Source organism: Psychromonas sp. SR45-3 (assembly GCF_014163575.1).
Classification (GTDB): domain Bacteria; phylum Pseudomonadota; class Gammaproteobacteria; order Enterobacterales; family Psychromonadaceae; genus Psychromonas; species Psychromonas arctica.
Map to the genome: position 1 here is coordinate 1 of NZ_JACJDP010000022.1, position 57,671 is coordinate 57,671.

At 38.1% G+C, this 57,671-nt stretch carries 45 protein-coding genes (1 of these 45 running past the window's edge); 22 read left to right on the forward strand and 23 right to left on the reverse strand.

The features are described from left to right. The first annotated feature begins 346 nt into the window (after positions 1–346). Complete coding sequence (locus H5084_RS19780; RefSeq protein ID WP_259396790.1) at positions 347–712, forward strand: site-specific integrase; 366 nt, start codon at positions 347–349, stop codon at positions 710–712. Positions 713–1,353: 641 nt separating this feature from the next. Here the strand turns inward: H5084_RS19780 and hrpA are convergent. The 4 genes from hrpA to gltB form a co-directional block, all read right to left on the reverse strand. After that, positions 1,354–5,241, reverse strand: a complete 3,888-nt coding sequence (gene hrpA, locus H5084_RS12340) for an ATP-dependent RNA helicase HrpA (protein ID WP_028867020.1) — start codon at positions 5,239–5,241, stop codon at positions 1,354–1,356. Between the two features lie 298 nt (positions 5,242–5,539). Continuing rightward, positions 5,540–7,126 carry a Na+/H+ antiporter NhaC family protein gene (locus tag H5084_RS12345; RefSeq protein WP_028867021.1) on the reverse strand — a complete coding sequence of 529 codons (1,587 nt, stop codon included), beginning with the start codon at positions 7,124–7,126 and terminating at the stop codon, positions 5,540–5,542. A 232-nt stretch (positions 7,127–7,358) separates the two neighbouring features. Beyond that, entirely contained in the window at positions 7,359–8,828 is a 1,470-nt protein-coding gene (locus tag H5084_RS12350) for a glutamate synthase subunit beta (protein ID WP_182690655.1), read from the reverse strand. Further along, complete coding sequence (gltB, locus tag H5084_RS12355; RefSeq protein WP_182690656.1) at positions 8,828–13,348, reverse strand: glutamate synthase large subunit; 4,521 nt, start codon at positions 13,346–13,348, stop codon at positions 8,828–8,830. The genes H5084_RS12350 and gltB overlap by 1 nt, the downstream gene beginning before the upstream one ends. Before the next feature lie 686 nt (positions 13,349–14,034). On the opposite strand from gltB, the gene H5084_RS12360 reads away from it, so the two are divergent. Then, entirely contained in the window at positions 14,035–15,225 is a 1,191-nt protein-coding gene (locus tag H5084_RS12360) for an MFS transporter (protein ID WP_182690657.1), read from the forward strand. A gap of 322 nt (positions 15,226–15,547) precedes the next feature. Here H5084_RS12360 and murP read toward each other — a convergent pair whose 3' ends face one another. After that, the gene (gene murP / locus H5084_RS12365; RefSeq protein WP_182690658.1) at positions 15,548–17,002 is read right to left on the reverse strand and encodes a PTS N-acetylmuramic acid transporter subunit IIBC; all 1,455 of its coding nucleotides are present in this window, start codon (positions 17,000–17,002) and stop codon (positions 15,548–15,550) included. 54 nt (positions 17,003–17,056) lie between these two features. After that, entirely contained in the window at positions 17,057–17,959 is a 903-nt protein-coding gene (gene murQ, locus H5084_RS12370; RefSeq protein WP_182690659.1) for an N-acetylmuramic acid 6-phosphate etherase, read from the reverse strand. 256 nt (positions 17,960–18,215) lie between these two features. On the opposite strand from murQ, the gene H5084_RS12375 reads away from it, so the two are divergent. Further along, positions 18,216–19,070, forward strand: a complete 855-nt coding sequence (locus H5084_RS12375) for an SIS domain-containing protein (RefSeq protein WP_182690660.1) — start codon at positions 18,216–18,218, stop codon at positions 19,068–19,070. A gap of 105 nt (positions 19,071–19,175) precedes the next feature. Beyond that, on the forward strand, positions 19,176–19,475 hold the full coding sequence (locus H5084_RS12380) for an MGMT family protein (protein ID WP_182690661.1): 300 nt from the start codon (positions 19,176–19,178) through the stop codon (positions 19,473–19,475). Positions 19,476–20,413: 938 nt separating this feature from the next. Here the strand turns inward: H5084_RS12380 and aroC are convergent. Together aroC and prmB are read right to left on the reverse strand one after the other, a co-directional pair. Next, on the reverse strand, positions 20,414–21,502 hold the full coding sequence (gene aroC, locus H5084_RS12385; protein ID WP_182690662.1) for a chorismate synthase: 1,089 nt from the start codon (positions 21,500–21,502) through the stop codon (positions 20,414–20,416). Positions 21,503–21,666: 164 nt separating this feature from the next. After that, on the reverse strand, positions 21,667–22,578 hold the full coding sequence (gene prmB / locus H5084_RS12390; RefSeq protein ID WP_028867027.1) for a 50S ribosomal protein L3 N(5)-glutamine methyltransferase: 912 nt from the start codon (positions 22,576–22,578) through the stop codon (positions 21,667–21,669). Positions 22,579–22,635: 57 nt separating this feature from the next. Here prmB and smrB point away from each other — a divergent pair, with 57 nt between their 5' ends. After that, positions 22,636–23,181 (forward strand): endonuclease SmrB, encoded by a 546-nt coding sequence (gene smrB / locus H5084_RS12395; protein ID WP_028867028.1) that lies wholly within the window; start codon positions 22,636–22,638, stop codon positions 23,179–23,181. 10 nt (positions 23,182–23,191) lie between these two features. Here smrB and H5084_RS12400 read toward each other — a convergent pair whose 3' ends face one another. Next, entirely contained in the window at positions 23,192–24,097 is a 906-nt protein-coding gene (locus H5084_RS12400; protein ID WP_182690700.1) for a LysR family transcriptional regulator, read from the reverse strand. Between the two features lie 147 nt (positions 24,098–24,244). Here H5084_RS12400 and H5084_RS12405 point away from each other — a divergent pair, with 147 nt between their 5' ends. Continuing rightward, positions 24,245–24,670 (forward strand): PACE efflux transporter, encoded by a 426-nt coding sequence (locus H5084_RS12405; protein WP_182690663.1) that lies wholly within the window; start codon positions 24,245–24,247, stop codon positions 24,668–24,670. Between the two features lie 259 nt (positions 24,671–24,929). Here the strand turns inward: H5084_RS12405 and H5084_RS12410 are convergent, their stop codons facing one another. Beyond that, positions 24,930–26,831 (reverse strand): bifunctional diguanylate cyclase/phosphodiesterase, encoded by a 1,902-nt coding sequence (locus H5084_RS12410; RefSeq protein WP_182690664.1) that lies wholly within the window; start codon positions 26,829–26,831, stop codon positions 24,930–24,932. A 647-nt stretch (positions 26,832–27,478) separates the two neighbouring features. Here H5084_RS12410 and H5084_RS12415 point away from each other — a divergent pair. The 3 genes from H5084_RS12415 to H5084_RS12425 are packed head-to-tail and all read left to right on the forward strand — an operon-like array spanning position 27,479 to position 30,075. Beyond that, a complete protein-coding gene (locus H5084_RS12415; RefSeq protein WP_182690665.1) occupies positions 27,479–28,495 on the forward strand; it encodes an ABC transporter substrate-binding protein in 1,017 nt (338 codons plus the stop codon). Positions 28,496–28,508: 13 nt separating this feature from the next. Next, positions 28,509–29,279 (forward strand): ABC transporter ATP-binding protein, encoded by a 771-nt coding sequence (locus tag H5084_RS12420; RefSeq protein ID WP_182690666.1) that lies wholly within the window; start codon positions 28,509–28,511, stop codon positions 29,277–29,279. Next, a complete protein-coding gene (locus H5084_RS12425) occupies positions 29,269–30,075 on the forward strand; it encodes an ABC transporter permease (protein WP_182690667.1) in 807 nt (268 codons plus the stop codon). Before H5084_RS12420 ends, H5084_RS12425 begins: the two co-directional genes overlap by 11 nt. A 265-nt stretch (positions 30,076–30,340) precedes the next feature. Here H5084_RS12425 and H5084_RS12430 read toward each other — a convergent pair whose 3' ends face one another. Both H5084_RS12430 and H5084_RS12435 read right to left on the reverse strand, forming a co-directional pair. Then, the gene (locus H5084_RS12430; RefSeq protein ID WP_182690668.1) at positions 30,341–31,330 is read right to left on the reverse strand and encodes an LLM class flavin-dependent oxidoreductase; all 990 of its coding nucleotides are present in this window, start codon (positions 31,328–31,330) and stop codon (positions 30,341–30,343) included. Between the two features lie 186 nt (positions 31,331–31,516). Further along, positions 31,517–32,452 (reverse strand): DMT family transporter, encoded by a 936-nt coding sequence (locus tag H5084_RS12435; protein ID WP_182690669.1) that lies wholly within the window; start codon positions 32,450–32,452, stop codon positions 31,517–31,519. A gap of 126 nt (positions 32,453–32,578) precedes the next feature. Here H5084_RS12435 and H5084_RS12440 point away from each other — a divergent pair, with 126 nt between their 5' ends. Continuing rightward, entirely contained in the window at positions 32,579–33,040 is a 462-nt protein-coding gene (locus H5084_RS12440) for an Lrp/AsnC family transcriptional regulator (RefSeq protein ID WP_220485956.1), read from the forward strand. Positions 33,041–33,824: 784 nt separating this feature from the next. Here H5084_RS12440 and H5084_RS12445 read toward each other — a convergent pair. The 4 genes from H5084_RS12445 to H5084_RS12460 form a co-directional block, all read right to left on the reverse strand. Next, the gene (locus tag H5084_RS12445; RefSeq protein WP_182690670.1) at positions 33,825–34,853 is read right to left on the reverse strand and encodes a LacI family DNA-binding transcriptional regulator; all 1,029 of its coding nucleotides are present in this window, start codon (positions 34,851–34,853) and stop codon (positions 33,825–33,827) included. Positions 34,854–34,862: 9 nt separating this feature from the next. Continuing rightward, positions 34,863–36,305: a sucrose-6-phosphate hydrolase gene (locus H5084_RS12450; RefSeq protein ID WP_182690671.1), complete on the reverse strand. Its 1,443-nt coding sequence runs from the start codon at positions 36,303–36,305 to the stop codon at positions 34,863–34,865. Position 36,306: 1 nt separating this feature from the next. Further along, positions 36,307–37,245, reverse strand: coding sequence for a carbohydrate kinase (locus H5084_RS12455; protein ID WP_182690672.1), 939 nt, complete (start codon positions 37,243–37,245; stop codon positions 36,307–36,309). A gap of 92 nt (positions 37,246–37,337) precedes the next feature. Then, complete coding sequence (locus H5084_RS12460; RefSeq protein WP_182690673.1) at positions 37,338–38,687, reverse strand: PTS transporter subunit EIIC; 1,350 nt, start codon at positions 38,685–38,687, stop codon at positions 37,338–37,340. A gap of 506 nt (positions 38,688–39,193) precedes the next feature. On the opposite strand from H5084_RS12460, the gene H5084_RS12465 reads away from it, so the two are divergent. From H5084_RS12465 to H5084_RS12475, 3 genes are all read left to right on the forward strand, one after another. Then, positions 39,194–40,237: a GMP reductase gene (locus H5084_RS12465; RefSeq protein WP_182690674.1), complete on the forward strand. Its 1,044-nt coding sequence runs from the start codon at positions 39,194–39,196 to the stop codon at positions 40,235–40,237. Positions 40,238–40,590: 353 nt separating this feature from the next. Next, positions 40,591–41,427 carry a DUF2914 domain-containing protein gene (locus H5084_RS12470; RefSeq protein WP_182690675.1) on the forward strand — a complete coding sequence of 279 codons (837 nt, stop codon included), beginning with the start codon at positions 40,591–40,593 and terminating at the stop codon, positions 41,425–41,427. 75 nt (positions 41,428–41,502) lie between these two features. Next, positions 41,503–41,886: a 3D domain-containing protein gene (locus tag H5084_RS12475; protein WP_182690676.1), complete on the forward strand. Its 384-nt coding sequence runs from the start codon at positions 41,503–41,505 to the stop codon at positions 41,884–41,886. 261 nt (positions 41,887–42,147) lie between these two features. On the opposite strand, the gene arsJ is transcribed toward H5084_RS12475, so the two are convergent. The 5 genes from arsJ to H5084_RS12500 all read right to left on the reverse strand — a co-directional run bounded on the left by arsJ (position 42,148) and on the right by H5084_RS12500 (position 46,553). Then, the gene (gene arsJ, locus H5084_RS12480) at positions 42,148–43,386 is read right to left on the reverse strand and encodes an organoarsenical effux MFS transporter ArsJ (RefSeq protein WP_182690677.1); all 1,239 of its coding nucleotides are present in this window, start codon (positions 43,384–43,386) and stop codon (positions 42,148–42,150) included. A gap of 37 nt (positions 43,387–43,423) precedes the next feature. Next, entirely contained in the window at positions 43,424–44,425 is a 1,002-nt protein-coding gene (locus tag H5084_RS12485) for an ArsJ-associated glyceraldehyde-3-phosphate dehydrogenase (protein ID WP_182690678.1), read from the reverse strand. A gap of 142 nt (positions 44,426–44,567) precedes the next feature. Then, the gene (locus H5084_RS12490; protein WP_028867049.1) at positions 44,568–44,906 is read right to left on the reverse strand and encodes a metalloregulator ArsR/SmtB family transcription factor; all 339 of its coding nucleotides are present in this window, start codon (positions 44,904–44,906) and stop codon (positions 44,568–44,570) included. Positions 44,907–45,139: 233 nt separating this feature from the next. Beyond that, positions 45,140–46,057: a pyridoxamine 5'-phosphate oxidase family protein gene (locus H5084_RS12495; protein WP_182690679.1), complete on the reverse strand. Its 918-nt coding sequence runs from the start codon at positions 46,055–46,057 to the stop codon at positions 45,140–45,142. Between the two features lie 40 nt (positions 46,058–46,097). Further along, entirely contained in the window at positions 46,098–46,553 is a 456-nt protein-coding gene (locus tag H5084_RS12500) for a VOC family protein (protein ID WP_182690680.1), read from the reverse strand. A gap of 137 nt (positions 46,554–46,690) precedes the next feature. Here H5084_RS12500 and H5084_RS12505 point away from each other — a divergent pair, with 137 nt between their 5' ends. Further along, complete coding sequence (locus tag H5084_RS12505; protein WP_182690681.1) at positions 46,691–47,296, forward strand: TetR/AcrR family transcriptional regulator; 606 nt, start codon at positions 46,691–46,693, stop codon at positions 47,294–47,296. Between the two features lie 133 nt (positions 47,297–47,429). Here the strand turns inward: H5084_RS12505 and sixA are convergent, their stop codons facing one another. Together sixA and H5084_RS12515 are read right to left on the reverse strand one after the other, a co-directional pair. Beyond that, positions 47,430–47,906 carry a phosphohistidine phosphatase SixA gene (gene sixA / locus H5084_RS12510; RefSeq protein WP_182690682.1) on the reverse strand — a complete coding sequence of 159 codons (477 nt, stop codon included), beginning with the start codon at positions 47,904–47,906 and terminating at the stop codon, positions 47,430–47,432. Between the two features lie 106 nt (positions 47,907–48,012). Then, positions 48,013–48,153 carry a TIGR02808 family protein gene (locus tag H5084_RS12515; protein ID WP_084296167.1) on the reverse strand — a complete coding sequence of 47 codons (141 nt, stop codon included), beginning with the start codon at positions 48,151–48,153 and terminating at the stop codon, positions 48,013–48,015. A gap of 226 nt (positions 48,154–48,379) precedes the next feature. Between H5084_RS12515 and H5084_RS12520 the strand changes: the two genes are divergently transcribed. The 8 genes from H5084_RS12520 to H5084_RS12555 all read left to right on the forward strand — a co-directional run. Beyond that, positions 48,380–49,339 carry a MoxR family ATPase gene (locus H5084_RS12520; protein ID WP_182690683.1) on the forward strand — a complete coding sequence of 320 codons (960 nt, stop codon included), beginning with the start codon at positions 48,380–48,382 and terminating at the stop codon, positions 49,337–49,339. Then, a complete protein-coding gene (locus tag H5084_RS12525) occupies positions 49,339–50,280 on the forward strand; it encodes a DUF58 domain-containing protein (protein WP_182690684.1) in 942 nt (313 codons plus the stop codon). The genes H5084_RS12520 and H5084_RS12525 overlap by 1 nt, the downstream gene beginning before the upstream one ends. Then, positions 50,264–50,779: a DUF4381 domain-containing protein gene (locus H5084_RS12530; RefSeq protein WP_182690685.1), complete on the forward strand. Its 516-nt coding sequence runs from the start codon at positions 50,264–50,266 to the stop codon at positions 50,777–50,779. Before H5084_RS12525 ends, H5084_RS12530 begins: the two co-directional genes overlap by 17 nt. Then, positions 50,772–51,755, forward strand: coding sequence for a VWA domain-containing protein (locus H5084_RS12535; protein WP_182690686.1), 984 nt, complete (start codon positions 50,772–50,774; stop codon positions 51,753–51,755). The genes H5084_RS12530 and H5084_RS12535 overlap by 8 nt, the downstream gene beginning before the upstream one ends. After that, positions 51,745–53,733: a VWA domain-containing protein gene (locus H5084_RS12540; RefSeq protein WP_182690687.1), complete on the forward strand. Its 1,989-nt coding sequence runs from the start codon at positions 51,745–51,747 to the stop codon at positions 53,731–53,733. The genes H5084_RS12535 and H5084_RS12540 overlap by 11 nt, the downstream gene beginning before the upstream one ends. Beyond that, on the forward strand, positions 53,733–55,499 hold the full coding sequence (locus tag H5084_RS12545; RefSeq protein ID WP_182690688.1) for a BatD family protein: 1,767 nt from the start codon (positions 53,733–53,735) through the stop codon (positions 55,497–55,499). The genes H5084_RS12540 and H5084_RS12545 overlap by 1 nt, the downstream gene beginning before the upstream one ends. A gap of 329 nt (positions 55,500–55,828) precedes the next feature. Next, positions 55,829–56,842, forward strand: a complete 1,014-nt coding sequence (locus H5084_RS12550) for an amino acid ABC transporter substrate-binding protein (protein ID WP_182690689.1) — start codon at positions 55,829–55,831, stop codon at positions 56,840–56,842. A 64-nt stretch (positions 56,843–56,906) separates the two neighbouring features. Beyond that, on the forward strand, positions 56,907–57,671 hold the 5' portion of the coding sequence (locus H5084_RS12555) for an amino acid ABC transporter permease (RefSeq protein ID WP_182690690.1). 420 nt of this gene lie beyond the right edge of the window; the window shows 765 of its 1,185 coding nt (coding positions 1–765); the start codon lies at positions 56,907–56,909; the stop codon falls past the right edge of the window.

Here is a 57,671-nt window from a genome sequence, read left to right on the forward strand (position 1 = left end):
TTGCTTTTCTGAAGTATTCATTGCTTAAACTCCTATTAAGCATCACCGGAAAAGTGATGTAGGAAGTAAGTATGAATGATATTTAAGTTTTGTTCCTTCTGCCGCAAAGCGGCTTCGTTCAACAGCTTATTATACAGAAATATTCCGTATTTCCGGTGGAAATACGGAATAGTTTAATTTGACAAAATTAATTGAACATTACACTTAAAAATTAATAAATCAATACCTTACGATAAGTCATCAAATACTCATCATGTAAATAAACAGAATAATTCCGTATTTTCGACGGAAATACGGAATAATAACTACACTGTATATAAAAACACCACTTTGTTACGATGAGAAAATGAAATCTCCATTTTTAAGTGCCGTTGCCGAAAATATGCGTTTAAAGTTTTATGCAGAAAAAACCATTAAATCTTATATTCATTGGATAAAATCCTACATCTATTTTATTAATAAGCAGCACCCATTTAGTTGCCATAATACCGAAGTTGAGTCTTTTCTTTCCTACCTTGCTAAAAAGATCTCGGACAGCCATAAACTGATATTAGCAATATCAATTAGTTACGATAAAACTTCGAACAAAGCGGCTACAACATCCCCACCGTTGAGCTTTCCCAAACGAACAATACCTTTCAGCAACAGCAAACAGGACGTTTGCTGTAAGTTCATTCGGCACACGGACGTGCCGTATGAACTGGTGCGTTAGGAAAGGTATTGATGGATTGGATTAGAAAGCGATTCGGTGGCCAGTTTCTTTGCCCACTTTCTTTTCTGGTAAAAGAAAGTGGGTCGCCGACAGGGCGAAAACACTATTAATAAAAATCAAACTAACTGGACGAGCGCAGACGAGCACTAACTAACTCATATTAAAGATAAGAGAAAGCAGGATGAATCCTGCGCCCCAAAAACTTAACTTTTACGCTTCGGCTAAAGTGCAGAAATCACAAGTGAATACCCACAACATAAAACCATGTTCAACGTGGCTACATCCATCCCCACCGTTGAGCTTTCCCAAACGAACAATTCCTTTCAGCAACAGCAAACAGGACGTTTGCTGTAAGTTCATTCGGCACACGGACGTGCCGTATGAACTGGTGCGTTAGGAAAGGTATTGATGGATTGGATTAGAAAGCGATTCGGTGTCAGTCTTTTTGCTTACTTTTTCTTCTGACTAAGAAAAAGTAAAGTCGCCGAAAGGGCGAAAGACCAAGTAAATAAACATCAAACTGACTGGACGAGCGCAGACGAGCTAAACTCACTGTAAATACAATATTTAACAGTTAAAAGAAAACTGAATGAGCATAGACGAGCCCTAAAAATAAAAGGGCAATAGCTACCCTTTTAGCGTTAACCTTTTAACTCAGTCAACTTCAATCTCACACGTTTCGCTGATACTGGGTACGGTGTCCCCAACTGCTGTGCAAACAACGACACCCTTAACTCTTCCATCATCCAATATACTTCAGCTAAACCTTCATGCTCATTTTCATTACTCAATAACTGCTTACATAACGCACGATAGCGCTCTTCAAGATCATGTAACTCAATGGTATTTAATCGGTCTTGGTTTGGATTCACCGGTAACTTCTCTAAACGCTTTTGTAACGCTAATAAATAACGTTTAATGTCGTTAAGTTTTCCCTCACCCACTTGGCAAACAAACCCTGGGAAAATTAAGCGCTCTAACTGCGATTTAATATCCCCTTTAGCCACTAACATACTTAAATCCGCTTTACCTTTTAACTGCTTATTGACGGCATGTGCAAGGGTTAAGACTTGTTCTACTTGTTGTGTGATTTGTAAGGTTTTGTCAGCTAATTCCGCGCGTACTTTTTCTTTCTGTAGTTCAAATTCAGGCGCTTCTTGTGGATGAATTTCGCCATCTAAAATCGCATCAACGGCACAACTAATACAGTCATCAATTAAGTCTTTAACTTGCCCAAAAGGATTAAAATACAGCCCTAATTTGGCTTTATTCGGTAAACTTTGTTGTAAATATTTAATCGGTGATGGTACGTTTAATAGAATTAATCGACGCACACCTGCTTGGTTATAACGTTGTGCTTTCGCTTCACTATCAAATAACTCGATTGCCACACTTTTGTTTTTATCCACTAATGCAGGATAAGCTTTTACTTCATAACCACCGTGATCTTTTTTGAATGAGGTAGGTAATTTACCAAAATCCCATTCAATTAAGTCTGATTTTTCAATTCCTTGTTTTGAAACCTTAGATAATGTTTGTTTTACTTTACCTTTTAAGTCGTGCTGCAATAATTTTAAATCGGTACCGACAGCAACACTTTTTTGCTTATCGTCAATCACTTTAAACTTGATACGCAGATGCGTCGGTAATGCCGATAGATCCCATGAATCTTCAGGAATTCGCACACCAGTCATGCGCAGCAATTGCTTTTCAAAAGCTTCTAATAACGGCCCCTGTAAAGGCACTAAATTTGCCATGGCCGCTTCTGCGTAGTTAGGTGCAGGCACAAAGTTACGACGAATAGGTTTAGGCAAAGTTTTGATTAGCGCCACTAAAAGCTCTTCACGTAAGGCCGGAATTTGCCAATCGAACCCTTGGTCTGATATTTGGTTTAATAGCGCTAGCGGAATATTTACCGTCACACCATCTTGCGCAGTACCTGGCTCAAAGGCATATTCAAGTTGTAAGCGGAAATCACCTTGTTGCCAATGGTCTGGGTAAGCATTCGCGGTGACTTTGTCGGCATCATGCGCCATCACTTGGTCACGTTGATAATTTAATAATTGTGGCTGCTGCTGTTTCTCTTTATTCCACCAACTATCAAACTGTTTGGCACTGCATACGTTTTGCGGCACGATTTCATCGTAGAATAAAAACAGGGTTTCATCGTCCACCAAAATATCGCGACGACGTGATTTATGCTCTAGTTCCTCAATATCGTTTAATAACGCTTGGTTATCTTTGAAGAATTGATGGCGCGTTTCAAACTCCCCTTCAACCAAGGCATGACGAATAAATAATTCACGACATAATACGGGGTCGATATGGGTGTAAATAACTTTGCGCTTGCTAACGATAGGAATGCCATACAGCATTTGTGTTTCGAACGCCCCCACTACGCCGGATTTTTTCTGCCAATGAGGCTCGGCATAACTGCGTTTAATTAAATGCTGTGCTTGCAGTTCAACCCATTCCGGTTTAATACGTGCAGCAACACGCGCAAATAGTTTTGAGGTTTCAACTAATTCGGCAAACATGCCCCACTTTGGTTGTTTTTTGAATAAACCAGAGCCAGGGAACATGTAAAACTTACTGTTACGTGCACCTAAGTATTCTGCATCTTTATCTTTTAAACCGATATGCGATAGTAGCCCAGCTAGCAATGCTTGGTGAATATCATCAAAGTTAGAGGGTGTACTGCTCACTTTAATGTCTAACTCGTCGGTTACCTGCTTGATTTGTGTGTAAATATCCTGCCATTCACGAACACGCATATACGCGAGGAAATCTTTCTGACACATTTTACGGAAATGACTGCTAGAAAGTTCTTCACGCTGTTCGTTGATATAATTCCACAGGTTTACATAGGTAATAAAATCAGAATCTTTGTCCTGGAAACGACGATGTTTTTCATCGGATGCTTGCTGTTTATCCATCGGGCGTTCGCGTGGGTCTTGAATGCTCAAAGCCGCACTGATCACCATCACTTCATGCACACAGTTAAATTCTTTAGCCGCTAAAATCATACGCGCTAAACGCGGATCTACTGGTAATTTAGCGAGTTGACGCCCTAACAGTGTAAGTTTTTTACGTGGGTCTTTGGCTTTTAAATTAACTGCGCCTAGTTCTTCTAATAAGCTCAAACCATCTTTAATATTTCTATCTTCTGGTGGCTCTACAAAGGGGAATTTATTTAATTCTCCTAACCCTAGCGATAACATCTGCAAAATTACCGAAGATAAATTAGTACGCAGTATTTCAGGGTCAGTAAACTCTGGGCGACCTTTAAAGTCTTCTTCACTGAATAACCGAATACACACACCTTCACTGACACGGCCACAACGTCCCATACGTTGATTCGCGCTGGCCTGTGAGATAGCTTCAATCGGTAAACGTTGAACTTTAGTACGGTAGCTGTAACGGCTGATACGCACGGTACCGGTATCAATAACGTATTTAATACCCGGAATGGTTAAAGAGGTTTCTGCCACATTAGTCGCTAATACAATACGTTGACCACGATGCCCTTGGAAAATTTTATTCTGCTCTGCAATACTTAACCGAGCAAATAGCGGCAGCACTTCTGTATCGCGTAATTTACGTTTAGTTAATGCTTCTGCGGTATCACGAATTTCACGTTCGCCATTCATAAAGATAAGAATGTCACCACGACCTAGACGTTGTAATTCATCAACTGCTTGAAAGATACCTTCAATTTGGTCGCCTGCGGCGGTTTCTTCTAAAGGACGATACAAGGTTTCAACGGGAAAAGTACGGCCGGAGACTTCAATAATTGGCGCGGCTTTACCACGTTTATCTGAAAAGTGTTGTGCAAAACGCTCTGGGTCGATGGTTGCTGAAGTGATAATAACTTTTAAATCTGGGCGTTTTGGTAATAGACGTTTTAAATAGCCCATTAAGAAGTCGATGTTTAAACTACGTTCGTGGGCTTCATCGATAATGATGGTGTCATATTGACTTAAGAAGCGATCATTTTGTATTTCAGCTAATAAAATACCGTCGGTCATTAGTTTGATATAAGACAGCTCACTGACTTTGTCAGTAAAACGAACACGATAACCTACTGTTTCGCCAAGCTCAGAATCTAACTCTTCAGCAATACGATTTGCCACAGTTCTAGCGGCTAAACGTCTCGGTTGAGTGTGACCAATTAGGCCCGATACTCCACGCCCTAGTTCTAAACATATTTTAGGGATCTGTGTGGTTTTACCAGAGCCTGTTTCACCGGCAATAATCACTACTTGGTTTTCTGCAATGGCTTTCGCTATTTCATCTTTTTTCTGGCTAACGGGCAGGTCAGGATAAGTCACTTCTGGCAGGTTATCTAAACGTTGCTTACGTTTATCCATTGATACTTGTATATCAATGGCGATTTTAGTCAGACTTTGTTCTACTTTTTCAGGCGATTTTAAGTTAGCAAGATCATCAATCCTACGTTTTAAACGGAATTGATCTTTGTATAACACGTCATTTAAATGGTCTTTTAAAGCAGTAGCAGAAATGGTCAAAACAATTACCTAGCAGAAACAAAAAAGTGATCCTAGCAAGGCTACTCGAAAAAGGATAGTCACGAAGGCTTGTTTATTATTGGGTAAACTAAATAGCCCCTCAATGAACTGTAATGATGCAAAGTCGGTTAACCTTGAAGTTGAATAAGGTGAGGCATTAAAGGCTCTTATTAGGTTAAGGTATTGAAGTTAAAATATTGAAGTTAAGGTATTGCAGCGATAGCATTGAGTGTCATTCTATAGGCACAAAAAAAGCAGGCAAGCCTGCTTTTTAGTTTTATTCAAGGTTTAGTTTTTATCACTGAAGAATGGGCGAAGAAATTGAAGAACGAATTAAATATGTTTTCATCACCACAATCACGGTCACAAAGGCAGCGGCTGAGGCAACTAAAGCCCCTATCGTTGAACCAGTAAAGCCAATCACCACAAAACCAACAATAGACACGAATGCCATTGCAAGCGCATAGGGTAATTGTGTTGCAACGTGGTCAATATGTTCACAACGTGCCCCCGTTGACGATAAAATAGTGGTATCTGAAATCGGAGAACAGTGGTCGCCAAATACAGAACCCGCTAATACCGCACTTAACATCGGTAACATCATGGTTAAATCCGTTGCGCCAGCCATATCACCGGCAATCGGTAACATAATGCCAAAGGTGCCCCAAGAAGTCCCTGTTGAGAACGCCATTGCGCCGGAAAGTACAAATAGAATAACCGGTAACCAATGTAATCCAATATTACCTTGTACTAAACTTGATAGATAAGTGCCGGTATTCATATCGCCAATCACAGTACCAATAGACCAAGCAAAAAATAGAATAATAATGGCACCAAACATTGATTTTGCACCAACCCACAAGGCAAATCTAATATTTGCAAAGGTTTGCTTTTGTCTTGCTACTGTCAATAAAGAAAGCGCTAAGCCGATTGAACCACCGTAAACTAAAGAAGCACCTACATCGGTATTCTCAAAGGCACCTAATACAGAGAAAGCTTGACCCGCTTCGGCTAATGCAGCATTACCGGTATAAAGCATAAAAAATAACGTACCAATAATTAAGCCGATGATTGGATAAATTAAATCGCCAACCTTACCTTGTTCATGCTCTTCAATACCCATTTCATCTTGTAAATCGATATAGTCTTGCTCACCCTTGGTGATCTCTTTTTCTGCCATTGCTTCATGCTTTTTCATTGGCCCAATATCGAGCTTGAAAATAATCACTGCAAACACCATTAATAAAGTGAATATCGCATAAAAGTTCATTGGAATTAACGCAACATAGGCTCCTAACGGCGAATACTCTGTCATACCATGACTGACCAAAATACCGCTGATAATGGTCATGATATAGGCGCCCCAGCTTGAAACCGGCATCAGAATACACATTGGTGCAGCTGTTGAATCAAGTATGTAAGCTAATTTCTCGCGCGATACATTAAAGCGGTCAGTAACAGGACGAGAGATAGAGCCCACGGCCAAGCTATTAAAGTAATCATCAATAAAGATAAACACACCTAAAAAAGCTGCTAATAACGAAGCGCCACGTTTATCTTTAATATGATCTAGCGCCCAATCCGCAAAAGCACGCGTGCCACCAGAAAGCGTTAATACCGCCGTCATCATGCCCAGTAATAATAGGAAAGCGACAATACTCATATTCCAAGTATTTAAGCCGCCATCTTCAACTACCACACCTTTGACTGTGTTAAAGATGTAGCTTCCTGCTGCTACCACTGAAAAATCAACCAGTAATAAAGCACCTAATATAATACCTAAACCTAACGACAACAAAACTCGACGAGTAAGAATAGCTAACCCCAGTGCAACCACTGCAGGTAAAATCGACAGCGTAGAAGCTGAAAAATCGATTAAAGACATTAATCTTTCCTTTGTTCTACATTTGAAAATAAACTGTACGATACAGCAGACTTTCAAATGTTTTTAATATGACCGGTACAAAATACCGAATTTAAGGGAACGGGATTTTAACCTACTTTTAAAACAAAAAAACCCCCTGCTCTAAAAAGAGAGGGGGTTTATTAACACTAAAACTGCATGTTAAGTAATGTTGTTAGTATATTGCCTAACAAACAACCAATAATGGTCTGTTTTAATTAGCCATCATTAATGAATCATTGATACATTCAAGGTTAGAGTTACCCATCAAGTATGTATCGATAGCACGTGAAGCTTCACGCCCTTCATTAATACAACGTACGATCAGGGACTGACCTGTACGCATATCGCCTGCAGCAAATACACCGGCTTGCGTAGTTTGGTAATCGTTAGTTTTAACGTTACCGCGCTCATCTAAGCCAATTTCTAACTGTGCTAATACACCTGTTGGTTCTGGGTGTAAGAAACCCATTGCCAAGAATGCTTTAGTACAAGGAATTGAACGTACAGAACCTTCAATTTCTTTAAAGTTAGGACGTTGGCCCGGTGCCGCTTCTTCCCATTCGATATCTGCAACCACTAACTCTTTAACGTTACCATTTTCATCACCGATGAATTCTTTGGTTAGGATTGACCAATGACGATCCACACCTTCTTCATGTGAAGTAGTTGTTTTTAAGATCATTGGGTACGAAGGCCAAGGCATGTTAACGGTACGTTTCTCAGGTGGAATCGGCATGATCTCCACTTGCGTAACAGACGCAGCTTTATGACGGTTAGAAGTACCTACACAATCAGAACCTGTATCACCACCACCGATAACTACAACATGGTCATCTGCAGCATGAATTTCTTCAGTCTTAAGATCCATACCGTTTGCACGGCGGTTATTTTGACCTAGGAATTCCATTGCAAAATGAACACCTTTTAAGTCACGACCAGGGATTGGTAGGTCACGAGGAACCGTAGAACCACCTGTTAATAACACAACGTCAAATTGCTTGCGCAAATCTTTTGCATCAAAATCAACGCCAATATGTGCATTCACAACCATTTTAATACCAGCTGCTTCCATTACTGCGATCTTACGATCGATAATGTCCATACCTAGTTTAAAGTCAGGAATACCAAAGCGTAACAAACCACCTATTTTTTCATCGCGCTCATAAACCGTCACAGTATGACCTGCTGAGTTTAATTGCTCTGCCGCTGCAAGACCTGCAGGACCCGACCCGATGATAGCAATGGTTTTACCGCTACGAGATCTTGGTATTTTTGGTTGAACATAACCATTCTCGTATGCTTTTTCTACAATTGTTTTTTCAATATTACAAATTGTAATTGGATCTTGGTTAATACCCAAAACACATGATGTTTCACATGGAGCAGGACAAACACGTCCAGTAAATTCAGGAAAGTTATTCGTTGAGCTTAGAATATCCCAAGCTTCTAACCAACTTTCGCGGTAAACCGCATCGTTGAATTCCGGAATGATGTTACCAATTGGACAACCGTTATGACAAAACGGTACGCCACAGTCCATACAACGAGAGGCTTGGTCATTAATCTTTTTACCAAACACGTCGTTTTGTACAAACTCTTTATTATCTTTTAGACGCTCTTCAACCGATAATTTCGGTGGAAGTTCACGACCTAATTCTAAAAATCCAGTAGGCTTACCCATTATGCTGCTTCTCCTTTCACTCGAGCTGCTAATGCCGCTTTATAATCACGAGGCATCACTTTAACAACTTTTGCTAAGCTTGCTTCAACATCTGCTAAGAACTTAGCCGCCATATTAGACTCCGTAAGCTCTAAATGTTTAGTGACTTTGGCAATTAACAGGTCTTTATCTGCTTGATCAAGAGGATCGAGGTCAACCAGTTCCATATTACAATTAGCAGCAAACTTATCATCTTGGTCCCAAATATAAGCAACACCGCCACTCATACCCGCCGCAAAGTTACGACCCGTAGACCCTAAGTTGATCATTATACCGCCAGTCATGTATTCACAACCGTGATCACCGACACCTTCAACAACCACTTCTGCACCCGAGTTACGTACACAGAAACGCTCACCAGCCATACCATTAATGTATGATTGACCAGATGTTGCCCCATAAAAACATACGTTACCGACGATAATATTATCTTTAGCAACTAATGTTGATGAGCGGTATGGATAAACCACGATTTGACCACCAGATAAACCTTTACCCCAGTAATCATTTGCGTCGCCTTCAACAGTAAACTCAACACCCTTAGCAAGGAAACAACCAAATGATTGTCCCGCAGAGCCTTTGAATTTAACTTGCATCGGTTTTGGTAAACCTTTGTCGTCATAGACTTTTGAAATTTCATTAGAAAGCATGGTGCCACAAGAACGGTCGATATTAGTGATAGGGAATTCACCCGATACTGCTTCGCCTTTCTCTAACGCTGGTGCTGCTAACTCAATTAATTTTCTATCTAATACTGCTTCAAGGTTATGATTTTGAGTTGTTTGGTTAAACATCCCATCTTCTTTTTTACCCTGTTGCTTGAATAGAATAGTGCTTAAATCTAAGTTTTTATATTTCCAGTGCGTCACATCTTCGCGTACTTTCAAGTTCTGTGTTTGGCCAACCATTTCAGTGATTGATTTATAACCTAACATCGCCATGTTTTCACGCATGCCTTGAACCATGTAACCAAAGAAAGTAACAACATCATCTACACGACCGTCAAAACGCTCACGTAATGTTTTGTTTTGTGTTGCGATACCAACAGGACAAGTATTTAAATGACACTTACGCATCATAATACAACCTTCAACTACTAAAGCAGCTGTTGCAACGCCCCATTCTTCAGAACCTAGTAACGCAGCAATAGTTAAGTCACGCGGTGTTTTCATCTGACCATCAGCTTGTAACACAACACGGTTACGTAAACCGTTCTTCATTAGCGTTTGATGTGCTTCAGATAGACCTAATTCCCACGGTAAACCAGCATGACGAATAGATGATAATGGAGATGCACCTGTACCACCGTCAAAACCAGCGATCAAAATAACATCAGCTTTCGCTTTAGCAACACCCGATGCAATCGTACCGACACCTGCTTCTGATACTAATTTAACGTTAACACGGCCTTCACGGTTCGCATTTTTCAAATCGTAGATAAGCTGTGCTAAATCTTCGATTGAGTAAATATCGTGATGCGGTGGTGGCGAAATCAAGCCAACGCCTGGTGTAGAGTGACGTGTACGACCAATCCAGTCATCAACTTTGTGGCCAGGTAATTGACCACCCTCACCTGGTTTTGCGCCCTGAGCCATTTTAATTTGGATTTCAGCTGCGTTAGTTAGGTAATAAGAAGTTACACCAAAACGACCCGATGCAACCTGTTTGATTGCAGAACGTTCCCAATCACCATTTTCTTTTGGTTTGAAACGGATTGGATCTTCACCACCTTCACCAGAGTTTGACTTCGCGCCAATTCGGTTCATTGCAATCGCAAGTGTTGAGTGAGCTTCATGTGAGATAGAGCCAAAGCTCATTGCACCTGTAGCAAAACGTTTTAGAATTGATTCAGCTGGCTCTACTTCGTCAATTGAGATTGGACCTGTTGCTTTAGGTACAAATACAAATTGGCTACGTAAAGTCGCGGCATCATCCCCCTGTTTATCAACGGCTTCAGCGTATTGTTTGAACTGCTCGTAATTTTTGTTACGCGTAGACTCTTGCAATAATGAAATTGTTGTTGGATTAAATAGGTGTTTCTCGCCACGTTGCTTCCACTGGTATACACCACCCACATCTAAACGTTGCGCAGGTACCGCACGTAATGGATAAGCAAAACGATGACGTACTAAAATTTCGTGTGCAATGTCATCAATCGATAGACCTTGAATACGCGTCACAGTGCCTTTAAAGTAATCATCAACCACAGATTTACTAATACCTAGTGCTTCAAAAATTTGTGCACCTTGATATGACTGAATCGTTGAGATACCCATTTTTGAGAAAATCTTCAACAGACCTGCATCAATCGCATATTTGTAAGATTTAAAGATCTCATCAACAGATTTATCAGCTGGTAAACGTTTCTTATTTTGTAGATCAACAATCATTTCTTCAATTAAGTAAGCATTAACGGCAGAAGCACCGTAACCAATTACTGTTGCAAAATGATGTGTTTCACGTACGTCACCTGTTTCCACTACGATGTCACACATAGCACGCAAGCCACGTTTGATTAAGTAGTGATGCACTGCACCTGTTACTAACATAGCAGGAATTGGCGCATGGTCAGACGTTGCATTACGGTCAGAAAGAATGATGATTGAGTAACCATCGTGAATCGCATCTTCTGCATAACGACAAATACGTGCTAATGCTTTCTTCAACTTACCTGGTTCACCAGATGCAGCAAAGAATGTTTCTAATGTTTTAGCTTGTAGATGTTTGTCATCTAATGCATTAATTTTTTGTAATTCAGCATTACTTAATACAGGCGACTCAAGTTCAACTTTATGACAATGCTCTGGCGTTTCTGCCAATAAGTTTTTGTCTTTACCTAAATAAGTATTTAGCGACATAACCATACGCTCACGAATCGGATCGATTGGTGGGTTAGTTACTTGCGCAAACAACTGTTTAAAGTAATGCGATAAATGTTGAGATTGATGAGAAAGAACCGCCAACGGCCAATCCACACCCATTGCACCTAACGGCTCTTTACCGTCACGGAACATCGGTAAGATAATTTCATTTACTTCTTCAGAAGTCACACCGAAAGCTTGTAAACGTTTTAATAACTTACCAGCATCTGGTTGGATATTACGTTCAAGCGCAGCAGGTTGATCTTCTAATTTAACAAGGTTGTTTGCTAACCAAGTTTCGTAAGGTTTTCTAGCGGCAATTCCGTCTTTTACTTCATCATCAGAAATAATGCGGCCTTGCTCAAGGTCAGCAACAAAGATACGTCCCGGTTGTAAACGTCCACGTAACTTAATGTTCTTAGGATCGATTTCAACAACACCTGATTCAGATGCCATTACTAGGAAGTCATCTTTAGTCACAGTGTAACGAGATGGACGTAAACCATTACGGTCAAGTGTTGCACCTACTTGAACGCCATCAGTGAAACAAACAGAAGCTGGGCCATCCCACGGTTCCATTAAGTTTGCATGATATTGGTAGAAAGCACGACGCTTTGGATCCATGTTTTTATTTTCTTGCCAAGCTTCTGGGATCATCATCATCAATGCATGAGGCAGACTACGTCCAGACAGCACTAATAATTCTAATGCCATATCAAAGCTTGCTGAATCAGACATACCATCAGTACAGATTGGCATTAACATGTCTAATTCTGAACGAGTGAAAAACTCAGCTTCAAGCAAAGCTTCACGCGCTTTCATCCAGTTGATATTACCGCGAACAGTATTAATCTCGCCATTGTGAGCAATGTAACGGAACGGTTGCGCTAAACGCCAACGTGGGAATGTGTTTGTTGAGAAACGAGAATGAACCAGTGCAAGTGCAGTCACCATACTTGGATTTTGTAAATCTAAGAAGTATTGTGGCACTTGTTCAGTGGTTAATTGACCTTTATATACAATCGTTTTGTAAGAGAAAGTATTAATGTAAAAGTTATCTTCGATACCTTGAACTGACTCTAAACAAATACGTGTTGCATAATTACGTAGAATAAATAATTTACGTTCTAATACAGCAGGCTCCATATCAGGACCGCCAGTCACAAACATATGTTCGAATTGTGGCTCGCTGCTTAATGGATCAGCACCTATCATTGAGTTGTCGGTAGGTAATACACGGTAACCAATCACTTCAAGAGAAAGACGTTCAGCAGTTCTTGCTAAAATTTCGCGACAATGATCACGATGATTTTCATCTTTAGGGAATAGAATGGTTCCTACACCGTATTGATCAAATTTAGGAAGGGTAATGCCTTCTTTTAATGCTTCTGTTACTAAAAACTCATGTGGTTTTTGTAAAAGAATACCCGCGCCATCACCACTACATGGATCGCAACCTTGACCACCACGGTGTTCCATACGCGCTAGCATATCTAGAGCTTGTGTCACAATCTTGTGAGACTTGCTGTTTTTTAGATGTGCGACGAAACCGATACCACAAGCATCATGTTCCAGTTCAGGCACATAAAGGCCTTGAGCGTTTTGCTCTATATTAGTCATAAACATGTCCTTCAAGATAAAACAGTAATGTTACTTAACTGTAAGATCTAATGTTTTCGAAGTGCTACACACGACTTGTAATTGAGTTACCAAAAACAAGCAATTAATTTTTTTACTTTTTTTGTAAAGGAAACTACTTTCTTATGAAAAGTGCACTTAACAAAAACTCCCTTGACCAAGAAATAACGCGCATAAAAGCAGTATAAGCACAGGACTTATACATTATTTCTTGAAATCACCCTACTGTTAAAGGTGTAATTTTGTCTGTATTCTATCTTTTAAGCGGCATAAAATCCAATTTTCTTATTCACTTCAGCCGCACTCCCGTGTTAAAGCAATGTTAACTGCATCAGAACCCTTGTTATCACCCTGTTAAAGCCTATGATCCACTAGGAATAAAGCGAGATGGGAGATGACGTCTAAAGACAATGATAAAGATAACTACTAACAAAGGTAGACTCAAACGTTATAAAGCGCTTACCTCATGAATTTATATTTACGAATAATGCATATAAATTCATAAAAAACTAACTTAACGCTGTTTGATAAAGTAAAGATATCACCATAATATGCTTAACGGCTAGATTTTATTGTCATTAACTAAATGACAGTTTCGATAAAGACAATATTCGCTTTAGACAGCAAAAAGCGTAAAATGTTTTTTTATCCTAAACCACGGCTATCCAATGAAAACGCATCCTTTTTTACAAAAACCTGAAAGTTTATTACTTGTGATGGCCTTTATCATGCCATTAGTATTTTCCGTATGGATGGTGCTATTGAATAACTTTGTGGTTGAAAAAGCAGCCTTTACAGGTGTTGAAATAGGAATTTTACAAAGTTTACGTGAAATCCCCGGCTTTTTAGCTTTTACTGTTATTTACGTTCTATTATTTATTAAAGAACAACGCTTAGCTATCCTCTCTTTAGGTATAACGTCGGTAGGGGTTGCCATCACAGGCTACTTTCCACAAGTGATGGGGTTATATTTGACGACTATGTTAATGTCGATCGGGTTTCATTATTTCGAAACAGTTAATCAATCACTCACCCTGCAATGGATCAATAAATCTGAAGCTGCCCATTTCATGGGCCGAATACTTTCTGTTAAAGCCATCGCCTCATTGCTTGCTTATGCCAGTGTTTGGATTTTGATGGACTACTTTAACGTTAGTTATGAAGTGACTTATTTATTATTTGGTGGGTTAGGCTTAGTATTAACTCTCATTTTAGCCTCAGCTTTTAAACAATTTCCGCCACTTACTGAACAAAGCAAAAAATTTATTATAAAAAAACGCTATTGGTTATATTACGCACTGACTTTTTTCAGTGGTGCACGTCGACAGATTTTTGTCGTGTTTGCCGGTTTCTTAATGGTAGAAAAATTCCATTACAGCGTCGCTGAAATCAGCGCGTTATTCTTAATAAACTATGTGTTCAATTGGCTCTTTGCGGCAAAAATTGGCAGATTAATCGGTCACTTTGGAGAACGCTCAGTTTTGTTATTTGAATATATCGGATTGGTTATCTTATTTATTTGTTACGGCTTAGTAGAAAACAGTACTCTTGCGGCTTCGTTATATGTCATCGACCATTTGTTTTTTGCTTTAGCAATTGCGATTAAAACGTACTTCCAAAAAATAGCGAATCCTGAAGATATCGCCGCGACTGCCGGCATTAGTTTTTCTATTAATCATATTGCAGCAGTAGTGATCCCGGTATTATTAGGTTTAGTGTGGATAGTCAATCCCTCGTGGGTATTTTACTGTGGTGCAGGTTTTGCACTTTGTTCTTTAGGTCTTTCTTTTCTCATTCCTAACAACCCTTCAAAGGGCAATGAATTTACTTACCTTCAAAAACAAGAAAATTCATTATAAAAAGATGGTTAATAGTAAATCAAAATTATTGCACTTATTACTTGAATTCAAGCAAAGAAAAGTTCTTTCCTTAATAATAAGTTAATACAAAGTTTGTACTACTATTCTATAACTGCTTTAGGAATGTATCCCCTTTTAATATTATCCTTACAAATTGTCTAAAATGTTCAGACTAAAATTACCAATACATATGGATTTAATTACAATTAACTTGTATTTCCACGGAGGAGTGAGACAGCAGCTAAAAGTCACCTCCCCCTTAAATGTAATGTTTAAATGTACATTTAATATATTTCCTATCCAGGTTTAAAATTAAATAGGACTAACTTAAATCGACATTTTTCGTACCAAAAAACCAAGTAGCAGTAAAACCAGCCGCATAAGAAATAACTAAACCTGCAGCAAATACAATCATCCCTGCAAAAATGCCATCATCTGAAGTCATTAATGGTAAAGCAACGATCCCCGAAGGACCAAATACAGTATTTAAGCCTACAGGCAAGCCCAGGTATGACACTAACCCGATAAAAAAACCACCTACTGCTCCACCAACACATGCCGTAATAAAAGGTTTAACTCTTGGTAAAGTAACACCGTAGATTAATGGCTCGCCTATCCCTAAGAAACCAGGGATGATTGCCCCCTTCACTTGAGTACGCAATAATGCGGCTTTGTCAGCTTTAGCATAAAGCGCGAGCGCGGCCCCCACTTGACCAGCACCGGCCATTGCTAATATCGGAAACAATGTATTAAACCCTTGGGCATCCATTAATGCAAAATACACAGGTACAAAACCTTGATGAATACCAAACATAACAGAAATTAAGAATAATCCAGCTAAAATTGCAGTCCCAAATGGGTTCCCATTCAAGTTAATAAATAACCAAGACATGCCTTGGAACAAAACACCGCCTAACGGCATAATAACAACAAATGTAACGGCCCCCATAATCAATAAAGTGAATACAGATGTTAAAATCATATCAAGGTTGTCTGGCATATATTGACGAACCTTACGCTCAACTCCAGCACCCACAATCGCTGCAATTAAAACACCGATAATGTTACCTCTGGGGTCAATGCCATAGCCAAAGAAATCTGTCATTCCAGAATAGATACCAGAAGTTGCTTCAGGGTTGTAACCCAAAACAAACAAAGATGCCAAAATAGCCCCATTAACACCAGACCCGCCAAATGCTTGCTGAGCATTATAACCAATTAAGATACTTAAAAAGCTAAATAAGCCCTTACTAAACACTTTCATATATAGAATGATATCAACCAAGTATTTGTTTGGTACATCATTACCTATAATATATAACTGCTCCAATAACGTAGCAAAGCCTAATAAAAGACCCGCAGCAATGAAACCAGGTATTAATGGAGTGAAAATAGTAGCAAATTTACTTAAAAATCGCTGAGTTGCATTTTTCTGTTTCTTTTTAATCTTCTGTTTATGTTCAGAAGCAACTGTTTTTAAATCTTTATTCTTATTAGAAGATGCAATGAAATCCTCTTCCCCATTTTCAATCAAATCACTCATCATTTCGGCTGCTGTTTGCGCTTTGCCAGGCCCCAATACAATTTGGAACTGATTATCGCTTTCAACTAAACCCATTACACCACTAATACGCTTGATAGTATCTTGATCAACAATGCTATCATCACTTAAGGTTAAGCGTAGACGTGTCATACAATTGCCACATTTGACGATATTATTTTTACCTCCAATTGCAGTTAAAATTTCTTGTATCATTGCAGTTGTTATCTTTGCCATTCCATTTTCCTTCTCAATATAGTGACTATTTATGTCAACTAACGCCAACCTAGCTTATTTATTTATCAGTGCATTACGAATAAACCCGTTATGTAAGGACAACCTTTCTGTTGCATTGGCAGCATCGATTCCCAACAACAGCATCAAAATAGCAGTTTTACAATGGTTATTACATTGAGATAAAGCAGCTATTGCTTCACTTTCAGAACTCCCTGTCGCTTCAATGACAATGTTTTTTTGTCGTTGCATCAATTTTGCATTAGTTGCTTCAACATCAACCATTAAGTTGCCAAAGACTTTGCCTGTACGGATCATTGCACCAGTTGTTAACATGTTTAAAATTAACTTTTGAGCCGTTCCCGCCTTCATACGAGATGATCCGGTTATAACTTCAGGGCCAACTACAGGAGTTAGATTAATACCAGCAATATCAGTCATTGGACTATTTGGATTACAACTTAATGATACAACAGTAGCTCCTAGCGAGTTGGCATATTCCATCGCACTCAATACATAAGGTGTTCGTCCACTTGCAGCAATACCAACTAAAACATCTTTCTCATTAAAACCAATATCTTGTAAATCTGACTTGCCCAGTTCACGGTTATCTTCCGCATTTTCAACTGCTTGCAAAATAGCTTTATGTCCACCGGCAATTAATCCGATTACCTGTTCAGGATTAGAACCAAACGTAGGTGGACACTCACTAGCATCTAAAATACCTAAGCGACCAGATGTACCTGCTCCGCAGTAAATTAAATGCCCTCCACATTGAAAAGCAGTCGTAATCGCATCCACTACCTGCGCAATTTTAGGAAGAATGGCCTCAACAGCTAACGCTATTTTTTGATCTTCTTGGTTTATTATCGCCAACATATCAAGTGTTGATAACATATCAATTTTTTCACTATTTTGATTACGGCTTTCTGTAACAAATTTTGTTAGATCAATTTTCATTATTACTGACTCCTAAAAACATATATTCAATTTTGATAAATGTCATAATAAAGAATAAAAAATTCAAAATAATGACAAATATCACAGGAGAAACTATTCTAAATTATTGAAAAAATGGAATAATCAAAAGTAACGATAAAGTGGCATCTCTAACAAAAATTTAAATTATTAACATTTTCAATAACATAAGTTAAGTTAGCCAATTATGAATAACCAAAATAATTTTGAATAAATAATTCAAAAAAAGATGAGTTTTATGAGCATTTTAGAAAGAATACAAAACAAAAGAAGTAAGCTATCAGCTAATGGTATTAAACTTTTAGATTTTATATTAGAGTTTCCTGCTTTGATTGGAACTTACTCAAGTCAAGAATTAGCAAACAAAGTGGGCATTTCACAATCTAGTATTATTAAAATCACACAGAGGTTTGGTTTTAAGGGGTTTACTGCATTTAAGCTAGCACTCATTGAAGAATTAGGTAGAAAGCAACAAATCATAAATTCTGATTTACCTATACATAACAAAATTCACAACGATGACTCGTTAAAAACCATGGCACAAAAATTACTGCAGGAAAAGCATTTAGCCTTAGTAAGAACAACTAATGCGATTGATTATGTTGAATTTGAAACCATTATATCGTTAATAAATAAGGCAAACCGTATCCAAATTACCGGAATTGGTGGTTCAGCTTTAACAGCAAAAGATCTTTCATTTAAACTACTTAAAATCGGTATGACGGCATTGTCTGAACAAGACAGTCACGTACAAATTGCAACCGCAAATACCTTATCAAACAATGACGTGCAGATTGTAGTTTCTTACTCTGGAAATAAAAAAGAGATATTACTTGCAGCACAAATCGCAATAGAAAAAGGAGCAACAGTAATAGCATTGACTTCAACTAAAAAAAGTCCGTTGAGAAATCTTGTTACTTATAGTATTGATACCGTTGCAGATGAACGCCAATTTCGTAGTTCATCTATTTCATCACGTACAGCTCAAAACGTCATTACTGATTTGATATTCATGTCGTTATTTCAATTAAGAAGTGACAGTGCAAAATTGTTTATCAGTGAGATCACATCAACTATGGATAAAATCAGGTGATCCCATGATAATAAAATGCAAGTATGCATCGGTTAATAAAAGGCACAGCTACAAATATATAGCTCAATCAAAAACTAATTTTTCAAAATATGAGTAACTTAAGCAATGGAAGAGTTTGCACAAAACGTCTATACCATTTTGTCTTATTTAGGCAAAGGTAAGTTAATAACCTATGGGCAACTAGCGAAACAAGCCGGCTTTCCTCTTCATTCCCGCCATGTTGGCAAGGTACTAGCGAGGCTACCTAAAGATTCCCGCTTACCCTGGTTCAGAGTGGTAAATTCGCAAGGTAAGATATCGCTAATAGGCGAGGCATTTATCAGGCAAAAATCGTTATTGGAAAAAGAAGGAATAGAAATAACTGACCAAGGTAAAATTGTAAAATTTAAGCAGTACTTGGATTAAATAGCAGTTAAAGCTAATTCAACACGAAGGTTAAAGAAGGAACCCTTAAAAAGTACGAGAAAAAATGCCTTTCAATATTTTCTGCTTGTTCTCTTCTTCGTACTCTCTGTGCAGCACAGCCCCTTCGTGGTTACCTTTGTTTCTAAAATCAAAAGCGATTTAACCACGAAGGCACGAAGTGAAAAGAAGAAAACCTTAAAAATTACGAGAACAAATACCATTCAATATTTTCTGTTTATTCTTTTCTTCGTGCTCTCTATACAGCACAGCGGCTTCGTGGTTACCTTTGTTTCTAAAATAAAAAACGATGTAACCACGAAGGCATGAAGTGAAAAGAAGAAAACCTTAAAAAGTACGAGAAAAAATATCTTTCAATATTTTCTGCTTGTTCTTTTCTTCGTGCTCTCTGTGCAGCTCAGCGGCTTCGTGGTTGCTTAGGTCTTAAAGTCAAAAGCTATTTAACCACGAAGGCATGAAGTGAAAAGAAGGAAATCTTAAACAATACGAGAACAAATACCATTCAATATTTTCTGCTTGTTCTTTTCTTCGTGTTCTCTGTGCAGCACAGCGCCTTCGTGGTTGCTTTTGTTTCTAAAATCAAAAGCGATTTAACCACTAAGGCACGAAGGGAGAAGAAGGAACCTTAAAAAATACGAGAATAAATACCATTCAATATTTTCTGCTTGTTCTTTTCTTCGTGATCTCTATGCAGCGCAGTGCCTTGGTGGTGCCTGGGTTTTAAAATAAAAAACCGATTAACCACGAAGATACGAAGTAAAAGAAGAAAGCCTAAAAACTGGGATTATTCTGTTCAAATATGCGCTTATTGGATTTTCTTTGGTGGTGAAATATTCAGTAGATTTTATTATAGGCATAAAAAATCCGATGCTTTTTGAGCATCGGATTTTCACTTAAGCATAAACAACCAGTAAATAAAGCTATTTAATATGTGGTGTGTTTGTTGTTACATGTAAGTTTTGTGCTCGGTGACGTAACACATGGTCAAGTAACGTGATCGCCATTTGTGCTTCAGCAATTGGCACTGCGCGAATACCTACACATGGATCATGACGCCCTTTTGTGATCATTTCAGTTGCTTCACCATCTGTTGTAATAGTACGGCCAGGAATGGTTAAACTTGATGTTGGCTTTAATGCAATAGAAGCAATGATATCCTGCCCTGTTGATATACCGCCTAACACCCCACCAGCATGGTTAGATAAGAAACCTTCAGGTGTCATTTCATCACGATGTTCAGTGCCTTTTTGATTCGCAACAGCAAAACCATCACCAATCTCAACGCCTTTAACTGCATTAATGCTCATTAAAGAATGTGCTAATTCAGCATCTAAACGGTCAAATACTGGTTCGCCTAATCCAACGGGTACGCCTGAAGCAACAACCGTTACTTTAGCGCCTACTGAGTTACCTTCTTTAATTAAGGCTTTCATATAATCTTCAAGTGCTGGGATTTTACTGACATCTGGGAAGAAAAATGGGTTATTTTCTACTTCATCCCAATCAATGATATCTGGCGTAATGTCACCTAATTGGCTCAAGTAAGCACGTATCTCAACACCAAATTGCTCTTTTAAATATTTTTTAGCAATTGCACCAGCGGCAACACGCATCGCAGTTTCACGTGCAGATGAGCGACCACCGCCACGGTAATCACGGTGTCCATATTTTTGATGATAAGTGTAATCAGCATGTCCTGGACGAAACAAATCTTTAATCGCAGAATAATCTTTAGAGCGTTGATCTGTATTTTCAATGATCAAGCCAATGCTACAGCCTGTCGTTTTACCTTCAAATACACCGGATAAAATTTTAACTTGGTCACCTTCTTGGCGCATCGTTGTATAACGAGATTGCCCTGGGCGACGGCGATCTAAGTCGTGTTGTAAATCAGCTTCTGTGATTTCTAAATTTGGTGGAATACCATCAATAATACAACCTAATGCTGCACCATGGCTTTCACCAAAAGTTGTCACTTTAAAAACTTGACCAATACTGCTTCCTGCCATTTTAAATTTCCCACTTTATAAATTTTGAAATCAAAAGGTACTTTATTCGACCTTTTCAGTTAATTTTTTCTAAGTTGCAATGCTTCATAGATTACAACTCAAATTGCACATAGATTGAAATTTAGAGTAAATCTAAGAACTTGCCTAGCGTTAATTAGCTGTCGTTAGATTTTAATTGTATCTAGCTGTGCTTTCGTTAACACAAATACACCATGCCCACCGATAGAGAACTCAATCCATTGGAAAGGTATTTCTGGGTAAGCAGCTTGTAAGTGAACTTGAGAGTTACCAACTTCTACAAACAACACCCCTTCTTCATTTAACATTGAGCTTGCTTGACGTAGCATATTACGTACTAAATCTAATCCATCATTACCACAGGCTAACCCTAATTCAGGCTCATGCTTGTATTCTTCTGGTAAATTAGCCATATCTTCCGCATCAACATAAGGCGGGTTAGATACAATTAAGTCATATTTTTCATTTTCAACACCGCTGAATAAATCAGATTGGATAGGGAAAACTTGTTGTGAAACACCATGATTTTGAATATTGATATCGGCAACTTCTAACGCCTCTTCAGATAAATCAACCGCATCAACTTCAGCATCAGGAAAAGCATAAGCACAAGCAATCGCTATACAGCCACTTCCTGTACATAAATCTAGAATACGTTTTGGTGGTGTTTTAACCCAAGGTTCAAACTTAGCTTCAATTAATTCTGCAATCGGCGAACGAGGCACTAATGTACGCTCATCAACATAAAACTCTAACCCAGCAAACCACGCACTGTTGGTTAGATAAGGAACAGGAATACGTTGTTCAATGCGAATAACCACTAAATCAATTAACATTTGACGCTCACGTTTAGTTAAACGTGATTGTAAAATCATGACATTACTTTGCAGTTCAATATTCAACGATGGCAAAATCAATTGCACTGCTTCATCCCACGCATTATCAGTGCCGTGGCCAAAAAATAGACCCGCACGGTTAAACTCGGTCACCGCCCAACGTACAACATCTTGAATGGTTACTAGTTCGTCAACCGCTTCATCACTAAAAATCGTATCCAATTTATTCTCCACTTGAGGTAAACTTCGCACATTCAACTACCTAGTTTTGGAAAAAACATGACCGATAAAAATAATGATGATGATTTTTCACTGTTTAGTGCAGAATTTGCTGGTATAAAAAAATTGCTACAGGATACCATAAAATTGCCACCGAAAAACATCAAGAATAAAGCGGTCATTAAAGAAAAACGCGAACAAAACTTTGAGCAAAGCCACTTCTCAGACGCCTTTGAACCACATTTACCTGAAGAAGGCCCAGTACGTTATAGCAGAACCGATGCACAAAAATATTTGGTGAAGCAATTACGTCGTGGCGATTTCACGCCAGAGATAATTCTTGATTTACACGGTTTGACGCAGCAGGAAGCAAAAAATGAGTTAGCAGCCTTGATTAGCTGCTGTAAAAAAGAGGGATTATATTGCTGTAGTGTGATTCATGGTATGGGTAAACATATACTTAAAAAGCAAGTCCCTTTATGGTTAGCCCAGCACCCTGATATTTTAGCTTTTCATCAAGCGCCGCTTGAGTTCGGCGGACAAGGGGCATTATCGGTATTAGTTGAATTAGCCGATTGGCAAATGAAAGAAGAAAGAAAACGCTAATAGAAAAGGGTTATTGCTTAATAATCCAATGTTTATTGAGCATACAATAGCCTTTTAACAGGTTGATCACGCTCTCTAACACCGGACCTGATGCATGGCTGCGAGAAACCAAACACCCCACAACGGTCAGCCAACCATCATATTCATGTGAGACAGGTAATGAAATAACATGTCCTTCTTGGATCTGTTGATGAGCTAATAACTCTGGGACAACAGCCCAACCAATATTGTTTTTAACAAGTTCAATCAAGCTCATATGCGTATTTGCATACCAAGCCGTCGGGCTTATTTTATAACTAAACCACAACTCCTTTTTTTGAGCACTACGATGTACGCATTGTCGATGTGCTTTTAAATCAGCCTCACACACTAAGGGCAAAGCGGAAAGTGGGTGTTGTGGTGATGCGATAGTTAAAAATCGTGCATGCCCTAACGTAAAAAAATCCATATCGGACTTCAGTTCACCATTAACATAGATAATGCCTATATGTGCGACACCCGTTCTCACTAACTCTTCCACATCAAAAGTGGAGGTAGTAATAATCTCAAATTCGGTAATGGGAAATTGATTAGCCAATGACGATATTACCTTCATTAGCTGATCATTAATGACACTTTCATCGATCGCAATAACCAATTCATATTCATCACCCTTAGCCAATGATTCAACCTTATGATCGAAATATTGTTGCTGATGTAAAATAGATTTTGCAATCGGCAATAAGGCTTCCCCGTGCGGCGTCAAACTCGGTATGTTTTTATCTCGACTGAATAACGTTTTGTCGATCGCGATTTCAAGGTTAGCAATCGCTTGGCTTACCCCCGATTGAGCACGCTTTAACTGACGAGCGGCAGCGGAAAAAGATCCCGTTTCACAAACGGCAACAAATATTTTTAATTGTTCAAGGCTATACATCATATTTACTCTCATTAATCCCCCTTCATGCTATCACCATTCGTGATAGCTGTTAATTTTATTGTGTGATAGATATCACTATAATTAATTATCCTGCAAGTGTAGGAGCCTTTTACATCAACAAATTTAAAGAGAGAATGTTAGAGAATGAAACCGATTGAACGTATCTTTCATGCTGTATTATTTGAAGTGTTAGCGGTCGCATTAGCGATTATTATACTGACCATATTTACAAACCATGATGCAGAATCACTATCAGGAACAATGATAGTTGTAGCAACGATTGCAATGACATGGAATTTTATCTATAACTGGGGTTTTGACCGAATGGTGACAGGCGATAAAACAAAACGAACAGTCCCATTACGCATTGTTCACACGATCATATTTCAAGCGGGTTTATTAGTGGCAACTATCCCTGTGATCGCATTGATGTTGAACATCAGTTTCTGGCAAGCACTTATGATGGATATTAGCGTCACTATTTGCATTACGATTTATGCATTTTTGTATAACTTAATCTATGACCACACCAGAGCTTTTATTGTGCGTACACCTGCCATACTAAGCTAGCAAGATTAACGTTAACAAACTAAGCTAAACTAAAACACCCTGTTTTTGTAGATTACAAAAACAGGGTAAAACATAAATATCCATTATTAACAAATACCTCTTATTAACAGTTATTTACCATCAATAAAAACCTATTTTTAGTAAATTAAATTGTTAGTTACTTGACTACAATAAATTAGAATTAATAAATTAGATCCAATAACTAGAATGTAATAACCAGAATGTAATAACTAAAGTTTAATAAGCTGTATCATGCGTATTATTGAGTACTTTTTAGATTGTTATATATTTTAAATACGTCGAGCTGCTCTGCTGAAATTGGGCGTTGGAAAAAATAGCCTTGGGCAAAATCACACTGTTGTTGTGTAAGAGTATCCAAGCTATTTTGGGTTTCTACCCCTTCGGCTATAATTTTCATGTCTAGTTGTTTGCCCATGGCAATAATAGTCGAGGCTATCGTATCGTAATCACTGACAAAGCTCTTATCGATTTTTAATACGTCAAAGGGAAGTTGTCTTAAATAACTCAAACACGAATAGCCCGTACCAAAATCATCCATCAACAATCTAACGCCCATCTCTGACAGTTCATTTAATGTTCTCAAAAAAACCGCATTATCAGAAACAGTCATACTTTCTGTAATCTCGAGGTCTAAACAATGTGGTGGTATATCAAACTCAACCAGTATTTTTTGTACTAATTGAGGAAAATGGGGATTAAATAATTGATAAGGGGAAACATTCACCGCGATATTTAACTTACTCGCACCACTCTCACGCCATAATTTATTCTGTTGGCAAGCATTCCTCAATACCCACTCTCCTATCTCAATGATCTGCCCTGAATATTCAGCAATAGGAATAAAGATATCTGGAGATACCATCGTCTCTTCGTTTAGTTGCCAGCGCAGTAAAGCTTCTGTGCCTTGAGTAGCAAAATTATTTAGATTAACGATAGGCTGATAAACAATATGTAATTGATCTTTCTCTATTGCACATCTCAATTGTGATTCATAAGATAAGCGGCGAGTATATTCTTGACTAAAAGCATCCTGATAAAATAGATATTGGTTTTTACCCTCTTTTTTAGCTTCATACATTGCTGTATCAGCGTACTTAACTAAAGATTCTGCATCATCTGCATTACTTGGATAAATTGAAATACCAAGACTAGCAGTAACATAAACATCGGTGTTTTCTAATAAGACTGGCTCAGCAATCGTCTTGATGAATTGTGAGGCCATTTTTTCAACGTCATGTTGAACAGTCGAAAAATTCACGATAGCAACAAACTCATCGCCACCGAACCTAAAGACATAACCATTATCTCCCATCGCTTTATCTAAACGATTGGCAATTATATTCAGTAATTTATCGCCTTGAGCATGGCCCCTTGTATCATTCACATCTTTAAAGCGGTCTAGGTCAATAAAAAAAACGGCAAATTTTTCAATACTAGACATCAAAATATTTTTGTTTATTTGTTTATCTAAGGCATTTCGGTTTGGCAATCCAGTCAATGAATCTGTATGAGCAAGCTGTTTATTTTTTTCTTCGCTAATAACGAGTTTATCTTTTGTTTCTTGCATTCTTTTAACCACTTTTAAAATCGCTTGCGCAATGGTCAGAGCCATTAGAAAAAGAACAATCGATAATATCACTGTCGTCATCGTTGAGACTTTGACAATAAAGTAACTCAATTTATCAACCGGTCCAATAAACTCGATTGAGTTACTTCTAAATTTTTTGTTACCTATATTAAGGTCGATTTTCATTGCTGATGGTGTGATCAACCCCAGCTCAAACAACTTAATGCTTTCTAATAAATCGTCCGCTATTTTAATATCTTTTTTACAAATGGTGATGATACTTTCAGCATTAATCATTCTCATTAAAAAACGATCAACACTGCTAGGTAGTGCAACACAGGCTTCAGGCTGATCTTGAATTTTTATTACGACGGCTTTAAGTGCTTCTGTCTCTGGCAATGCATTAGGGTAACGAGCAATAAGCTCATTGAGTTCGATGATATAATTGAAGTGTTGGCTATTAAGTTGGTGGAATCTTGCGGCATCTGAAATTTTAAAAGCACAGGCGACAACAATAATAGAAAATAACGATATAAGCAGCATTAAAATAGAGAGTTGTTTATTAATCGTCATTAAAAGTCCACTTGTTGTTTGAATTTATTTTAATACTTAATGGGGTTATTAATAAAGCCCAAATTATGATGATGTAAGTTTAGGCTAACATCATAAAAGGACAAATTTTAAACAACTCGACCCAGTAAATAATTCCATACAGTACTATTTATGCAGTGCTGCTCAAATAAAGTTATCTCAGTAAACAAGCCGGTATCAATATTCATTAATTGATATTAAGTCAACTAATACTCGCTTAGGGGAAAAGTACTGAGTACTCTCTATCTCATTGACAGCTTATTCTCTATTTCAATAACCATTTCCCCTCTGCTTCAATAATCACAGTTGCTGAACTGGAAATACTTAAAAATATCGAACCATAATATCTGTTTTAAGCATCACAGTTTAAAACAACAGCAACGGATACTTAGTTAATAAGTTTGATCGACTATCAAATAACTCAATGAAGCGCGTTTAATGTATTGTAAATTAATATAAAATAAATTAATTTTTGATATAGCAAAGTCATCATTTTTACCATCCAATCTTTCACATATAAATTAAGCTATCTATTTAATTTACTTAATTTACTTAATTTACTTATTTAGATAGGTTTTCTAGATAGGTTCGCTAAAAATAGATAAATCACTCTAATATTAAGGGTTACCATGATAGGAAAAATAAATAAAAGCTCACTTCTCTTAGGCCTACTTACCTTTATTTTAAGTATAAATGCAGCCCAAGCCAGTGAAAAAATACGGGTTGGAGCACTACGTTGGACATCCCATGCGGCGAGTTTTGTCGCTTATGAACGCGGATACTTTAAAGAAGCGGGTTTAGATGTTGAATTTAAATTTTTTAAAGCCGCACAACCGATGGCCATCGCTATCGCTTCTGGGGATGTAGATTTTGGTATCACAGCGGTTTCTGGTGGGTTGATTAACCTAGCAGGAAAAGGTGCTATAAAAGTGATCGGTGGCGTATTAAATGAAGAGGATGGTATCGATGGGCAAATGATCCTGGCTTCTAAAAAAGCCTATGACGCGGGGCTTAAAACACCTGCAGATTTAAAAGGGCATTCCTTTGGCATCACTCAAACTGGCTCATCTTTTCATTATATGGCACATAAAATAGCACAAAAAGAAGGCTTTTTAGACTCAGATATTAAGATGAAACCACTCCAAAAGATTGGGGCTATTATTGGCGCATTAAAAACCCAACAAATTGATGCTTGGGCGGTGGTACCTCACATTGCTAAAGAACTGATTAAAAATAAAAATATTATGTTGATTGGTAACATGTCAGACTATATTCCCAACTACCAAGTCACCACCGTTTTTACTTCATCTAACACGGCTAAAAACAGACCAGAACTGGTTAAATCATTTCTTAGTGCATTTTCAAAGGGAGGCGCTGATTTCAATGCAGCACTGGTTGATAAAAGTGCCGGCGAACAAGCCTCTAAAGACATGGTGACATTAATTCACAAGTATGTTTACAGCGATAAACCTTATGACAAAGCCGCTCCTTCTATCATCAATGGGGCAATGCGACTTAATCAAGGTGCAAAATTAAACATCGCCAGTATCGAGGATCAATTAAATTGGTTTAAAACAGAAAAGTTGGTTAAAAGTAATATAACAATGGATATGTTAGTGGATCCTCGTTATGTAGATAGCTACTAAATTAGAGTCATTTATGAACTTACATATCAACAATATTTCGCATAGTTACTCCAACGTTAATGTGCTAGAAAATATAAACCTTGAAATCAATCAACATCAGATTGTTTGCTTAGTTGGCCCTTCAGGATGTGGTAAGTCAACATTACTGAGACTCATTGGGGGCTTAGAAAAGCCTTCCAGTGGTCAAGTAACACAAATTGGGAGCCCACCAGAAAATTCCATTAATCCGCTCACCTATATATTTCAAGATTTTGCGCTACTGCCATGGCGAAGTGTGTATGACAATATTTCACTGGTGCTTGAAGATCATGGCATCGATAAAAAAGAAATAAAAAATATTGTGGATGATGTGCTCACTAGAACCAAACTCAGTGAATTTGCCAACGCAATGCCCAAACAACTCAGTGGTGGCATGAAACAAAGAGTCGCCATTGCCAGAGCGTTAAGCGTTCGCCCTGCGGTTTTACTGATGGATGAGCCACTTTCAGCACTAGATAGCCAAACGAGTGAATTATTGATAGATGACTTAGTTTCGCTTTGGGATAGAGAAAAATTTACTGCTTGTTATGTGACACACAATTTAAGTGAAGCGGTACGTCTTGGCCACAAGATCGTCGTACTCAGTCGTAGGCCCGGCACGATTAGCGAGGTTATCACGATCGACATTCCATTAAATGAAAGAAAAAACCACACAGATGAACTAGATAAAAAACAAAAATACCTATGGAACCTGATGCGAGAAGAAGCATTGCTTGCCGACAAGGAGCTTATCAATGCCGACTAACAAACATCAAGTTAACAAAGAAGTCCCATTCAGAGGAGGCGGTTTTACACATAAACCGCTCCTTTTTGTTGGCCCACTCGTTTTTGTTTTTATCATCGCCTTGCTTGAATGGGGAACAAGTACTGGATGGATTTCAGACTTAACATTGCCTCGTCCATCTGGCGTAGCGCAGACCCTTGTCGAACTTTATCATTCTGGTCTTTTATTTAAGCACCTACTGCCTTCATTAACCCGTTTACTAATGGGGTCGCTAATGGGTATAACGGCAGGCATTGCAGTAGGATTATTAATTGGGCTATTTAATCTAGTAAGAGCCGGCGCATTGCCCGTAGTCGCAGCCCTATTTCCGGTTCCAAAAATTGCTCTTTTACCTTTATTTGTAATTTGGTTCGGGATTGATGAAGGTTCAAAATATGCATTAATCGCATTAGGATCTTTCACTCCTACTGTAGTTGCTACCTATGCTGCAATCGATAATGTAGACAGAGGTTATATTCGCATGGGGCAAAGTTTCGGACTGTCATGGGTTTCGATTGTGCGTAAGATTGTATTACCGGGTGCACTTCCTGGTATTCTGTCAGGACTCAGAATCTCTCTTGCAATATCAATCATCCTGTTAGTTGCCGCTGAAATGCTGGGCGCAACTTATGGAATCGGTGCTTATGTACTTGAAGCAGGCTCACTTTATGATTTAGAACGTCTTTTTGCAGGTGTGTTTATTTTATCTGTGTTGGGCGTGATTATAAATTGGTTAGTTGGTGTATTAGAGCGCAGACTTTTAAGCTGGAGAACTTAAAGAGCACAGCTAAAGAAAAGTGTTTAAGCTTAAAAACGAAAATATACATTCCCGATTTTAAGCTTTATTAATATAGTATGCCTGCTTTTTACAGGCATACATTAATGGCTTTAGAAGTTGTATCTGATACCAGCGCTCACTTCATGAGATGTTACGCCGTCAATCTCGAAACCATCAGTGAATCCATCTTGAGAAGTTTTAGCATCCCCTAATAGAACATACTGGAGAACAGAATTCATCTAATTCCTAGCATCTGGCTATATAACTACTGCTTAATTGACATCAATATATCCAATGCTTGATGACGTTTTTCGCTATCATAAAGATCATTTGTAAATATAAATTCATCGACATTTAATTGCTGTGCGATTATTTCCAGTTTGTGTTTGATACTCGTAGGGCCTCCTATCACGCTAAGGCTTAAAAAGTTATCTACTTGTGCTTTTTCCTGTGCATTCCATAAATTATCCATGCTAGTAACAGGTGCTTTTAACCATAAACCTTGACCACGCATTAATGCCAATACACGTTGCTTTGAAGTGGTGGATAAATATTCAGCTTCTTCATCGGTTGCGGCAGCAACGAGTGGCAATGCCAGCATAAAGTAAGGCGCTTTGAGGGTATCAGAGGGTTTAAATTCACGTCGATATAACGCAACGGCATCGTGCAAAAATCGAGGAGCAAAATGGCCGGCAAACACATAAGGTAGCCCTTTTTGTGCCGCTAATTGTGCACTAAATAAACTAGAGCCTAACAACCACAGCGGCACATTTGTATTTTCACCGGGTATAGCGCGAATTGCATGCTTCCCATCATAGGGACCTAACAACTGTTGTAACTCACTCACTTCAGCAGGAAAATTATCTGCGCGGCGTAAATCACTGTTTAATGCTTGGCTAGTTACTGGATCACTGCCCGGTGCTCTGCCTAACCCCAAATCAATTCGCCCTGGATATAAACTTTCTAAGGTACCAAATTGCTCTGCGACAACTAAGGTGGAATGATTGGGTAACATAATACCACCTGAACCCACACGGATTTTTTGGGTATTACCGGCAATATGACCAATTAAAATCGATGTTGCAGCACAAACAATACCAGGCATATTATGGTGCTCAGCAAGCCAAAAACGATGAAAGCCAAGCTGATCGGCATGTTGCGCATACTGAGTGCTTTTTTGAAGCGTTTCTGAAACACTTGCATCTTCGCGCATCGGCGCAAGTTCTAATAATGAAAAAGGGATATTAGCTAACAATGTTCCACCTCATAATGAAAATAAACTTATTACGGCAAAAATATAACAATCATAATCAAGCTGTAAGCAGCATTTCAAGTTATAGCAAATATTCCCACTTTTCAATGACAAAGACTCTCAGCTAAAAAATAGCGAGGGTAAGATTAAAATGAAGATTATTAATTCCCCCCTATTTTATCAACAATCTCACTTCAAGCTTTCTGCCACTGGTTTGACTTCTACTGCACTATTGTCGTTTATTTTTAGCGCCACGTTCTTGGTCGTCATAACCGAAGGCGATAACACAGAAGCGATGGAGGCAAACACAATGATGCTAATACCAATACTCTGTGTAATAACAAGTTGCTCATTTAAAATAAAAAAACCTGCCAATGCACCTAAAACAGGCTCCCCACTTGTGAGTACACCATAGGTTTTGGTCGGTAAATGCCGTAATGCTTGCATCTCCAAAACTAAAGGGATTAAACTCGATAACAATGCAATGGCAATCAACAACCCCATTATTTCAATGCTCATATCACTTAAAGAAAAGGTATTTACGGCTACCGGTAATAGCGCCATCGACGCGACTATTAACCCTAATGCAGGGGCTTTAACACCATGTTGAAATCCTGCTTTTTTGCCCACAATAATATAACTCCCCCAAAAGAAGCCAGCGATTGCCGCGTACACTAACCCCCTACTATCCAAGACGACATTACTTGAAGCATTAGGGATCAGCAGGTAAATACCTATGGCTGCGAGTATCGCCCACACAAAATCACTTTTGTGCTTAGAAAATAAGATTGCAACCAATAACGGGCCAATTAATTCAACGGCCAATGCAACGCCAATGGGGATAGTTTTAATGGCCAAATAAAAAAATAAGTTCATACCTGCAATGGTGAGACCATAAACAAACACTGAGCCTATATTTTGACCTGTTATTTTAACCTCCCACACACGACATACAAAGAACAACATAACAGCAGCCATACTCAAGCGCATAAAAGTAACACTTTCAGGCTTGATAAAAGAAAATATAGACTTCGCCAATGACGCCCCCACTGTGATTGATAGCATCGCAACTATTATTGCTACAACAGCGAACAGAGTTTGATTTTGATTGATTAAAGAACGCATAGGCTTCTCACTTTGATTAAAAAATCTACATGATAAAATTTATCAATAGTGAGTGATTAATATTGTTTATTTAGCGAGTAATATGATAAAAATTATCATTATTAACTTAAAAAAGGCCTTGTAATTATGGACAACATAGATCTTAAGATTCTTCACCAACTACAAACCGATGCTAGGGCATCGATTGCGGAGATTGCAGCACAAATCGGTCTATCTGAACCTGCTTGTTATCGTCGAGTAAGAGAGTTACGCAAAAGTGGTGTTATTGAAAAAGAGATGGCCATCATCAAACCTAAAAATATGGGCTGGCCATTAAGTATGATGTTATTGGTTGAGTTGGAACGAGATCATAGCACTATCGTCAATGCATTTTTAAGCAGAATAAATAAACAACCAGAAATTATCGACTCATGGTTTGTAACAGGCGATTATGATTTAGTTTTACAAGTGATCGCAGCAGATATGGAAGCCTTTGATCAATTCACACAACAGGTGCTTCATAAAGATAATAGTGTCAAAAACTTTAAAACCTTAGTCGTGATGCGTCACTCCAAAGCACATGGTCCTATTCCACCAGCCAAAAAATAAAGTCAGATTAATCTTCAAGTGCTTGCTCATTAACTTACATCGGTTCATGTCCACAAGGAGTACGGAGCAATATTACTATTATCCATAAAGTGTCATCATTAACCCGATTAAAATTACGGTGATAATCTACCTATATTTACCAAGACTTTTGAGTGTTTCAGGTTTAACTTTATCGAGTTCTTCCGAGCGAATCATTCCTTTGAGACAAAAGAGAATAGCCAAAACAAACATACCAGAAATGGTAATGAAAGAGTCGATAGTATAGGTGAAAACATAATGCGAGTAACAATCTGTAATTCCTGTAGTGCTGCCGCCTAGTATCGAAGTGCTGGCCATCCTGGCTAATGCAAAATGTTTATTGGTTTTTTGTGGCCGCACACCACAATTCACTTCACTTTACTTATCGACAACGAGGTTACTTAATCATTTATTGATGCATTGCTTTAACTAAAGCAAAAGGTGCATCTTTTGATACTTATCAGCCTTGTGAACGGTATCCGCTAGACTTTTTATTAGTCAAAATTGACGTAGAATAAATGGCTGGCTTAAGTGGCGTTTTACGTATATTGACCAATTCAGCACAGCGTATCGGCCCCTAGCTCGAAAAACAAGACTAAATTGTAACATTCGATAAGGACTAGCCATTGTCATCATGTTACGCCTTGTATTGAAATCCTAGCGAGCGACTGAATAATGCATTTTGATTGCTAAAGGGTGTTTATTGATATAACACGACAAGACTACTTGCTGATCTAGGTAGACAAGTTGTAATAACTTCGGATAATCAATTAATGTTTAATTTGACACTATTTCTGATCACTAACTTATATTGAACGAATTCAATATGGTTTTTTAATAAATCTTTTTCGTCACTCTGTATCAAGCGATATAACAAGTTTGCAGCTATTCTTCCAGCTGAATTAGAATCATAAAAAAGAGAGGTTATCTTTGGGTTGTAGTGTTGGGCAAACACCCCACCACCTACCCCACATACGCTAACATCTCCAGGTATAGAAAGCCCTTGATCCAAAATATAGTTTATTGCGCCGATTGCCATCTTATCGTTTGCAGCAAATATTGCATCAGGAGCAGAACCAAATTGTTCGAATATACGTTGGCAAGCATCATAGCCACTTATAACAGAAAATGCCCCGATGCTGAGTAGCCGTTCATCTTTCTTTATGCCATGTTTTTCAAGTGCATTCAAATACCCTTGTTTACGCTCAACTCCTACTGAAACATCTTCCTCACTAACCCCTATATAACCAATATTATGATGTTGATTATCGAGTAAAAAGTTGGTTAATTCTTGAGCTGCTGCTATTTCATTAAACACAACACATGGCGTACCATCTAACGATTTTTGTCCCATAATAACAATAGGAATATGAAGTCGTTTGATACGAGCTTGGTGTTCAGGGGTGAGTGTTGTTGCAATTAAAATAATTCCATCAACTTGCTTTTCTTTAAACAAATCAAGATATTCAAATTCTTTATCTACAGAATGGTTCGTGTTGCCGAGAATAACGCTATAACCTTGCTTTGAAAAATAATCATCAATACCTGCAATATTTTCACCGGATGAAGTTGCATTAATTTTTGGCAAAATAACACCAATTGTAAGACTTTTTTTACTATGAAGTGCCTTAGCAAATGCATTTGGCCGATACCCTGTTTCATCGAGTATGACTTGGATACGATCACGTACTTCTTTTTTTACATAACCAGAAGAGTTGATCACTCTTGATACGCTGGAAGGTGATGTTTGTGCTAGATTAGCAATATCTTTTAGGTTCAAAATACTTTTCGTCAACCTGTTACCTCATGATAAGTCATATTTATCAAATTTTGTTATTGTACAAGATCCATGGGAGTAAATACTAATATTACGAGCTTCACTTAATGGAAACACTCGACTGGTAAAAACTTCTTCTCCATCATTAACAAAGATTTCGATAGATGACTTATCTAGGAACATATGCAACTTCAAACTTTGCTTTGATAGCAATGTGCAACTGCGTACACCTGATTGATTTGGTGTTGAATTTCGGTCTAAACTTAATTTACTATTGTTAGGGTTGAATGTAAGGTCAATATGGTAATGGTCATAAGCATTAAAATGAACGCCACAGCTCCCCTGAATGTCATTTAATTCAATTTCAATTTCACAGCAAGGTGCGTGTATTTGAGCAAATGATTGTGAATTGCTAACTACAATATCTTGATAACTCAATTGGTTTTTACGTAACTGTTTTAATTCTTCAACTGGATACTGATATAAACGACCATTTTTAATTTTAAGCTCACGGACCAGCGTTAATGCATGTAACCAGTTATACGCTAATGTGGGTTGCTCATCTTCTTCAGGTATTCCCATCCACGCACTCATTAAGCGCCGTCCCTTTGAATCAGTAGTAGTTTGCGGAGCATAAAATTCAAAACCGCGATCAAGTTCTGTAAATTCATTATGCTTAAACTCATGAGCTTGTATATTATATGATCCTATAAAATATCCTGATTGATATTTATTGTGGTACTTATCCCCCTCCTTCTCTATCCCTTGAGGTGAGCATAACAAAATGTAGTTATTATCGAGTTCAAAGAAATCTGGGCATTCCCACATATAACCAAAATAACCTAATTCATTAAGCCCACTGCCTGCTAATGGCCCCATTAACTCCCAATCATTTATATTGGTAGAGCGATATAATAATATCTGCCCTTTTTTATCGATCGTTTGTGCGCCAATGACACAGTACCAAACTCCATTATCATGCCAAATTTTAGGATCACGAAAATGTGCAGTATAACCTGCAGGAGGACTATCGATCACAGGCCCCTTTTTTATAAACTTGTCATTTAAGCTATTCGCTTCTGCAATACACTGAGTTGATAGCCTTGTCCCATCTTTATTTTTTACATTTCCAGTATAAAATAGCATCAACTTTTCATTATTAACAAACGCGCTACCAGAATAACAACCATTTTTATCATAATTCTGATCAGGTGCCATTGCTGTAGGTAACAAGCGCCAATTAACTAAATCATCACTAATACAATGTGCCCAAAACTTACTTCCATGTGCGCATTCAAATGGATTCCATTGATAAAATAGATGATATATACCTTTATGCTCTATAAAACCATTAGGGTCATTGAGTAAACCAACTGCTGGGGTTATATGGTATTTAAGACGAAATGGATCTTCAATATTACAGTGAGCAGCACTCGCAGCGATATCTGCCTCTAATAGCAAATCAACCATACTATTTTACTTCCTTTAGTTGTTCTAATGTTGGGATGGCAGAAATTGCCCCCATTTGAGTACAAGTTAATGCGCCTACTTTGTTTGCAAACGTCACCATTTGACATAACTCAGAATGATCAAAACTCACTTTTTTATGTTTTGCTAGTTGATATAATATTGCACCAATAAAAGCGTCTCCAGCACCGGTAGAGTCAATAGATTTGATAGAAATACTGGGTACTATTTTTTGTAGGTTATTATAAGAAACCAATGTTCCCTTTTTTCCAAGAGTCACCAGAATAAAAGGACAACCAAGCCCATGTAAATATTCAAGCCCGATAGAGCTATCATTGTTACCCCCTAAAAGAATTAACTCTTCTTCACTGATTTTTAATAAATGTGTCCACTTTAAACAGGGTAGAACGGCTGCTTTAAATGCATCTTCATTCAACCAAAGTGCTGAACGGTAATTAGGATCAAATGAAACAAACTCACCTTTTGATGAGCACTCTTCCATAACACTAATATAAGTATCTCGTGTAACACTAGGCAAAAGAGCCGTCGCTGAGCCAAAATGATAAATTTCTGACTGATTAGTTTTTATCAATACATCAGTACGAGTAAGCTCTCCATCCGCACCTCGATTAAACACAAAGTCACGTTCTCCGTCATCAGTTAACGAAACAAAGGCTAATGTGGTAGGATGTTCAGCATCAAATGAGAGCCCCTTAGTTCCGACGTTAGCATCAGTTAACACCTGCTTTAGAAAAGTGCCAAAAGGATCATTTCCTACTTTTCCGATGAACTCTGCTTTACCTCCTAACTTACTGACGGTTGCAGCAACATTAGCAGGTGCACCACCGGCTTTTTTGATAAAATGAACACCGTCATGCAACTGCTTATTTGTATCTGTACAAATAAAATCGATCAGCAACTCTCCAATACAAACCACTTTCATGTTTGATCCTTTATAAATATATTAACTATTTATTGCTTGATAAAAATATCTATGGATAGAAAAATGGCTCACTAAATAGTGAGCCATGCACCCTATCTATTCGTATTTGGTCTTACTAAAATTTTAGTGAAAATCATTGCACTTCCCATTCCGATAACAATCATTGCTAAATACATTCCTAGCCCGTGACCTAGATACGCCGGTATTGCTGGTAAAAAAGTAACGCCCATTACAGCTGGAGCAATATGTGTAATTGCAGCAAATGTACCTGCAATTGCGCCACCGATAATACCGGAGATAAATACTTTTGAGTTTGTTAATGTGACACCAAAAAGTAGCGGCTCGGTGATCCCAAAGAAACAAGGTATTATCGAAGAGTATTTAAGTGCTTTTTCTTTTTTATCTTTAATGGTCATAGTGTAAGCGATAGCTGCACCAGCTTGCCCAGCCATCGAAGCAGTGATGAAAGCATTGAGAGGATTAACGCCTTTAATGGAAGAAAGGAAGTCAAGCTCGACAACCATTAATGAATGATGCAGACCTGTCACTGTCAATACTTGTTGAATACCACCAAAAATAGCGCCGCCTAAGCCAAATGGTAAGTTAATAATCGCATCAGCTGAAATCATTACCCCATGTTCTACAACATTAAATACAGGGCCAATAACTAACAACCCAGCAAACACGGCAATAATAATGGTTAAAAATGGTGTGAATACAAGGGCAACTACAGATGGCATCCAGGATTTAATCCAACGTTCTACATACGACCCAAAAATACCGACGATAAGGGCAGGAATAATTGTCCCTTGAAAACCTTGCACTTTAAATATACCAAATGTAAGCGCTTCGGCATTCCCACTCGCTACGTCCCATGCATTTGGCAACATCGGGGCTATCAACATTAAACCAAGCACAATACCAATAACCGGTGTACCACCAAATCGATTAAACGCAGACCATACAACAAGAGCAGGTAGAAATATAAAGACGGTATCAGTGATCATTTGTGACATAACAAGCAAGTCACTCGAGAATGTAATGCCTAATTGCTGAGCAAATCCACGTAAGCCCATAAATAGGCCAGTAGCTACTAAAACGGGTATCAATGGTACAAACACATCTGCTAAAGCACGCAGTGATTTTTGAAAGACATTTAAGTCATCGTAAGCTGCACTTTTTGCATTATCGTCAGTCTCACCGACCATATTTTTCAAAATACTATAAATTTCATTGACCAACCCCGTACCGATAACAATTTGATGTTGGCCAAATTGAAAAAAGTAACCCGCTACTTTTTCTACTTTTTTAATTGCTTTGGGATCCACCAAGTTGTTGTCATCAACCACAATTCGTAATCTAGTTGAACAGTGTTCCATAGCCCTTATATTTTCTTTGCCGCCCAATGATTTTAGCAACGATCCTGCGATGTCATTATTCATTTGTAACCTCACGTAAACAAAAATGTGAAAACCTTTTCACACAACGTGGTAAGCTTTTCATATTTGTATTTTAAGATCAATAACGGGCTAACTTCATTTTAAATAATATGAACTTCATCACCTTTATCATGCTTAAAACTTTCACTTACTGTCACTGAATATTAAGGAGTACTATTAATAAAAATTCGATCTTGAGGGGGGCATTACATATAAGAGAGGCGGAACCGAAAGTAGAAAAATTTAATCAAAAATGACGTTATGCTAGTTAAAAAAATATTATTTTTCAGTAAATATTAGGTTACCTCCTTCAAATTAACGAATTAACAAGTTGTTTAATAGCATGTTATAAGTTGCCATAATTAATTTACACCGTACAATACTGAAAACCGGGGCCTTTGATAAATATCAGATGCCCCGGTTTTTTTTGCCCATTTTTTACTGTTTCGATTTTTAGCCGATCAAAACATAGGCATTATTATTAATGGCTGATCTGAAAAGGAATAACCATGCGTATTGAACAAGATTTAAAGTTAGGCTTTAAAGATGTACTTTTTCGTCCTAAACGATCCACGCTTAAAAGCCGCTCACAAGTAGAGCTGACTCGCTCTTATACTTTTAAACATAGTAGACGTGAATGGTCAGGCGTACCTATTATTGCCGCTAATATGGACTCAGTTGCAACCTTTGAGATGGCTGAAACGCTAGCTTCCCATAATGTAATGACGGCTATCCACAAGCATTATAGTGTTGAAGAATGGGCTACTTTTATTAATAAAACCGATGCTAATGTATTAAATAATATGATGGTGTCTTCAGGGACTTCTGAGGCTGACTTTCAAAAAACTAAACAGATTATGGCCTTAACAGATGATCTCATTTTTATCTGTATTGATATTGCAAATGGCTATTCTGAACACCTTGTTGACTATGTTGAGCGTGTTAGAGCTGAGTTCCCGGACAAAGTAATCAGTGCTGGCAACGTTGTTACTGGAGACATGGTTGAAGAACTTATTTTAGCAGGCGCTGATATTGTAAAAGTGGGTATTGGACCTGGCTCAGTATGTACAACTCGTGTAAAAACAGGCGTTGGATATCCTCAACTGTCTGCCATTATTGAGTGTGCAGATTCTGCTCATGGTTTAGGTGGCATGATCATCGGTGACGGTGGCTGCAGTTGCCCCGGTGATGTATCAAAAGCCTTTGGTGGTGGAGCTGATTTTGTAATGTTAGGTGGAATGCTCGCAGGTCACCAAGAAAGCGGCGGTGAAATCATTGAACAGGATGGTAAGCAATACATGAAGTTTTATGGTATGTCTTCACAAAGTGCAATGAAAAAACATTCTGGTGGTGTCGCTAAATACCGTGCAGCTGAAGGAAAAACAGTAATGCTTCCCTATAAGGGCAGCGTCAACGCAACCATTGAAGATATCATGGGTGGCGTTCGTTCAACCTGCACTTATGTAGGCGCCTCTAAACTCAAAGAACTAACCAAACGCACTACATTTATTCGTGTGCAAGAACAAGAAAATAACGTTTACGGTAAAGAATAGCGCCCTACCTGAGCCAAGTCGTTATAGGCTATGGTGATCAAAGAAGGGTATTCATAGTAATCCCCTTCTTCACCAAAAAAGTAATAAAGAATAAATGTAGTTAAAGTGCTTAAAAAATGGCAAATATACAATTATGGATATTTAAAAGTATACCAGCCTATGGCAACGTTCAATGGTAAAATTTAATAGCAACATTTAATGAAAAAGCATGTTGGCCGATGCTGACATTAGCGTAAAAAAATGAAAGCAAAATAATCACCAAATCATACTTAAACAACCCGAAATAATAGCTGAATTTAAAGCGCATTTTAAATACAACAATCTATTTCTCAAACTTCAGTGAGAATAACAATATGAAGGAATCGGAAAAATTTACCATCCGAGTTAACTTTAATCGAACACAGAACAATATAGTGCAGGATGAAGCCTCTCATGGCTATCATTGGGGAAGAATCTTAGGGGTTTTGCTGCTTGTCGTCATTGCAATTTGGTCATTCATTTTTGCGAGTAGATATTATTCCGAGCAAAACAACCATGCTGATAAACAAACGGCAATATCGGTGGCGAGTACCGCAGCATTAACGCCGACAAACAAGATCACTCCTAGCGATGTAGACAAAGATCAAACATCTCCCTCTTCCTTTACACTATCCGAGAAAGCTGAAAACGAAAAAATTGAATTAACAGCACAAGCAGATGAACCGATAAATGACGAAATGGCGGAACCTAACAACAACAGTTATCAAGATGAAAGTGAAAGCTTAAGTAAAACTGAGCCAGTATCAGCCCCCTCGACTACATCGACCACATCGACCATAGAAAATACAGCTAATCCTGCTATATTCTTTCAATCTGACGTTGATATCATGTCGAATAATGTCACGCGTTTTGTTATTGCTTCATCGGTGATAGAAAATGAACCTGTTGGTGAGATCAATAACATTATTTTCAAAAATAATATTGCAACCGTGTATGCATTTTCTGAAATTATTGATTTAAAAGACACCGCTCTCTATTATATCTGGAGTGTTGATGGTCAACAGGTTGCAAAGGTTAAATTAAATATTAACGGTGATCGCTGGAGAAGCCATTCCAGCAAATTTATTCAACCAACAATGCACGGACAATGGAAAGTAGAACTCCAAAATGGGAAGGATGAAATACTCGCCGTTAATAGATTTACTTATTAGCTTTGCTTACTAAACTTATTTATTAAATCAGCTTACCAGATTGACCAGCTTTATTTTTACAAGGAACAACATTTTATGAAGCCGAGCTTTTTCCTTATTACTACCATGAGCATCATCTCTCTCATGGGTTGTGCTGAAGCAGAACAATCTTTAACGGTAACGGCAAGTGCCTATACCTCAAGTGTTGGTGAAACTGATTCAACACCAAACTTAGCGGCATGGGGTGATACCTTGAAACCAGGGATGAAATCAATCGCAGTATCAAGAGACTTAATAAAATTGGGATTAACTCACCAACAAGAAGTAAGAATCGAAGGATTTGATGGAAAATACACAGTACTGGATAAAATGAATAAACGTTGGACCAATAAAATTGATATCTACATGGGAGAGAATGTCGAAAAAGCAAACCAATGGGGAAAGCAAGAAGTGGTGATATATTGGATTGATCAGGATTAGCAGTTAAATGTTCATCAACGAAGAACTGCTATTTAAAACGTCAAAACCATTACTTTCTTAATAGTGCCCCGTTTATTTATAGCTAAAAGATAAATTGATCCCGAATATTAATCAACGCTAATGAAAGTTAATTGATGTCCATAACCAGACATCACTAACTATTCATTATTTAGAGCCACTGATAAGTGCCGTATTAACGCAGGAAATTCAGCATCAATAGCCTTTTAAATTTAAAATACGCAAACACTTAAACTTCCTTCTCTACACTTTGCTGGACTCAGGCAGTTTCAATGAAATCACACTAGTGATCAGCAAGAATGCAAAAGCTATCCATAAACAAGCGGCAAATCCGTAGGCTTGGTAAATCCAGCCGGATAATACGGTGCCTACTAAGCGCCCCATGGCATTCGCCATATAGTAAAAACCTACATCTAATGACACGCCATCTTGCTTTGCATAGCTGATGATTAAGTAGGAATGAAGTGATGAATTAATCGCAAAGATGGCCCCAAAGATTAATAAACCAATAGTAATAATCCATTGCACTTGCCATTCAAGATGAATAGCCAGTGCTAATATTCCCGTCACGACGGCTAACAAACTGCACCACAACATGGCACTTTTACCGTTAGGGGCTGTACCATTTTCAGTGGCTCCGTTTTTGGAAAAGTAGGCGGTAATTTTAGGTGCAAAACCTTGTACTATGCCGTAGGCAATCACCCAACTTGCTAAAAAGGCACCGACCACAGAATGTGACCAGCCAAAAATACTGGCGAGGTAAATAGGCAGAGCTACTACAAACCACACATCACGTGATGCAAACAAGAATAACCGCGCCGCTGATAATATGTTCACGGGACCAGATTTAGAGAACATCTGGCTAAATTTAGGTTTGGTTTTAGCTTTGCCTAAGTCCCCTTCTAGGAACAATAAACTCATTACAAAAACCATCGCTAATACACCCGCCATGATCATCAAAGCCACTTGGAACCCCACCAGCGTTGACAGTAAACCGCCAATGAAAAATCCCGCGCCTTTTAAAGCATTTTTGGAACCAGTTAGTACCGCAACCCAATGATAAAGTTTGCTTTGTTGGTTATTAGGAATAAGGGTTTTGATGGAACTTTTAGCACTCATTTTATTCAGGTCTTTGGCAATACCGGAAAAGGCCTGTGCCATCATCACCCAAGGGATAGTTAACCATTCGCTGGGGACGGTAAGTAGCAACAAAGCAAACACTTGCATACCTAAACCGATATTCATGGTGCGATTTAAGCCTATCCTTGCACCTAACCAACCTCCAACGAGGTTAGTCACCACACCAAAAATCTCATAAAATAAAAACAATAATGCGATATTTAATGGGCTGTAACCTAGTTGATAAAAGTACAGCACCACTAACATGCGTAATGCACCATCGGTGATAGTAAAGTTCCAGTAATTAAACGTTACTAAAAGGTACTGCCTTAAGGATTTATCAAGCTTTAAAAACCACTTCATTGCTACTATTCCTAATGCTTCTTACGATGTGAGCCGATTAAGCTAATGCGACTTTTTTCATTAATTCAGCGGTACGTGTTGCATAACCCATTTCGTTATCGTACCAAGCGTAGATTTTTAACATACGCTTACCAATTAACATGGTAGATAACCCATCAACGATGGTTGAACGTTGGTCGCCTCGGTAATCAATGGATACTAACGGACGCATTTCAAATCCTAAAATACCAGCCAGTTCACCGTCAGCCGCTTCTGCTAATAACTGATTAACTTCTTCCACTGTGGTATCACGCGCGACTTCAAATACGATATCGGTTAATGAGGCATTAGCTAAGGGAACACGTACTGCGTGACCATTTATTTTATCTTTTAATTCTGGAAATATTTCCACAATCGCTTTCGCTGAACCCGTTGTGGTTGGGATCAAGCTCATGCCACAGGCGCGGGCACGACGTAGATCTTTATGCGGAGCATCAAGAATAGTCTGGGTGTTGGTTAAATCATGAATAGTGGTAAATGCGGCATTGCTGATACCTATTTTTTCATGAATAACTTTAACGATCGGCGCAAGACAGTTAGTCGTACATGACGCAGCGGTAACAATTTTATGCAACTGCGGGTCAAACACATGGTCATTCACACCGACGACAATATTTGCGATGTCAGGATGTTTAACCGGTGCAGATACCACCACACGTTTCACGCCTTGTTGAATATATTTATCTAATAATGCTTTATCACGATTTACGCCCGTTGCCTCAATCACTACATCACAAGCGGACCAATCAACTGCATCAATTTCACCCTGTTGTGTCACCGCAATCGATTTACCGGCAACTTGCATGGTGTTTTCCGTACAAGTGACTTCATGCTGCCAGCGTCCCTGCACTGAATCGAATTCTAATAGATGCGCTAATGTTGCGGCATCACCTGCGACATCATTGATTAATAAAAATTCTACTTCTGGCCAATCAAATGCGGCACGCATTGCTAAACGACCGATACGTCCGAACCCATTTATACCTACTTTAATTATCATTATTTTTTCTCACTTTTATAAATTAAGCTTTTGTTAGCATTCTTGAATTCAAGTAATAAGCTTTCGTTAGAATTAATTGTTTTAGATCAAGCCTGATTTAACACAGGCATTACCGATTAAATTTTTAATTATTTTTTAGTAACTAACTTGTTTTAGCGATTTGTTTCGCAAGTTGAAATTTTTCAATATCTTGTTGATATTCTGCTTTCAAACAATTGGATGCAGTTAACCCACTAATGACTTTACGCATCCATCCAGGCAACTCCGAATTCACTTTGTAATACACCCACTGCCCTTCACGTTGATCAAGTAAAACACCTGACTGCCGTAAAATAGCTAAGTGCCTTGAAATTTTGGGCTGGCTTTGTTCCAGCGCGATACATAATTCGCCGACACTCACGCGATCTTCACGCGCAATTAAAATCAAACAACGTAAACGTGTTTCATCGGATAACATTTTAAAAAACTGATTGGGCAACATAACCACATCCACATATACGAATATCCATATATACTAAGTTAATTGAATAATATTTCAACGAAAAAATATAATAAGATGCAAAAACCTAATGAACATTAATAACATGAAATTAATTAACCTCATTTTTAAATAAGTAACGTTGGTTTGAGCAGGTTGAAGAGTAGTGGAATTGAGCGACATAAATATGAATTAATTGATATTTTCACCAAGTAGGAAATAATAAAGCATCACGATTAAATCACTCGATACGCCAAGCTATTCGATAATTTTTCTATTTTGATTGGGGTAAAACAGAGTGTGCGTGCTATTTTTTTCTGCGTATTCACCTGAATACTTTGCAGGCTTTGCTCTGACCACATAATTTCACTTGATACCGTTATTTGATAGGCATCACCTTGCTGCCAATCGCAAAATAATAAACTCGCATTAGGGTTTTCTAACAAGTTACCTAAGGTATTAAAAAAACCATTACCAACATAATCAGGCACTAGTAACTGCCCTTTTTCGTTAATGGAAATAAAGCCAGCCGCACCACCACGATGAGAAATATCAACACCTCGATTATTTAATGCTTGTCCATCATCAAAACGACTGGCAATAAAAAAGGTATCCGCATTAAGGATCAACTCTCGAACGTTTTGTGTTAGCGCTACCGCCGTACTAGTTGATTGAGCGTCATAGTGTGGATTCGTCACCAGTATTTTTGGTTGAATATATTTAGGACAATTACCGTAGCTTTGTAATACCTTAACTTGAATATTTTTTTGGTTGATAGCGGTAATTACCACGTTGAGTCGGTTGCGCCTTTTACTGATAAACTCAATCCCCAACAACCCAATCCTATCACCCACATTAAGATGATTATTATTAAAATCATTAAGCGAATATTGTGTATTGATCTGCAAGGTTGTTTCACTGGATGAAGTTATAAAGCCGGGATCACCAAATAATAGACTGGCGCGAGTTGCCGACTTTGAATCACTATAACCAATATATATCATCGATAGAGATTGAAAAAAATCACGATGTTGTTGTGGCATAAATTCTCGAATAAATTTAGGGCCAATTTCTGCCATTTTTTGCGCCGTACCCGCACGTTTTTGTACTGATAATTCACCTTGATGCCAGCTATTGACCACTAGTTTATTCATTTGATTAACTCACTTATAATTTGATTTTTTTGTTAACTTATTATTCACTAATTAGTTCAAGTCTAATGCCACCTGGGATCAAACACATCATGTGTTGAAAAGGTGAAGCACCTAAGGCTTCTGGTGCAAATTCAATCTCAACATTATCGAGTTTAGTCAGGTTTTGATAAACGGCTTGTAACTGATCGATAGTGCTAACTTTCAAGGCAAAATGATGCAGACCTACATTTTTTGTGCGGTCAAAATCCACTCTATTATCAGCATCTTTAATCTGCCATAACGTTAACATCACCGTCCCATCAGAGATAAAAATAGCCGGATAGTCAGGTTTTTCACCGATCTGTTTAAAATTCAACTGCTCAATGAAAAAACTTGCCACCTCTTTAATATTGGTAACGCTCAGACCAAGATGGTGAATACCTAAAGTAGTAATAGCCGTTACATCGCTGTTTGTAGTTGTGTTTGATGCTGTATTTGATGATGAGGTAGTGCACATAATGAAGCCCTTTTAGTTTTAAAAACAAGAGTGAACAAATCTGTTCACTACTATAGGTGAACAGAACTGTTTACGTCAAGTTTAAATTGGTTATACTTAATAAAAATAAAATGGGGGTCTAAAGGACAAGCGATAATATGCAACCAAGAAAACAACATTTGATCGAAACTGCGCTGACACTGTTTAATCAATATGGCTACCATGCAACGGGTATTGATTTGATTTTAGCGGAATCAGGGGTTTCCAAAGCAACGCTTTACAAACATTTTCGCAGTAAAGAAGCGTTAATTTTAGCCGCGTTACAACTTCGTCATGAACAAGTCATTACACGACTTCAATCAACCATTGATGACAGTAATAAATCACAGTTAAAGCATGACTTAACGGACCAACAACCCATGAATAACGCATCAACTAATGCGGCAACGGATAAAGCAGCTAGTGAAAAACTATTGGCTATTTTTGATGATTTAAATGATTGGTTAAACAGTGAAACTTTCTTTGGCTGTAACTTTATTAATGTTAGTGCGGAATATGCCGATCCTAATCATCCAATCAATCTATTTGCGGCAAAACACAAACAAGCGATTGTGGATATCATCGCTGCACAATTAGCAGAACAAGAAAGTCACAAAGCGGATCAAATAGGTTTATTAATTGAAGGGGCTATTGTGATGGCTCACACGAGGGGTATCAAACAATCAGCCTTGCTCGCAAAAGAGATGGCTAGACAATTGATTTAATACTTTAAGATTTCGGATTTCGGGCATTTTAAACCGAGCAAATCTATTGATTGGAATAATAATAACTGACCATCTCAGCAATGCGTTTTTGAGGCTGAGACAGCTGTTATTGATTGCTCTTATTTGAGCAAACTTAATCGCGTATTTGAGAAACCGTCATCAAACTTAATAATTCGGCAAGACCATCTTCATCACTCAAAGAAAGGTGGCCAATCGCTGACGTTGAAAAAGCAGGTACCCCTGCTGCAGGTGCAAGTTCTCCTACAATGTACCCCACCAAAGGTAAGTGAGAAATTATCATTACTGACTTCACCCCTTGCGCTTGCAATGCTAATAACTCATCCACCGTTTTACGGGCGCTGCCGCTGGGGGTTAAACAAGTCAATATTTGAATGTTAGTGACACCTTCAAAAAATGGGCTTACCGACTCCCAAGTTTGCTGCGCTCTAACATAGGGGCTAACTAATACGGCATCCAGTGACACATCCTGTTCCACTAAATATTTCGCCATTAATTCCGACTCTAAACGACCCATATCGGTCAAATTACGCTCAGCATCTGAATAAGCCATCATCTCTGCCTGTCCATGGCGCATTATATATATCTGCATAAACTTATTTCTCCTGAGCAAAAAAAAGCTCCATTACATTAAAATGGAGCCTAATCATTATAAACAATTGATAGCTATCTTTATAGATAGTATTAACATGCTTTGATTAATCTTCGACAGGTGTATCACCCGAGATTTTTAAAATAGCAACAGCACCTATAAATACAGCCACAAAACCTGCCACAAAAATAGTTGGCATAGCCATATAACCTAGTACATGCCAAATGATCGATTCTAATTGACTCATAGCGGTTCCCTTAAATAATGAATGAATAAAGTAATGCAATTAATATAGCCTAAATAAAACAATAAAAGTCTTTTTTCAGCAAAGCTTTTGATCTATTACAATATTTTTAAGTGTTTTAAAAAAATAATCAGTCTTTATTGTTTATAAGGATTGAACTTTTGGGTCTTGAACTTGCCCTTTATAGGCAGTATATTTTCCTCAAAATAAATTAATGAAGATACTCACAATGGCAAAACAACAATTAAATCAATTACGTCACTATTTAAATCAAATGATATTAGGGCAAAGCGAGTTAGTTGATAGCTTATTAATTGCCTTATTAGCCGATGGACATATTTTAGTTGAAAGCCCACCAGGCTTAGCAAAAACACGTGCTATCAACGCATTATCTGATGGTATTGAAGGTGACTTCCACCGTATTCAATTTACACCTGACTTATTACCGTCTGATGTCACTGGTACTGATATTTTTCGTCAGGAAACTGGGCAATTTATTTTTGAAAAAGGTCCGATTTTTCATAATTTAATTTTAGCTGATGAAATTAATCGAGCACCGGCTAAAGTACAATCGGCATTACTTGAAGCAATGGCAGAACGACAGGTTACCGTTGGTAAAACAACCTATCCGTTACCCGAGCTTTTTTTAGTAATGGCAACACAGAATCCGCTTGAACAGGAAGGCACTTACCCCTTACCTGAAGCACAATTAGATCGTTTTATTATGCATATTCAACTGGATTATCCGGATGCAAAAACCGAACGTGCGATCCTACAGTTAAACCAAAAAGAGATTTTAAAAGAGAAAGTCGCTGAAGTCACTCCTCTATTAAATGAACAAATTTTTGCCATGCGTGAAGAGGTCATGAAAGTAAATATTGCCCCACACCTAGAGCAATATCTGATTGATTTAATTATTGCAACACGTCAGCCAGCTCGTTTTGGGGAGCAGTTAGCACAATGGATAAGCTATGGAGCTAGCCCTCGTGCAACACTGGCTTTAATGCGCACGGCCAAAGCACGCGCTTGGTTAAATGACCGGGATTATGTGATGCCAGAAGATATCATTAGTAACTTATACCCTGTGTTGCGCCATCGTCTTATTTTAAGTTATGAAGCCGAAGCACAAGGTGTCAGTGCCAACCAAGTCATTCAAGAAATCGTTAATCAGGTGGCTATTGCAGGATAATGAATAATAACGTGCCCGCTATTTTTACTAATACGCCTTATACCACAGGGGTTGATGTGCAATTGACTGAATTGCTCAGTTATAAACAGCACGGTAAGCTTTCGCTTAATGCTAAACGCTTACCGGCAACCCGCCAACTCTCTGGTAATTATTTAGCCAATATTAAAGGCCGTGGTATGGAGTTTGCTGAAGTACGTCATTACCAACCTGGTGATGATGTACGTGCTATTGATTGGGCGGTAACCGCTAGAACAGGCAAAGCACACACCAAACTATTTCAAGAAGAAAAAGAACGCCCTGTTTTTTTATTGGTTGATGTCTCCGATAGTATGATTTTTGGCAGCCAGTTAGTGTTCAAATCTGTACAAGCCTGTCATTTAGCAGCCCTATTAAGTTGGCAAGCCAAACAGAGAAATGACCGCTTAGGCGGGATTGTATTCAATCAACAACAGGTTGCAGAGCTAAAACCAACATCACGTAATAAAGGATTAATGGCATTTTTACATCAAAGCCAAACGTTATGTAAAAAAATAGCGTTTAAAACAACGCAGCAGCAATCACTTTTTTTACAATTAAAACGACTATCTCATTTAGTCCAGACCGGTAGCCAAGTTCATTTAATCAGTGATTTTTCTCAATTAGATTCAGCCTGTTATAAATTGATTAATTTAATGCGGCGGCATAATCAGGTCACTGTCTGGCAAATTAGTGATCCCCTTGAATCGCACTTACCCAAACAAGCCTTACAAGCGGGGTTAAAAATCAATTCAATCAAAGGCAGTGGTTTTTTACGTAATCAGCAACAACAAAAATCTTACCAAGAAGCCGCTAGCCAACGTCAGCAATTAATGGAAAGCAATTTACTTAAATATGGCATTGCACATTACCATATCAGTGCAGCTGTACCATTATTGGAGCAATTTAATGCCTACGCCCAATAACCCTTTTGAACAAATAATATTACCTGTCGAAGCGCCTTCTGCTTGGCCTCCGGCACCTATTTATTGGTTAATTATAATTGCGGTCATTGCAGTTAGTTTGTTAACGTTTTTTTTAGTTAAACGCTATATCAAAAAGAAAAAAATAATTAAACAAGCGTTATTGTCATTGCAGCAGTTACAAAATGATAACGCCAGCTTTGCACAATTAAACCAATTATTAAAAGGGCTGAGTTTACATTATTATCCTCGTGAACAAGTCGCATCGGTCACTGGACAAGCATGGTTTGACTTTTTACAAGCACACCATACACAGCAAGGTGTTAACCTGTTCAATAACCAAGATGAGTTTTGCCGTCGTTTATATCAAGATAACTCCTCTTGTACTGAAAAGGACTTTTTCTCTGCCAAAAAATGGATACAAGCATTTCCAACACAGGTTAAAGCACGTCAAACGTTAGCTTTAAAAAATAAGCAGTTAGCAGGTAAAAAAGATGTTTGAATTTGTATACTGGTGGTTTTTTCTATTATTACCATTGCCTTTATTAGTACGTTATTTTCTAAGCCCTAAAAAACAATCTTTCACGCAGGTATGGATCCCACTTGCTGATGGTTTGCAACAGCAAAAATCAACTAAAAAAAATCCTCTGATCAGTTTTATTCTTCCCTGGTTATTATGGCTTTTATTACTCGCCACCATCGCTAAACCTATTTGGTACGATCAACCTATTCGTATTCAACAACAAAGCCGCGATATGATTTTATCTTTGGATTTATCAGGCAGTATGGATGAAGTGGATATGCCATTAAATGGCCAAACGGTTAATCGTTTAACCTTAGTAAAATCAATCGTTAAAGACTTTGTTAAAACACGGCAAGGTGATCGTTTAGGGCTTATTTTGTTTGCTGACCATGCTTATTTACAAACCCCTTTAACTTTTGATGCGGAGACCGTTTCCACCATGGTAGACGAAACAGAGATAGGTCTAGTAGGAAACCGTACCGCGATCGGTGAGTCAATTGCTATGGCTATTAAACGCTTTGTAGAAAATAAAAATGAACAACGTGTTTTAATATTACTGACCGATGGCGCAAATACAGCCGGTAGAATTAAACCGATTGCCGCAGCACAACAAGCCGCTAAAAATAATATTAAAATTTATACTATTGGTATTGGTGCCGATGAAATGATTAAACGCGGTTTCTTTGGCAACCAACGTGTTAACCCCTCTGCAGACTTAGATGAAAGAACATTAACAGAGATTGCAACATTAACTAATGGGCAATACTTTCGAGCCAGAAACCAAGAAGACTTACAAAAAATTTACGATACGATTAACCAATTACAACCCGTGGATAGTGAATTTTTAGAGTTTAGACCAGAGAAAAACTTGTTTTTTTGGCCTTTATCGTTGGCAATACTTATTTTATCAATGGTAATCATTTCATTAAAACTAAGAGGTGAAGATGAACTTTAATGACACCTTAGCCAGTACCTTTGGCCCATTAAGCTTTATTCGCCCCTACTGGCTAATTGGGCTGCTCATTATCACCGTCTATAGTTTATGGCGTTATCAGCGAAGACAACATAAGCAAACAAGTATCATTGCCAATCATTTAAGTGAACATTTGGTTACTTTGCCTGAAACCAGCAAAAATAATCGCCTAATCATCACTATATTATCGGCCATTACCTGTATTGCACTATCAGGGCCAAGCCTGCGTAGTGTTGAATTGCCTGTCTATGAAATACAAAAAGCACAAGTCATTGCACTGGATTTATCCTACTCGATGTATGCAACGGATATTAAACCTAACCGATTAAGCCGCGCTAAATACAAAGCAATCGAGCTGTTAAAACAATGGTCGGAAGGTGAAAAAGGCATGATTGCCTATGCCGGTGATGCCTTTACTATCACCCCTCTCACCATAGACAGTAATGCCATTATTAATCATATTCCGCACCTTTCACCGGAGTTAATGCCGGTCAAAGGTTCTCGACCTGACCTAGCCCTACAAAAAGCAATTTCATTATTGAAAAATGCAGGTTATCAGCAGGGGCACATTGTCTTTATTAGTGATGGTTTTGATCAACAAAGCCTTAATACGATGCAGGATGTAATTAAAGACACAAAATGGATGGTATCTGTTTTAGCCATGGCTACTCATGACGGTGCAGCAATCACCTTACCTGATGGCAGCTTATTAAAAGATGATGCCGGCAATATCGTTATACCAAAACTAGAAGCAGATAAGCTTTATCCGATCGCTGATATGAGTGATGGTTTGTATTTAACTTTCGATGCTCAGGGACAAGAAATCCCTTTATTAGCCAATCATTATGATACTAATACAGCAGTAAAAGAGAACCAGACAAATGCTAAAAAAATGGCGAGTAAACAATTGATTGATGATGGCTATTGGCTAAGTTTATTACTTTTGCCACTGTTTTTATTGTTATTTAGGAAAGGTACTTTTTATGCCGTATTATTAGCGCTCACTTTGCCATTAACAACGCCGAAAGTAGAAGCCTCAATATGGAAAAATAGTGAACAGAACGCCTATCAGGCTTTGCAAGATGGCGACTATACACAAGCCAGTGAAAACTTTCACAATCCAGATTGGAAAGCCGCGGCACTATTCAAGAATAAACAATATAAACAAGCTGAAGCAATTTATTCAGAACAAACAACAGTAGATCCCAAAAATGCAACGACACTTTATAACTTAGGCAATACACAAGCTATGCAGAAAAAGTATCAACAAGCATTAGAAAGTTATCAGCAGGCATTAGCAATACAGTCTGACTTTACACAAGCTAAAGCCAATAAAGAAGCCGTTGAAAAATTACTTGAGCAGCAAAAACAGCAACAGGGTCAGCAGGACCAAAGCCAACAAGATGGACAACAATCCTCTGAGCAGCAAGAGCAACAGGGTCAAAACCAACAAGATGGACAACAATCCTCTGAGCAGCAAGAGCAGCAGAGTCAAAGCCAACAAGATGGACAACAATCCTCTGAGCAGCAAGAGCAGCAGAGTCAAAACCAACAAGGTGGACAACAATCCTCTGAACAGCAAGAGCAGCAGGGTCAAGGCCAACAAGATGGGCAGCAATCCTCTGAGCAGCAAGATCAGCAGAGTCAAAACCAACAAGATGGACAGCAATCATCTGAGCAACAAGATCAGCAACAGTCACTTGATCAGCAGGCTCAGCAACAAGCGGAAATGAACGCAGCGGCACAATCACAGCAAGACCAAGCCGCTGAACAAGAAGCAAGTACACCATCATCGATAACTGAAGAAGACGTTAATAAAGAGTATGAAGAATTACCAATCTGGTTAAAAAACATGCCGGATGATCCTTCTTTATTATTACGCAATAAAATGCAGCTTGAATATAGAAAGAGAGCCGCTAATAAACCTGTTTTACAAAAAAATAACGGAGAAATCTGGTAATGCCGTTTTTACATAAATGTTTAAGTGTGATCCTACTTTTAATTGTGATCAGCTCCTCTGCTTCTGCCGCGACACAAGCAACGGCATCGGTTAGTAATAATCAGGTTTTTCAGGGGGATACTTTTATTTTAACCATAGAAGTTAATGACACAGGCTCAGAATATCAACTCGATACCAGTGCACTGACTGATGACTTTAAAGTAAGCGGCCCGTCTCGAAGTCAAAGCACTTCAATTATCAATGGGGATATTAATCGAAAAATCACTTGGGTATTACGTTTACAGGCCAATAAAGTAGGTGATTTTACCATCCCTGCTCTAGCAATCGGTGACCTTTTCACCGATCCAATAACAATACAAGTTAAAGAAGCTGGCGAAGAGCAACAATCAACATCAGGCGACACTATCTTTATTGAAAATAGCGTCGACAAAACACAAGTCTACTTAGATCAACCTATTATTTTAGAAAGCAAAATTTATGTCTCTGAAAATATCGTCGATGGGGATGTTCAAGCGCCATCATTAACAGCCGCAAATATAGAACGTGTCAGTAATGATAACCAGCAAACACAAGTGATACTTAATGGACTTCGCTATAAGGTATTCACTTATCAATATCAGATAACGCCAACTCAAGCCGGTGATGTAAAGATAACTTCCCCACTATTGGTGGGTTCTATTCGTAAAAATGTCAGCGTCAGCGATTGGCAAAACAAGATCATCTCTCAACCTATTAATATACGAGGTAATAGTATCGCAATTACTGTAAAACCAATGCCGGCTAATTATCAAGGAGATTGGTTGATCAGCGAAGATGTGCATTTAGTTGAAAATAATAACTTACATGCTGCTTCTTATACCGTTGGCGATCCAATCACGCGCAGCATTAGTTTACGCGTGGCGTCAATTAGCGTCGACAAGATGCCTGAAATTAAACTTAACTACGACAGCTCCTTACGTTACTACCCTGATCAAGATGATTTAAAGCAAGGAACGTTAAATGGTGTGTTATATAGTCAACGAACTATTACACATGCAATTATTGCGGATAAAAGTGGTGAGTTAGTTTTACCTGAAATAAGTATTCCTTGGTGGAATAGTAAAACCGAACAACAAGAGTTTGCAACACTACCAGCGCAAACATTAACTATCAAAGCGGCATTAGCAAGCACCAATAATGATAATCAGGATAATGCAAGTAACAGCGCAAATAAAAATGATGTAAGTAATAACGCAAGCACTCAGACTGCTCTCTCTGCAGCAGCCCAATTAGCCAACAACGGTGCCAACAGTAGCGAATATGCGGCTGAAAATAAGCAACTAACACAACGTTTATTGATCTGGCAAATTAGCTCGCTGATACTTTTAATCCTAGTTGTTTCACTGTGCATCTATTTATACTTCGTAAAAACAAATAAACAATTAAAAGCAGTGGTTACCCCAAATAGCAGCAATAAAACAACAGCACCTTACGAACAATTATTACAAGCTTGTGAGCAATCAACGCCACAACAGGTTTACACCTATTTATTACGCTATTTTCAGTCGCAATATACTGATATCAAGCAATTACAACAAATTACTATATTTAGCGCATTGCCGGATGATCAAAAACAACAGCTTAAAGATAACTTACAACAACTTGAGCTATCTTGTGCAGGTCAAACGCACCAATGGAATGCAAAACAGCTAATAAAATTAATAAAAATGCACCACAAAATAGCAAAAACACATAGCAACCATTCAATTAACACCATCAATCCATAACTTCAGTCAAAAAATGAGCAGATTGTTCTTTTTTAATTTGCTCATAAATGACGCTCAAAACTCATTTTTCGTTAAAAAACAAACCGAAACATGACCTAAATCAAATAAACAGATAGACAAACCCTAATGAGGTAGAACCCTCGCATATGATGCAACTGTTCAATATACGGGATGGAGTTTTAATTACTCCGTTTTCGTATTATTAATGAGCATTCATCATAAAGTGGCATGTAAGTTGCTGTAATTACTTTATATGAATATCGTTTTTAATGCGTACCCATATATTCATAGTTGATTTGACTATAATTTTAAGCCACAAGGAAAATACAATGAAAGTGACAAAATTAGCATTATTGGTTGGTCTTACTGCAGCAATCCCTTCTCTATCTCACGCTGACACATTACAAGATGTAATGGAAAAAGATGTTTTAAACTGTGGTGTATCGACAGGTATACCAGGCTTCTCTGCAGCAGATTCTAAAGGTGTATGGAAAGGGATTGATGTTGACTTTTGTCGCTCAGTTGCTAGTGCAGTATTAGGTGATGCAAGTAAAGTTAAATATATCCCACTGACAGCAAAAGAGCGTTTTACAGCACTACAAAGTGGTGAAATCGATTTACTTTCTCGAGCATCAACATGGACAGCTACACGCGATACATCACTAGGTTTAAACTTTGCAGGTGTTAACTATTACGATGGTCAAGGTTTCTTAATCAGCGCAAAATTAGGTGTTAAATCTGCTAAAGAGTTAGATGGCGCAACTTTTTGTATCCAGGCAGGTACAACTTCAGAGCTTAACTTAACTGACTACTTTACAGCCAACAATATGGAATATAAAGCGGTTACTTATGATACATCAGGTCAAACTATTGATGGTTTCAAAAAAGGTCGTTGTGATGCAGTAACATCAGATGCATCTCAGTTATACGGTTTGAAATTAAAAATGGATGATCCAAGCACAGTAATAGTATTGCCTGAAATCATTTCGAAAGAACCATTGGGTCCTGTTGTTCGTCAAGGTGATGATAATTGGTTCAACGTAGTACGTTGGAGCTTATTTGCTGCACTTGAAGCTGAAGAACTAGGAGTTACTTCTAGCAATGCAGAAGCAATGATGAAATCTGAAAACCCAAGTATCAAACGTTTATTAGGTACTTCAGGTAACGCAGGTGAAAATCTAGGCCTTAAATCTGACTGGGCTTACCAAATTGTTAAACAAGTAGGTAACTACAGCGAAATGTTTGACAAAAATGTAGGTAAAGATTCACCGCTAAATATTGACCGTGGTTTAAATAAACTATGGAACCAAGGCGGTCTAATGTACGCAATGCCAATTCGTTAATTTTAAACAGTCTCTTAGGGGGAGTTTAACTCCCCCTTTTCCCTAGCTGATTAAAAGGCACATTATGAACAACAAACAACTCCCAATAGACGGTAAAGGTTTCTTAAACAACCCCCAACACCGTGCAGTTTTCTTCCAAATTATCGCCTTAATCGCCGTCATTTTATGTGCATTTTATTTTGCTAATAATATGTTCGATAATATTGAAAAGCGTGGCATAACAACTGGATTCTCTTTCTTAGATAACACCGCTGGTTTCGGTATCAGCCAAACTCTTACCGATTACGATGATGGTACATCGACTTACTTTGACGTATTTATTGTAGGTTTATTAAATACTTTATTAGTCTCTATTTTAGGCATCATTTTCGCTTCTATTCTGGGATTAATGGTTGGTATTGGACGTTTATCAAACAATTTTTTAATTTCTAAACTATCACTTATTTATATAGAAACATTCCGTAATATTCCTATTCTATTACAGATTCTATTTTGGTATAACGTCGTCTTAGCGGCATTACCTAGCCCACGTCAAAGTATGAGTTACTTGGACAGTGTGTTCTTAAATAATCGTGGTTTATTAATACCAGAACCTATTTTTGAAAGTGGTAGTAGCGCGATTTTAATCTCGTTTATTATTGCTCTCGCAGCGGTTTTCTATCTGACTCGATGGTCAAGAAAACGCCACGATAAAACAGGTGAAGAATTCCCACTTATTAAAGTCTCTCTTGCGATTTTAATTCTAGCGCCAACATTAGTTTACTTTATTGCAGGACAGCCTATTTCAGCTGTTTATCCTGAATTAAAAGGATTTAACTTTAGAGGTGGT

What these genes read in the sequence shown, in the direction of transcription:
- H5084_RS12525 (WP_182690684.1), top strand. Translation starts at nt 49,339, where the DNA reads ATGAATAATAACGTGCCCGCTATTTTTACTAATACGCCTTATACCACA.
- H5084_RS12515 (WP_084296167.1), bottom strand. Translation starts at nt 48,153, where the DNA reads ATGAGTCAATTAGAATCGATCATTTGGCATGTACTAGGTTATATGGCT.
- H5084_RS12410 (WP_182690664.1), bottom strand. Translation starts at nt 26,831, where the DNA reads ATGACGATTAATAAACAACTCTCTATTTTAATGCTGCTTATATCGTTA.
- H5084_RS12380 (WP_182690661.1), top strand. Translation starts at nt 19,176, where the DNA reads ATGGAAGAGTTTGCACAAAACGTCTATACCATTTTGTCTTATTTAGGC.
- H5084_RS12490 (WP_028867049.1), bottom strand. Translation starts at nt 44,906, where the DNA reads ATGTTGCCCAATCAGTTTTTTAAAATGTTATCCGATGAAACACGTTTA.
- H5084_RS12345 (WP_028867021.1), bottom strand. Translation starts at nt 7,126, where the DNA reads ATGTCTTTAATCGATTTTTCAGCTTCTACGCTGTCGATTTTACCTGCA.
- H5084_RS12520 (WP_182690683.1), top strand. Translation starts at nt 48,380, where the DNA reads ATGGCAAAACAACAATTAAATCAATTACGTCACTATTTAAATCAAATG.
- H5084_RS12420 (WP_182690666.1), top strand. Translation starts at nt 28,509, where the DNA reads ATGAACTTACATATCAACAATATTTCGCATAGTTACTCCAACGTTAAT.
- H5084_RS12440 (WP_220485956.1), top strand. Translation starts at nt 32,579, where the DNA reads ATGGACAACATAGATCTTAAGATTCTTCACCAACTACAAACCGATGCT.
- H5084_RS12530 (WP_182690685.1), top strand. Translation starts at nt 50,264, where the DNA reads ATGCCTACGCCCAATAACCCTTTTGAACAAATAATATTACCTGTCGAA.
- H5084_RS12360 (WP_182690657.1), top strand. Translation starts at nt 14,035, where the DNA reads ATGAAAACGCATCCTTTTTTACAAAAACCTGAAAGTTTATTACTTGTG.
- H5084_RS12435 (WP_182690669.1), bottom strand. Translation starts at nt 32,452, where the DNA reads ATGCGTTCTTTAATCAATCAAAATCAAACTCTGTTCGCTGTTGTAGCA.
- murP (WP_182690658.1), bottom strand. Translation starts at nt 17,002, where the DNA reads ATGGCAAAGATAACAACTGCAATGATACAAGAAATTTTAACTGCAATT.
- H5084_RS12455 (WP_182690672.1), bottom strand. Translation starts at nt 37,245, where the DNA reads ATGAAAGTGGTTTGTATTGGAGAGTTGCTGATCGATTTTATTTGTACA.
- sixA (WP_182690682.1), bottom strand. Translation starts at nt 47,906, where the DNA reads ATGCAGATATATATAATGCGCCATGGACAGGCAGAGATGATGGCTTAT.
- H5084_RS12405 (WP_182690663.1), top strand. Translation starts at nt 24,245, where the DNA reads ATGAAACCGATTGAACGTATCTTTCATGCTGTATTATTTGAAGTGTTA.
- H5084_RS12375 (WP_182690660.1), top strand. Translation starts at nt 18,216, where the DNA reads ATGAGCATTTTAGAAAGAATACAAAACAAAAGAAGTAAGCTATCAGCT.
- H5084_RS12535 (WP_182690686.1), top strand. Translation starts at nt 50,772, where the DNA reads ATGTTTGAATTTGTATACTGGTGGTTTTTTCTATTATTACCATTGCCT.
- H5084_RS12540 (WP_182690687.1), top strand. Translation starts at nt 51,745, where the DNA reads ATGAACTTTAATGACACCTTAGCCAGTACCTTTGGCCCATTAAGCTTT.
- H5084_RS12485 (WP_182690678.1), bottom strand. Translation starts at nt 44,425, where the DNA reads ATGATAATTAAAGTAGGTATAAATGGGTTCGGACGTATCGGTCGTTTA.
- H5084_RS12425 (WP_182690667.1), top strand. Translation starts at nt 29,269, where the DNA reads ATGCCGACTAACAAACATCAAGTTAACAAAGAAGTCCCATTCAGAGGA.
- H5084_RS12475 (WP_182690676.1), top strand. Translation starts at nt 41,503, where the DNA reads ATGAAGCCGAGCTTTTTCCTTATTACTACCATGAGCATCATCTCTCTC.
- murQ (WP_182690659.1), bottom strand. Translation starts at nt 17,959, where the DNA reads ATGAAAATTGATCTAACAAAATTTGTTACAGAAAGCCGTAATCAAAAT.
- H5084_RS12460 (WP_182690673.1), bottom strand. Translation starts at nt 38,687, where the DNA reads ATGAATAATGACATCGCAGGATCGTTGCTAAAATCATTGGGCGGCAAA.
- H5084_RS12400 (WP_182690700.1), bottom strand. Translation starts at nt 24,097, where the DNA reads ATGTATAGCCTTGAACAATTAAAAATATTTGTTGCCGTTTGTGAAACG.
- H5084_RS12350 (WP_182690655.1), bottom strand. Translation starts at nt 8,828, where the DNA reads ATGGGTAAGCCTACTGGATTTTTAGAATTAGGTCGTGAACTTCCACCG.
- aroC (WP_182690662.1), bottom strand. Translation starts at nt 21,502, where the DNA reads ATGGCAGGAAGCAGTATTGGTCAAGTTTTTAAAGTGACAACTTTTGGT.
- smrB (WP_028867028.1), top strand. Translation starts at nt 22,636, where the DNA reads ATGACCGATAAAAATAATGATGATGATTTTTCACTGTTTAGTGCAGAA.
- H5084_RS12450 (WP_182690671.1), bottom strand. Translation starts at nt 36,305, where the DNA reads ATGGTTGATTTGCTATTAGAGGCAGATATCGCTGCGAGTGCTGCTCAC.
- H5084_RS12495 (WP_182690679.1), bottom strand. Translation starts at nt 46,057, where the DNA reads ATGAATAAACTAGTGGTCAATAGCTGGCATCAAGGTGAATTATCAGTA.
- H5084_RS12465 (WP_182690674.1), top strand. Translation starts at nt 39,194, where the DNA reads ATGCGTATTGAACAAGATTTAAAGTTAGGCTTTAAAGATGTACTTTTT.
- H5084_RS12500 (WP_182690680.1), bottom strand. Translation starts at nt 46,553, where the DNA reads ATGTGCACTACCTCATCATCAAATACAGCATCAAACACAACTACAAAC.
- H5084_RS12470 (WP_182690675.1), top strand. Translation starts at nt 40,591, where the DNA reads ATGAAGGAATCGGAAAAATTTACCATCCGAGTTAACTTTAATCGAACA.
- H5084_RS12550 (WP_182690689.1), top strand. Translation starts at nt 55,829, where the DNA reads ATGAAAGTGACAAAATTAGCATTATTGGTTGGTCTTACTGCAGCAATC.
- H5084_RS12415 (WP_182690665.1), top strand. Translation starts at nt 27,479, where the DNA reads ATGATAGGAAAAATAAATAAAAGCTCACTTCTCTTAGGCCTACTTACC.
- H5084_RS19780 (WP_259396790.1), top strand. Translation starts at nt 347, where the DNA reads ATGAAATCTCCATTTTTAAGTGCCGTTGCCGAAAATATGCGTTTAAAG.
- arsJ (WP_182690677.1), bottom strand. Translation starts at nt 43,386, where the DNA reads ATGAAGTGGTTTTTAAAGCTTGATAAATCCTTAAGGCAGTACCTTTTA.
- gltB (WP_182690656.1), bottom strand. Translation starts at nt 13,348, where the DNA reads ATGACTAATATAGAGCAAAACGCTCAAGGCCTTTATGTGCCTGAACTG.
- H5084_RS12545 (WP_182690688.1), top strand. Translation starts at nt 53,733, where the DNA reads ATGCCGTTTTTACATAAATGTTTAAGTGTGATCCTACTTTTAATTGTG.
- H5084_RS12505 (WP_182690681.1), top strand. Translation starts at nt 46,691, where the DNA reads ATGCAACCAAGAAAACAACATTTGATCGAAACTGCGCTGACACTGTTT.